The 53,244-nt window shown below is 59.6% G+C and carries 52 protein-coding genes and 1 pseudogene (1 of these 53 running past the window's edge); 22 read left to right on the top strand and 31 right to left on the bottom strand.

Annotated elements, in window-relative coordinates:
- From tolB to HX790_RS10115, 13 genes are all read right to left on the bottom strand, one after another.
- A protein-coding gene (gene tolB / locus HX790_RS10055) for a Tol-Pal system beta propeller repeat protein TolB (protein WP_032865998.1) crosses the window boundary here: on the bottom strand, positions 1 to 156 show its 5' portion. 1,125 nt of this gene lie to the left of the window's left edge; 156 of the gene's 1,281 nt are visible here — the first part of the coding sequence; the start codon lies at positions 154 to 156; the stop codon falls past the left edge of the window.
- A 17-nt stretch (positions 157 to 173) separates the two neighbouring features.
- Positions 174 to 1,247 (bottom strand): cell envelope integrity protein TolA, encoded by a 1,074-nt coding sequence (gene tolA, locus HX790_RS10060; RefSeq protein ID WP_017139816.1) that lies wholly within the window; start codon positions 1,245 to 1,247, stop codon positions 174 to 176.
- A complete protein-coding gene (tolR, locus tag HX790_RS10065) occupies positions 1,247 to 1,699 on the bottom strand; it encodes a protein TolR (RefSeq protein WP_161630238.1) in 453 nt (150 codons plus the stop codon). Before tolR ends, tolA begins: the two co-directional genes overlap by 1 nt.
- 23 nt (positions 1,700 to 1,722) lie before the next feature.
- Positions 1,723 to 2,418 carry a protein TolQ gene (tolQ, locus tag HX790_RS10070; RefSeq protein WP_003209819.1) on the bottom strand — a complete coding sequence of 232 codons (696 nt, stop codon included), beginning with the start codon at positions 2,416 to 2,418 and terminating at the stop codon, positions 1,723 to 1,725.
- A gap of 1 nt (position 2,419) precedes the next feature.
- Entirely contained in the window at positions 2,420 to 2,875 is a 456-nt protein-coding gene (gene ybgC / locus HX790_RS10075; RefSeq protein WP_015885610.1) for a tol-pal system-associated acyl-CoA thioesterase, read from the bottom strand.
- A gap of 139 nt (positions 2,876 to 3,014) precedes the next feature.
- On the bottom strand, positions 3,015 to 4,073 hold the full coding sequence (gene ruvB, locus HX790_RS10080; protein WP_017139814.1) for a Holliday junction branch migration DNA helicase RuvB: 1,059 nt from the start codon (positions 4,071 to 4,073) through the stop codon (positions 3,015 to 3,017).
- Positions 4,074 to 4,685, bottom strand: a complete 612-nt coding sequence (gene ruvA / locus HX790_RS10085; protein ID WP_056858571.1) for a Holliday junction branch migration protein RuvA — start codon at positions 4,683 to 4,685, stop codon at positions 4,074 to 4,076.
- A 67-nt stretch (positions 4,686 to 4,752) separates the two neighbouring features.
- On the bottom strand, positions 4,753 to 5,277 hold the full coding sequence (gene ruvC / locus HX790_RS10090; protein ID WP_024077147.1) for a crossover junction endodeoxyribonuclease RuvC: 525 nt from the start codon (positions 5,275 to 5,277) through the stop codon (positions 4,753 to 4,755).
- 155 nt (positions 5,278 to 5,432) lie between these two features.
- On the bottom strand, positions 5,433 to 6,179 hold the full coding sequence (locus HX790_RS10095) for a YebC/PmpR family DNA-binding transcriptional regulator (protein WP_017139810.1): 747 nt from the start codon (positions 6,177 to 6,179) through the stop codon (positions 5,433 to 5,435).
- Positions 6,180 to 6,315: 136 nt separating this feature from the next.
- Positions 6,316 to 8,091, bottom strand: coding sequence for an aspartate--tRNA ligase (gene aspS, locus HX790_RS10100; protein WP_017139809.1), 1,776 nt, complete (start codon positions 8,089 to 8,091; stop codon positions 6,316 to 6,318).
- A 107-nt stretch (positions 8,092 to 8,198) separates the two neighbouring features.
- Positions 8,199 to 8,420, bottom strand: a complete 222-nt coding sequence (locus HX790_RS10105) for an FmdB family zinc ribbon protein (protein ID WP_017139808.1) — start codon at positions 8,418 to 8,420, stop codon at positions 8,199 to 8,201.
- 168 nt (positions 8,421 to 8,588) lie between these two features.
- Entirely contained in the window at positions 8,589 to 8,930 is a 342-nt protein-coding gene (locus tag HX790_RS10110) for a ribbon-helix-helix domain-containing protein (RefSeq protein WP_176991497.1), read from the bottom strand.
- A 181-nt stretch (positions 8,931 to 9,111) separates the two neighbouring features.
- Positions 9,112 to 9,585: a Dps family protein gene (locus HX790_RS10115; RefSeq protein ID WP_003193874.1), complete on the bottom strand. Its 474-nt coding sequence runs from the start codon at positions 9,583 to 9,585 to the stop codon at positions 9,112 to 9,114.
- Between the two features lie 432 nt (positions 9,586 to 10,017).
- Between HX790_RS10115 and HX790_RS29740 the strand changes: the two genes are divergently transcribed.
- Complete coding sequence (locus HX790_RS29740) at positions 10,018 to 10,620, top strand: cold-shock protein (protein ID WP_003193875.1); 603 nt, start codon at positions 10,018 to 10,020, stop codon at positions 10,618 to 10,620.
- Positions 10,621 to 10,706: 86 nt separating this feature from the next.
- Here the strand turns inward: HX790_RS29740 and HX790_RS10125 are convergent, their stop codons facing one another.
- Positions 10,707 to 10,913: a SlyX family protein gene (locus HX790_RS10125; protein ID WP_017139805.1), complete on the bottom strand. Its 207-nt coding sequence runs from the start codon at positions 10,911 to 10,913 to the stop codon at positions 10,707 to 10,709.
- Between the two features lie 3 nt (positions 10,914 to 10,916).
- Positions 10,917 to 11,342, bottom strand: a complete 426-nt coding sequence (locus HX790_RS10130) for an HIT domain-containing protein (protein ID WP_017139804.1) — start codon at positions 11,340 to 11,342, stop codon at positions 10,917 to 10,919.
- Positions 11,343 to 12,083: 741 nt separating this feature from the next.
- Between HX790_RS10130 and HX790_RS10135 the strand changes: the two genes are divergently transcribed.
- Positions 12,084 to 13,355: an OprD family porin gene (locus HX790_RS10135; RefSeq protein ID WP_099549393.1), complete on the top strand. Its 1,272-nt coding sequence runs from the start codon at positions 12,084 to 12,086 to the stop codon at positions 13,353 to 13,355.
- 190 nt (positions 13,356 to 13,545) lie between these two features.
- On the opposite strand, the gene HX790_RS10140 is transcribed toward HX790_RS10135, so the two are convergent.
- Both HX790_RS10140 and HX790_RS10145 read right to left on the bottom strand, forming a co-directional pair.
- Positions 13,546 to 14,388, bottom strand: a complete 843-nt coding sequence (locus tag HX790_RS10140; protein WP_099549392.1) for a mechanosensitive ion channel family protein — start codon at positions 14,386 to 14,388, stop codon at positions 13,546 to 13,548.
- A 136-nt stretch (positions 14,389 to 14,524) separates the two neighbouring features.
- Positions 14,525 to 15,010: a YajQ family cyclic di-GMP-binding protein gene (locus HX790_RS10145; RefSeq protein ID WP_003209785.1), complete on the bottom strand. Its 486-nt coding sequence runs from the start codon at positions 15,008 to 15,010 to the stop codon at positions 14,525 to 14,527.
- 123 nt (positions 15,011 to 15,133) lie between these two features.
- Between HX790_RS10145 and HX790_RS10150 the strand changes: the two genes are divergently transcribed.
- Genes HX790_RS10150 through HX790_RS10160 form a run of 3 tightly spaced genes read left to right on the top strand, consistent with a single transcriptional unit; the run spans position 15,134 to position 18,715 of the window.
- Complete coding sequence (locus HX790_RS10150) at positions 15,134 to 16,051, top strand: putative 2-dehydropantoate 2-reductase (protein WP_170039899.1); 918 nt, start codon at positions 15,134 to 15,136, stop codon at positions 16,049 to 16,051.
- Between the two features lie 46 nt (positions 16,052 to 16,097).
- Positions 16,098 to 18,134, top strand: coding sequence for an ATP-binding protein (locus tag HX790_RS10155; RefSeq protein ID WP_017139800.1), 2,037 nt, complete (start codon positions 16,098 to 16,100; stop codon positions 18,132 to 18,134).
- Positions 18,135 to 18,136: 2 nt separating this feature from the next.
- A complete protein-coding gene (locus HX790_RS10160) occupies positions 18,137 to 18,715 on the top strand; it encodes a cob(I)yrinic acid a,c-diamide adenosyltransferase (protein ID WP_017139799.1) in 579 nt (192 codons plus the stop codon).
- Between the two features lie 108 nt (positions 18,716 to 18,823).
- Here HX790_RS10160 and HX790_RS10165 read toward each other — a convergent pair whose 3' ends face one another.
- The 3 genes from HX790_RS10165 to secA all read right to left on the bottom strand — a co-directional run bounded on the left by HX790_RS10165 (position 18,824) and on the right by secA (position 23,865).
- Positions 18,824 to 19,768, bottom strand: coding sequence for a Nudix family hydrolase (locus tag HX790_RS10165; RefSeq protein WP_169985148.1), 945 nt, complete (start codon positions 19,766 to 19,768; stop codon positions 18,824 to 18,826).
- 19 nt (positions 19,769 to 19,787) lie between these two features.
- Entirely contained in the window at positions 19,788 to 21,005 is a 1,218-nt protein-coding gene (gene argJ, locus HX790_RS10170) for a bifunctional glutamate N-acetyltransferase/amino-acid acetyltransferase ArgJ (RefSeq protein WP_176991498.1), read from the bottom strand.
- Between the two features lie 124 nt (positions 21,006 to 21,129).
- Positions 21,130 to 23,865: a preprotein translocase subunit SecA gene (gene secA, locus HX790_RS10175; RefSeq protein WP_017139796.1), complete on the bottom strand. Its 2,736-nt coding sequence runs from the start codon at positions 23,863 to 23,865 to the stop codon at positions 21,130 to 21,132.
- A 305-nt stretch (positions 23,866 to 24,170) separates the two neighbouring features.
- On the opposite strand from secA, the gene HX790_RS10180 reads away from it, so the two are divergent.
- Positions 24,171 to 24,626, top strand: a complete 456-nt coding sequence (locus tag HX790_RS10180; protein ID WP_017139795.1) for a DUF721 domain-containing protein — start codon at positions 24,171 to 24,173, stop codon at positions 24,624 to 24,626.
- A 4-nt stretch (positions 24,627 to 24,630) separates the two neighbouring features.
- Here the strand turns inward: HX790_RS10180 and HX790_RS10185 are convergent, their stop codons facing one another.
- Positions 24,631 to 26,109: a helicase HerA-like domain-containing protein gene (locus tag HX790_RS10185; protein ID WP_017139794.1), complete on the bottom strand. Its 1,479-nt coding sequence runs from the start codon at positions 26,107 to 26,109 to the stop codon at positions 24,631 to 24,633.
- 204 nt (positions 26,110 to 26,313) lie between these two features.
- Here HX790_RS10185 and HX790_RS29825 point away from each other — a divergent pair.
- Positions 26,314 to 27,345: pseudogene (locus tag HX790_RS29825) on the top strand (cache domain-containing protein); the annotation flags it as partial.
- Positions 27,346 to 27,438: 93 nt separating this feature from the next.
- Complete coding sequence (locus tag HX790_RS29830) at positions 27,439 to 28,203, top strand: methyl-accepting chemotaxis protein (RefSeq protein ID WP_370589484.1); 765 nt, start codon at positions 27,439 to 27,441, stop codon at positions 28,201 to 28,203.
- 35 nt (positions 28,204 to 28,238) lie between these two features.
- On the opposite strand, the gene HX790_RS10195 is transcribed toward HX790_RS29830, so the two are convergent.
- Together HX790_RS10195 and purU are read right to left on the bottom strand one after the other, a co-directional pair.
- Positions 28,239 to 28,409, bottom strand: a complete 171-nt coding sequence (locus HX790_RS10195) for a hypothetical protein (protein ID WP_176991499.1) — start codon at positions 28,407 to 28,409, stop codon at positions 28,239 to 28,241.
- An 84-nt stretch (positions 28,410 to 28,493) separates the two neighbouring features.
- A complete protein-coding gene (gene purU, locus HX790_RS10200; RefSeq protein WP_099549387.1) occupies positions 28,494 to 29,342 on the bottom strand; it encodes a formyltetrahydrofolate deformylase in 849 nt (282 codons plus the stop codon).
- Positions 29,343 to 29,688: 346 nt separating this feature from the next.
- Here purU and mvaT point away from each other — a divergent pair, with 346 nt between their 5' ends.
- The gene (mvaT, locus tag HX790_RS10205; RefSeq protein WP_005790963.1) at positions 29,689 to 30,063 is read left to right on the top strand and encodes a histone-like nucleoid-structuring protein MvaT; all 375 of its coding nucleotides are present in this window, start codon (positions 29,689 to 29,691) and stop codon (positions 30,061 to 30,063) included.
- 90 nt (positions 30,064 to 30,153) lie between these two features.
- Here mvaT and sbcB read toward each other — a convergent pair whose 3' ends face one another.
- Positions 30,154 to 31,581 carry an exodeoxyribonuclease I gene (gene sbcB, locus HX790_RS10210; protein ID WP_099549385.1) on the bottom strand — a complete coding sequence of 476 codons (1,428 nt, stop codon included), beginning with the start codon at positions 31,579 to 31,581 and terminating at the stop codon, positions 30,154 to 30,156.
- A gap of 165 nt (positions 31,582 to 31,746) precedes the next feature.
- Between sbcB and HX790_RS10215 the strand changes: the two genes are divergently transcribed.
- The 6 genes from HX790_RS10215 to HX790_RS10240 are packed head-to-tail and all read left to right on the top strand — an operon-like array spanning position 31,747 to position 38,414.
- Complete coding sequence (locus HX790_RS10215; RefSeq protein WP_017139789.1) at positions 31,747 to 32,439, top strand: RDD family protein; 693 nt, start codon at positions 31,747 to 31,749, stop codon at positions 32,437 to 32,439.
- A complete protein-coding gene (locus HX790_RS10220; RefSeq protein WP_017139788.1) occupies positions 32,436 to 33,416 on the top strand; it encodes a stage II sporulation protein M in 981 nt (326 codons plus the stop codon). The genes HX790_RS10215 and HX790_RS10220 overlap by 4 nt, the downstream gene beginning before the upstream one ends.
- Positions 33,403 to 34,929 (top strand): DUF4129 domain-containing protein, encoded by a 1,527-nt coding sequence (locus HX790_RS10225; protein WP_176991500.1) that lies wholly within the window; start codon positions 33,403 to 33,405, stop codon positions 34,927 to 34,929. The genes HX790_RS10220 and HX790_RS10225 overlap by 14 nt, the downstream gene beginning before the upstream one ends.
- Positions 34,926 to 36,083 (top strand): DUF4350 domain-containing protein, encoded by a 1,158-nt coding sequence (locus HX790_RS10230; RefSeq protein ID WP_099549382.1) that lies wholly within the window; start codon positions 34,926 to 34,928, stop codon positions 36,081 to 36,083. Before HX790_RS10225 ends, HX790_RS10230 begins: the two co-directional genes overlap by 4 nt.
- The gene (locus HX790_RS10235; protein ID WP_099549381.1) at positions 36,080 to 37,075 is read left to right on the top strand and encodes a MoxR family ATPase; all 996 of its coding nucleotides are present in this window, start codon (positions 36,080 to 36,082) and stop codon (positions 37,073 to 37,075) included. The genes HX790_RS10230 and HX790_RS10235 overlap by 4 nt, the downstream gene beginning before the upstream one ends.
- A 7-nt stretch (positions 37,076 to 37,082) precedes the next feature.
- Positions 37,083 to 38,414: a DUF58 domain-containing protein gene (locus HX790_RS10240; protein ID WP_138450155.1), complete on the top strand. Its 1,332-nt coding sequence runs from the start codon at positions 37,083 to 37,085 to the stop codon at positions 38,412 to 38,414.
- A 62-nt stretch (positions 38,415 to 38,476) separates the two neighbouring features.
- Here the strand turns inward: HX790_RS10240 and HX790_RS10245 are convergent, their stop codons facing one another.
- Positions 38,477 to 38,836: a PilZ domain-containing protein gene (locus tag HX790_RS10245; protein ID WP_026013902.1), complete on the bottom strand. Its 360-nt coding sequence runs from the start codon at positions 38,834 to 38,836 to the stop codon at positions 38,477 to 38,479.
- 226 nt (positions 38,837 to 39,062) lie between these two features.
- On the bottom strand, positions 39,063 to 39,437 hold the full coding sequence (locus HX790_RS10250; protein WP_017139782.1) for a tol-pal system YbgF family protein: 375 nt from the start codon (positions 39,435 to 39,437) through the stop codon (positions 39,063 to 39,065).
- A 175-nt stretch (positions 39,438 to 39,612) separates the two neighbouring features.
- Between HX790_RS10250 and pyk the strand changes: the two genes are divergently transcribed.
- Complete coding sequence (pyk, locus tag HX790_RS10255) at positions 39,613 to 41,064, top strand: pyruvate kinase (RefSeq protein WP_017139781.1); 1,452 nt, start codon at positions 39,613 to 39,615, stop codon at positions 41,062 to 41,064.
- A 161-nt stretch (positions 41,065 to 41,225) separates the two neighbouring features.
- Here pyk and HX790_RS10260 read toward each other — a convergent pair whose 3' ends face one another.
- Both HX790_RS10260 and HX790_RS10265 read right to left on the bottom strand, forming a co-directional pair.
- A complete protein-coding gene (locus tag HX790_RS10260; RefSeq protein ID WP_099549379.1) occupies positions 41,226 to 41,975 on the bottom strand; it encodes an enoyl-CoA hydratase-related protein in 750 nt (249 codons plus the stop codon).
- 30 nt (positions 41,976 to 42,005) lie between these two features.
- Positions 42,006 to 42,938 (bottom strand): iron-sulfur-binding ferredoxin reductase, encoded by a 933-nt coding sequence (locus tag HX790_RS10265; RefSeq protein ID WP_176991501.1) that lies wholly within the window; start codon positions 42,936 to 42,938, stop codon positions 42,006 to 42,008.
- 217 nt (positions 42,939 to 43,155) lie between these two features.
- Between HX790_RS10265 and HX790_RS10270 the strand changes: the two genes are divergently transcribed.
- The 4 genes from HX790_RS10270 to HX790_RS10285 all read left to right on the top strand — a co-directional run bounded on the left by HX790_RS10270 (position 43,156) and on the right by HX790_RS10285 (position 49,537).
- Positions 43,156 to 44,679 (top strand): fumarate hydratase, encoded by a 1,524-nt coding sequence (locus HX790_RS10270; RefSeq protein ID WP_010208051.1) that lies wholly within the window; start codon positions 43,156 to 43,158, stop codon positions 44,677 to 44,679.
- A gap of 175 nt (positions 44,680 to 44,854) precedes the next feature.
- On the top strand, positions 44,855 to 46,621 hold the full coding sequence (locus HX790_RS10275) for an ATP-binding protein (RefSeq protein WP_017139779.1): 1,767 nt from the start codon (positions 44,855 to 44,857) through the stop codon (positions 46,619 to 46,621).
- Positions 46,615 to 47,940 (top strand): sigma-54 dependent transcriptional regulator, encoded by a 1,326-nt coding sequence (locus HX790_RS10280; RefSeq protein ID WP_099549377.1) that lies wholly within the window; start codon positions 46,615 to 46,617, stop codon positions 47,938 to 47,940. Before HX790_RS10275 ends, HX790_RS10280 begins: the two co-directional genes overlap by 7 nt.
- 277 nt (positions 47,941 to 48,217) lie before the next feature.
- Complete coding sequence (locus tag HX790_RS10285; protein WP_017139777.1) at positions 48,218 to 49,537, top strand: MFS transporter; 1,320 nt, start codon at positions 48,218 to 48,220, stop codon at positions 49,535 to 49,537.
- 55 nt (positions 49,538 to 49,592) lie between these two features.
- Here the strand turns inward: HX790_RS10285 and HX790_RS10290 are convergent, their stop codons facing one another.
- The gene (locus HX790_RS10290; protein WP_169985169.1) at positions 49,593 to 50,348 is read right to left on the bottom strand and encodes a hypothetical protein; all 756 of its coding nucleotides are present in this window, start codon (positions 50,346 to 50,348) and stop codon (positions 49,593 to 49,595) included.
- A gap of 193 nt (positions 50,349 to 50,541) precedes the next feature.
- On the opposite strand from HX790_RS10290, the gene HX790_RS10295 reads away from it, so the two are divergent.
- Positions 50,542 to 51,162, top strand: coding sequence for a flavin reductase family protein (locus HX790_RS10295; RefSeq protein ID WP_176991502.1), 621 nt, complete (start codon positions 50,542 to 50,544; stop codon positions 51,160 to 51,162).
- Between the two features lie 156 nt (positions 51,163 to 51,318).
- Here HX790_RS10295 and HX790_RS10300 read toward each other — a convergent pair whose 3' ends face one another.
- Positions 51,319 to 51,600 (bottom strand): hypothetical protein, encoded by a 282-nt coding sequence (locus tag HX790_RS10300; RefSeq protein WP_169985173.1) that lies wholly within the window; start codon positions 51,598 to 51,600, stop codon positions 51,319 to 51,321.
- Positions 51,601 to 51,608: 8 nt separating this feature from the next.
- Positions 51,609 to 51,950, bottom strand: a complete 342-nt coding sequence (locus HX790_RS10305; RefSeq protein ID WP_065930419.1) for an antibiotic biosynthesis monooxygenase family protein — start codon at positions 51,948 to 51,950, stop codon at positions 51,609 to 51,611.
- Between the two features lie 328 nt (positions 51,951 to 52,278).
- Here HX790_RS10305 and HX790_RS10310 point away from each other — a divergent pair, with 328 nt between their 5' ends.
- Complete coding sequence (locus HX790_RS10310) at positions 52,279 to 53,208, top strand: AraC family transcriptional regulator (RefSeq protein ID WP_017139772.1); 930 nt, start codon at positions 52,279 to 52,281, stop codon at positions 53,206 to 53,208.
- Positions 53,209 to 53,244: the final 36 nt, after the last annotated feature.

The raw sequence follows: 53,244 nt of genomic DNA on the forward strand, positions 1-53,244 counted from the left end.
GACGATCTGGGCCATGTCGTCCGGCAGCACGCTGCCGCCCTGCCAACCGAACGGCACTACCGCGATCGGGGTGGCCCGATCGCTACCGCTGGTGACCAGAATGTTCTTTTCATCCGCCGCCGCTATCCCTGCCATACAGCAAATAACGACAAGCATTCCTCGAAGAAGGTTTCTCACAAGGCTAGATCCTCAGGTGTGAATGTCATCTTGAATGAACGATAGGGAGCGAAGTCGCTTGGTTTCATTCCCTGCATCTCGGTCAACCGGCCAATGTTCTTGACCGCGGCAACCGCCGAACTGTCGAACGAACCGTCACCACTGGACTTGGACACGCTGACCGAAGTCACCGTACCGTCCGGCAACATGCCGATCTGCAGCACTACTGTCATGCCTTTACGTGCCGAAGGTGGACGTGTCCAACCTTCCGCTGCCCGTGCCCGAATCAGGTCGTCGAAACTGCCCGCGACTTCATCGCCACGCTCATCGGCCAAGGCTTGCTGACGCTGCGGCGTGTCGGAGAGCAAATCTGCCAAGGCCTGGGCCTTTTTCTCTTCGGCGGATTTACGCGCTGCTTCCTGGGCCTTTTTCTTGCTGGCGTCGGCGGCAGCTTTCTTCTTCGCGTCGTCGGCGACTTTCTTCTTCGCCTCGTCTGCTTCAGCTTTTTTCTTGGCGTCTTCGGCGGCTTTCTTCTTCGCGTCTTCGACTATCTTCTTCTTGGCGTCTTCAGCGGCCTTTTTCTTGGCCTCTTCTTCGGCAGCTTTTTTGGCTTCTTCTTCAGACTTCTTCTTGGCTATATCAGCCAATTGTTTCTCTTCAGCCTTTTTAGCTTCGGCAGCTTTATCGGCTTTTTTGGCTTCATCAGCCTTTTTGGCCTCGTCAGCTTTCTTGGCTTCGTCAGCCTTTTTCGATTCCTCGGCCTTTTGAGCCGCCTCTTCTTTCTTTTGTTCCGCAGCAGCCTTCACCGCTTCCTGCTCGACCTTCTTCTGTTCCATCTGCTCGACTTCGGTCTGGCGCGCAGCCGACTTCTGGGCCTCACCCGCAATCTTTTGATTGGTCTGGGTGGTGGCCTGACTTTTCGATTTCAGCTGATACAGGGTCGCCTGCACGATCGGCTTGGCTGGCGGCAGGTCCGGGGTCATGGCAAAGCTGACGAACAGCATGCCAAACACCAGGACGTGCAGGGCAATTGCCCAGACGCTAGGCCAGAAGTAGCTTTCCGAGGCGGACGGCTCTCGCTGTTGCTGCATCAGGGCGCCTCGGTAATCAAGCCAACGTTACCCACGCCGGCCTTCTGCAGCCCGCCCATGGCGCCCATGACGGAACCATAGTCGACCACTTTGTCGCCGCGAATGAACACTTGCGTGTGCTTGCCGCCTTCGTTGCCGGACCGGATGATCTTGGTCACGGCGTCCGTCATCTGCGGCAAGGTCATGGCCTTGTCCTGCTGTTTCTGGGTGTCGACTTCGCTGCCAAGGTTCCAGTAATAGGTCTTGTCAGCCTTGATCGAAATGGTCAGGACCTGGGTGTTGTTGTCTTGCGGCAAGGCTTCGCTGGAAACCTTGGGCAGATCAACCTTCACGCCCTGATTGAGCATCGGCGCGGTCACCATGAAGATAACCAGCAGCACCAGCATCACGTCGATGTAAGGCACTACGTTCATCTCGGCGACCGGCTTGCGCTTTTTGCGAGCTCGAGCGATTAAAGCCATTGGAAATTACCTGCTTATTCTTCGCTGGTGTGCACTTTACGGTGCAGGATCGCCTGGAATTCATCGGCGAAGGTGTAGTAACGGCTGATCAAGGTTTCGCCACGAGCGGCAAAACGGTTGTAGGCAATTACTGCGGGAATAGCGGCGAACAGGCCGATCGCGGTGGCGATCAAGGCCTCGGCGATACCCGGGGCCACGGTGGCCAGGGTCGCTTGTTGCGCCTGGGCCAGGCCACGGAAGGAGTTCATGATGCCCCACACGGTACCGAACAGGCCGATGTACGGGCTCACGGAACCGACGGTGGCGAGGAACGGCAAGCTTTGTTCAAGCTTTTCTTCTTCGCGGGAGATGGCAACGCGCATGGCACGGGCCACGCCTTCCATAACCGCTTCCGGGTCAACACCCGGTTGCTGGCGCAGGCGCGAGAATTCCTTGAAACCGGCGCGGAAGATCTGCTCTACGCCCGAATCCGGGTCCGGGTTGCTACCGGCCTGACGGTACAGCTTGGACAGGTCGATACCCGACCAGAAGCGCTCCTCGAAGCTCTCCAGGGCACGTCGACCGGCACGCAGCAGGTTGCTGCGCTGAAAAATCATGACCCAAGAGGTAACCGATGCGGCTACCAGGACCAGCATCACCAGTTGAACCACAACACTGGCATTGCTGACCAGGCTCCACATGGAGGAATGGTCGACGACGGTAGGTTCCACGCTAAATCTCCTGCTTTGATTGTTTACCCGCGCCGCTTACGTCGGCAAAGGCCGCACGTAGAGCTTCGGGAATGGCCCGGGGTTTCAAACTATTGGTGCGCACACAAGCCACCAGGAACTGCCCCTCACAGAGCAGCGTTGCATCCGTTGCCCGCCTGACCTGCTGTTTAAAGCGCAGGCTGACACGGTTCAATTCGATAACTTCAGCGCTGACCAGCAATTCGTCGTCCAGTCGCGCCGGTGCGTGGTAGCGCGCCTCGCTGGAATGCACGACGAATAACAGGTCCTCCCCTGCCAGCTGGGATTGGGCAAAGCCCAGCTCCCGTAGCCGCTCGGTTCGAGCCCGCTCCATGAACTTGAGGTAGTTAACGTAATAAACGATGCCGCCGGCATCGGTGTCCTCGTAATAAACGCGACAGCGATGTGCGAACGACTGATCCCCGTTTTGCGCGCGCATACTCTAGTGCTTACTCCTCAGGTTGCCAATCCGGCTGGGCAACTGTTTTTGCATTCTATTCAGCATTTCTAACGACTGAATGACGACACCAGCCACTAGGACAGCACAAACTTCAGATAAATCGTCTGGCGTGGTGTTTTTAATCGTCCACTGCATCGAGGAATTCGTCTACTACAGGCATCTCGCCCAATCGTGACGGAATGTTTAACCCGAAGTGCAAATAGGCGTGGCGCGTGACCACGCGCCCCCTTGGCGTACGCATGATGTAACCCTGTTGGATCAGGTACGGCTCCAGCACATCCTCAATGGTATGGCGCTCCTCACTGATCGCCGCTGCCAGGCTGTCCACACCGACCGGGCCGCCGTCGAACTTCTCGATCATGGTCAAGAGTAGACGTCGATCCTGATGGTCGAAGCCGTGCTCGTCCACATCCAGCAGGTTCAACGCCAAATCCGCCACGGCCTTGGTGATATGCCCCTTGGCCCGCACTTCGGCAAAATCGCGCACACGACGCAGCAAGCGATTGGCGATACGCGGCGTACCACGGGCGCGGCGGGCGATTTCGAACGCGCCTTCCGGGTCCAGTGGCAACCCCAGGATGCCCGCCGAACGGCTGACAATCGTCGCAAGATCGGCAGTGCTATAGAACTCTAGACGTTGAACAATGCCGAAACGGTCTCGCAGCGGATTGGTCAGCATCCCGGCGCGCGTGGTGGCGCCGACCAACGTGAACGGCGGCAGGTCGAGCTTGATCGAGCGGGCTGCCGGGCCTTCACCGATCATGATGTCGAGCTGGAAGTCTTCCATGGCCGGGTACAGCACTTCCTCGACGATCGGCGACAGCCGGTGAATCTCGTCGATAAACAGCACGTCGTGCGGTTCAAGGTTGGTCAACAGCGCGGCCAGGTCACCCGGACGCTCCAGCACCGGGCCGGAGGTGGACTTGATCGACACGCCCATCTCCTGGGCGATGATCATGGCCAGGGTGGTCTTGCCCAGGCCTGGCGGGCCGAAGATCAACGTGTGATCGAGGGACTCATTGCGCCCACGCGCAGCCTGGATAAACAGCTCCATCTGCTCGCGCACGGTCGGCTGGCCGATATAGTCGGCAAGGCTGACGGGGCGGATGGCGCGGTCCTGGACTTCTTCACGGTCACGCGGGCCGGTGGCCGCGATCAGACGATCAGCTTCAATCACTTAAATCATTCCCTTCAGGGCTCGGCGGATCATGTCTTCGCTGCTCAGGTTCTTGTCCTTGATGGCCGACACGGCTTTGCTCGCCTCCTGGGGCTTGTAGCCCAGGGAGATCAGCGCGCTCACGGCATCGCTTTCGGCACTGGCGACCTGGCCGGCCGGCATGTCCGGCTGATTCGGTACCAGCGCGAACATGTTCGGCACCACTTCCCAGGCCTTGAAACGGTCCTTGAGTTCGACCAGCAGGCGCTCGGCGGTTTTCTTGCCGACACCAGGCACCTTGGTTAACGCTGACGTGTCCTGGGCCGAAACTGCGCGTACCAACTCGTCCACTTCCAGGCTCGACATCAACGCCAGCGCCAGCTTTGGCCCCACGCCATTGAGGCGAATCAGCTCACGGAAGAAGTCGCGGTCGCGCTTGCCAATGAAACCATAGAGCAATTGCGCGTCTTCGCGCACCACCAAATGCGTGTGCAATGTTATCGGCTCACCGATCGACGGCAAACGGTACAAGGTGGTCATGGGCACTTCCAGCTCATACCCCAACCCATTTACATCCAGAATCAGGTGCGGCGGCTGTTTCTCAGCCAGGGTGCCGCGCAAGCGTCCAATCACGGTTCAGATCCTTAAAGCTTGGGGTCAGAGCACGGCCTGACCGGAAATAACGATTGCGCTGATGCTATCAGAGACGCAGCCGCCCGCCACGACTGCGTGCGGTGCCCAGGCCATGCGGCAAGAGGCTGGAACGCGTGTGTGCATGGCAAATGGCAATGGCCAGGGCGTCGGAGGCGTCGATTTGCGGCTTTGAGGTGAGCTTGAGCATGTGCATGACCATCATCTGCACCTGCTCTTTATTCGCCGCGCCGGTGCCGACCACGGCCTGTTTGACCTGGGTCGCGGTGTATTCGGCGATTTCCATGCCCTCCTCCGCACCGGCCACAATAGCAGCGCCACGGGCCTGGCCGAGCTTTAAGGCAGAATCGGCGTTTTTGGCCATGAAGACCTTTTCGATGCCCATGGTGACCGGCCCGTAGGTCTGGATCACTTCACGCACGCCGCGGTACACAATCTGCAGGCGCTCAGCCAACTCGCCCGCGCCGGTACGGATGCAGCCCGAAGCGACATAGACGCAGCCACGCGGGGTGTGTTGCACCACGCCAAAACCGGTGATGCGCGAACCGGGGTCGATACCAAGGATTAAAGTCATAACGCCTGCGGGTTGGGAAAAACATGATTCTTGCGGCCAACAACAATCAAATGTGGGAGCTGGCTTGCCTGCGATGCAGACACTTCGGTATTTCCGTCAAACCGAGGTGATGCTATCGCAGGCAAGCCAGCTCCCACAGGCGATTTTCATGGTGCTCAGGTGAGTTGTTCGGCTACGGATTCCGGGATGTCGGCATTCGAGTAGACGTTCTGCACATCATCCAGGTCTTCGAGCATATCCAGCATCTTCAGCACTTTCTGCGCGCCGTCCAGGTCCAGCTCGGCGCTGGTGGTCGGCAACATCACGATTTCTGCGTCGGTGCCTTTGAAACCCGCCGCTTCCAGCGCGTTACGCACGGCGTAGAAGCCGGCAAACGAGGTGAATACGTCGATGGAGCCGTCTTCGTTGGTCACCACATCGTCGGCGTCTGCCTCCATGGCCGCTTCCATCAGGGCGTCTTCATCGGTGCCGGGGGCGAACGTGATCTGCCCCTTGCGCTCGAACAGGTAAGCCACCGAGCCATCAGTACCCAGGTTGCCGCCGCACTTGCTGAAGGCATGGCGCACAGCAGCCGCGGTGCGGTTGCGGTTGTCGGTCATGCACTCAACCATCACCGCCACGCCGCCTGGGCCGTAGCCTTCGTAGCTCAGCTCGACCATGTCGTCGGTATCGGCAGCGCCGGCACCACGGGCCACCGCGCGATCAATGATGTCGCGGCTCATGTTCGCGCCCAAGGCCTTGTCCAGCGCCAGGCGCAGACGCGGGTTGGAACCTGGGTCACCACCGCCTTGGCGGGCGGCGACGGTCAGTTCGCGAATCCACTTGGTGAAGATCTTGCCTTTCTTGGCATCCTGACGCTCTTTGCGGTGCTTGATGTTCGCCCACTTGGAATGGCCAGCCATAACACAACTCCGAAATTCTCTAGAAACCTTATCAATCCCGCCCCAGGCAGGAATTCCCTCTTTTAAACGCAAAGGCGCATCCGAAGATGCGCCTTTTTGACTGCGTAAAACCTTATTGCGCTTTCACGCCGCAGCCTTACTCAGCCTTCGGCGCCTCGCGCAGACGGATGTGCAGTTCGCGCAGCGCCTTGGCATCCACCACGCCCGGAGCCTGGGTCATGACGTCCGCAGCACTCTGGGTTTTCGGGAAGGCGATCACTTCGCGGATCGACTGGGCGCCGGTCATCAGCATCACCAGACGGTCCAGGCCAAACGCCAAGCCACCGTGCGGCGGTGCGCCGTACTTCAGGGCGTCGAGCAGGAAGCCGAACTTCTCTTCCTGTTCCGCTTCGTTGATGCCCAACAGGCGGAACACCGCTTGTTGCATCTCTTTGCGGTGGATACGGATCGAACCGCCACCCAGCTCGGTGCCGTTGAGCACCATGTCGTAGGCGCGCGACAGAGCGCCCGCCGGGTTGGCTTCCAGCTCTTCAGGCGAGCACTTCGGCGCGGTGAACGGGTGGTGCAACGCGCTGAAGCTGCCGTCTTCGTTTTCTTCGAACATCGGGAAGTCGACGACCCACATCGGCGCCCACTTGCAGGTCAGCAGGTCCAGGTCGTGACCGAGCTTGATGCGCAGCGCGCCCAAGGCTTCGCTGACGATCTTGGCCTTGTCGGCACCGAAGAACACGATGTCGCCATCGACTGCACCGACGCGGTCGAGGATCGCGTTCAGGTTGTCCAGCGGGATGTTTTTCACGATCGGCGATTGCAGGCCGTCAACGCCATTGGCGCGCTCGTTAACCTTGATGTACGCCAGGCCTTTGGCACCGTAGATGCCGACGAACTTGGTGTAGTCGTCGATCTGCTTGCGCGGCATGCTCGCGCCGCCAGGCACGCGCAGGGCGGCGATACGGCATTTCGGGTCGTTGGCCGGGCCGCTGAACACCTTGAAGTCGACTTCCTTGAGCTGGTCGGCCACGTCCACCAGTTCCAGCGGGTTACGCAGGTCTGGCTTGTCGGAACCGTAGCGGCGCATGGCTTCTTCGAAGGTCATGTGCGGGAATTCGCCGAATTCCAGGTCCAGCACTTCCTTGAACAGGTTGCGGATCATTTGCTCGGTCAGGCCCATGATCTCTTTTTCATCGAGGAAGCTGGTCTCGATGTCGATCTGGGTGAATTCCGGCTGACGGTCAGCGCGCAGGTCTTCGTCGCGGAAGCACTTGGCAATCTGGTAGTAGCGGTCAAAGCCGGCGACCATCAGCAGTTGCTTGAACAGCTGCGGCGATTGCGGCAATGCGAAGAAGGAACCGGCGTGGGTACGGCTCGGCACCAGGTAGTCACGCGCACCTTCCGGGGTGGCCCGGGTCAGGATCGGCGTTTCGACGTCGAGGAAGCCGTTTTCGTCGAGGAAGCGGCGGATGCTGGTGGTCATGCGCGAACGCAGGCGCAGCTTCTCGGCCATTTCCGGACGACGCAGGTCCAGGAAACGGTAGCGCAGGCGGGTTTCTTCGCCCACGTCGGAGTATTCGTTGAGTGGGAACGGCGGGGTTTCCGACTCGTTCAGCACTTCCAGCTCATAGCCCAGCACTTCGATGGCGCCAGAGGCCATGTTGGCGTTTACAGCACCGGCCGGGCGTAGACGCACCTTGCCGGTGATTTTAACGACGTATTCGCTGCGCACGCGGTCGGCGGCGGCGAAGCTCTCGGCGCGGTCCGGGTCGAACACCACTTGGGCCAGACCATCACGATCACGGATATCGAGGAAGATCACCCCGCCGTGGTCGCGGCGACGGTGAACCCATCCGCAAAGGGTGATTTCCTGACCATCCAGGGTCTCGTTCAGTTGGCCGCAATAGTGGCTGCGCATCATGGTAGTGGTTTCACTTCTCGTAATTCGAAATTCGGTGGAGGCTCGCCTTGTCACCGTACAGTTAAGCAGGGGACGGATAATGCAGGAGCCTGCGCGTAGAGTTCAACTCAGTCTGCTTTGTCGCCGCCCGCCAGATTCTTCTTGGCGCCGGTCTTGAAGTCGGTCTCATACCAGCCGCCGCCGCTCAGGCGGAAGCCCGGCATGGACAACATCTTCTTCAGCTCAGGTGCCTGGCAGGCAGGGCAATCGACCAGCGGCGCGGCGCTGATCTTCTGAATGGCTTCCAACTGATGACCACAGGAAGCACATTGATAATCGTACATGGGCATGGAGATGTCTCGGCGATCAGATCGTAACTGCGCCACGCCCACCCTGTGGATAAGCCAGGGGCGCGCAGCAAAGCGCGGGATTATATCTGGTAAATCGACACAGCGCAGCCGGCTTTCTGCCCGAAGCCTGGCCCGCCTTGACGGTGGGCCTGCTTCGCAACCGGCGGTTTAATCCAGGCCCGTGGCGCTGGCACGATCTTTTAATACGTGGACCACGCACACCACCCGCACCAACCCGCTGAAGTTCTTCACTCCCCCGTAACGCAAATGCACTTCCCGATCGACATACGACAGCAACGCGCTGACTGAACAGGCATTGATCCTGGCTATCTCCGTGAGGATATTCCAGTAGATCTGCTCAAGACGCAGGCAGGTGGAAAACCCATTGAGCCTGACCGACCGGGACAATGGCTTGGCCAGTCCCATGTCGAACCCTTTGGCAAAGGGGTCGACCTTTATCTTGTGAAAACCGGCGTTTTCCATCACTCCATTACCCACTCCGCGTGACATACACCTGACACTCCATTGCCAAACAGCAGCCCATGGGTTTCTCCCATTGGGCAGTGGGCCTATAAAACAGCAGGGCGAGAGGGGCAGCCAGAAGACGCGGATTGGAAAGTTGTAGGACAACGCCAGGAAATGCGGAGAAACAAGCGAGCGGCGCCGGGAAGGCGCCGCTCAGGGGGTGTCTTTACTGGTTTTCAAGCAACGAACGCAGCATCCACGCGGTTTTCTCGTGAACCTGCATGCGCTGGGTCAACAGGTCGGCGGTCGGCTCGTCGCTGACCTTGTCGAGCAGTGGGAAAATACCGCGCGCGGTGCGGGTGACGGCTTCCTGGCCGGCCACCAGTTGCTTGATCATCTCTTCGGCGCTGGGCACGCCCTCTTCTTCCTTGATCGAAGACAGCCGGGCATAGATCGAATAAGCACCCGGCGCCGGGAAGCCCAGGGCGCGGATACGCTCGGCAATGGAGTCCACCGCCAGCGCGAGTTCGTTGTACTGCTCCTCGAACATCAAGTGCAGCGTACGAAACATGGGCCCCGTGACGTTCCAGTGGAAGTTGTGGGTTTTCAAATACAGTACATAGGTATCGGACAGCAGTCGTGAAAGCCCATCGACGATGGATTTACGATCTTCTTCACTGATACCAATATCGATTGCCATGTTTTTCCCCTTCAATTGACGAACATTCATTGATCAGGTGCAGGACCACTCTAGCAAGAGTGCCGGCGGTGTGCAGCCCGACACAGGTAGACAGCGTGCGACATATCGCCCCTCTCCACGGCTGTGCCTATGAGCGACAAGCCAACCTTTGTGACGAGTCGGAAAACTTTAAAATTACCGCTCGCAAACCCTGCCACTGTCTAGGACAAGGGTTTGACGCAGAAATGCCTTTGCCCTTGCAACGCCCCGAAATGCTTGATTTGAGTAGGCACAGCCTTTGCTGTTAAATAGGCGGCGTGTGGTTACCGTTCATTTCTGCGGTACGCCACATAGGCTGATACCCGCGCACGTGCTCAACGCCTCCCATTGTTCAGAAGCGAACCGTGCCAGTCAGCTCTTCCTTGTGATCCGTCTTAACGTGAGTTAATCAAAATGTTGAAAATCGTCCACCTCCTGACGGGCGTTGCAGCGTTGCTGCTGTCCTTTATTCCGAGTCTGCAGCCTGAAAGCCTGCCGTACCTGGAACAACACGACGCCCTGTACCTGGCCTTGTTCGGCCTTCTTAACCTGACGCTCGCACCGGTAATCCCTTACTGGAACAAAGGCACGCGTCATCAACTGCAAAACCTGGTCAGCGCGCTGTTGGTACTGACCGTTGTCGTGCAAACCCTCACCCTCCTGGCACCTATGCCTGAAGTGGGCGGCCACCCGGCCATCCTGCTCAGCCTGGTGATTGCTGTGGTCGCCATCGTTCTTCACCTGGCCATCAGCTTCTACCGTTCGTCGCCTGCCGCGGCGTCGCAAAACTACGACATGACCAACCGGGATACCGGGACCGTCAAGTGGTTCAACACCTCCAAAGGCTTCGGCTTTATTTCCCGCGATTCGGGCGACGATATCTTCGTCCACTTCCGGGCCATCCGTGGCGAAGGCCATCGCGTCCTGGTCGAAGGCCAGCGCGTGGAGTTCTCCGTCATGAACCGCGACAAAGGCCTGCAAGCCGAAGACGTGATTGCGGCCTTGCCGCGTCGCTGATTCCTACCCGCAGCGCATAAAAAAACCGCGATCCGGCTGAGCTGGATCGCGGTTTTTTTATGCGCGGCTGTTTAACGAAGGGCCGATTAATAATGTGGCGGCGGTGCTTCTTCTTCGGAGGTCTCGAACTGCCCGCCCATTTCCTCCTGGCGCTTGAGCAGCGCCGTCATCTGCATTTGCAGGCGTTCAACCGCACGCTGCTGAGTGACCAGGATGTCATTGAGGGTCTCGATGGTGTCGTCCTGGAAGGCCAGGCGGCTTTCCAGATCGGTAACGCGGTCTTGCAGGTCCATGATTCAGTCCTGGCTAAAGATGAAGTCGGCAGGCAATAGCCCGCGCAATTGGCTGCGAATCGCCGCCACTTGCTCTTCGGTATAAGGCCGAGCCGGGTGTTTGCCCCAGACCGGTGCCGGCCAGGCCGCATCGTCACGTTTGCGCACGATCACATGCACATGCAACTGACTGACGACATTCCCCAGCGCGCCGATGTTCATTTTGTCGGCGGCAAAGCCCGTGTTGAGCTGTTGCGCCAAGACTGTCGTTTCTTGCCACAGTATCTGTTGATCTGCGACATCCAGTTGAAACACTTCGCTGATACCGTTGATGCGCGGCACCAGGATGAACCAGGGGTAATTGGCGTCGTTGGACAGCAGCAGGCGGCAGAGCGGGAAGTCCCCAATGGCCAGTGTGTCTTGTTGCAGGCGTTGGTCTAAGGCGAACACGCGGCACTCCGTTCGGCAGGTCAATTTCAGGTGCCCAGCATACCTTCGAATGCCCGAGGCTTCACGGCGAATGCGGGAGCGTTCAGGCAACCGGGCAAAAAAGCACGCACCCTTTCGAGGCAGGCAAATATTTGAGCTACGCTAAATCGGGCCTCAGCGGGATGCACCAAAATGACCCACCCGTGCCTCAAAGGGATCCGCCAATTACCCACTCAAGGGGTGAACCGGTAACGCTTTACCCTGGCACAGGATTTTTGTACCTCCCAACAGGTGTTTCAGCGGGGCGTCAAGCCCAAACCAAACGACGTAAAAAGCCCGTGCTTATGCGGTTTTTACACGGCCGTAACGTTTTTCACGAAAAAATGACATTCGGTTACCGCTTTGTGCACGCTTGTTGCATTCACACCCGTATCGTCGGCAACGGCACCCGTATGGATACAGGTGTTACGCGATAAGAAACAGTAGCGTTCAGGTGCCTTTCAAGGATGAGTTCAAACTTCGCAAGGGGTATGAATACTGCACTTTAGTTGTCAGCCTGGTCACACTCGGGCTGTGAATTTGCGACAGGGAAATAGCAATTTACGACAGCCTCGTAAAGAAGCTGAAAGGATAGATGAGTAAGTATCGTCAATAGGGTCTGCGTGATATAACTTTGCGCCGACACAAAAAAGAAAGAGCCGCCCAGATAAAAATACAGGTGGGACGGCAGTACTCTTCCTAAAACCAAAGGAGCAAATCACGATGCGCGTGATGAAGTGGAGCATGATCGCCCTGGCTGTATCAGCAGGCACCTCGCAGTTCGCAATGGCGTCCGCCCAGGACGATTCCAAGGGCTTTGTTGAAGACAGCACTTTCAGCATCAATACCCGTTTGCTGAACTTCCGTCGGGACTTCCGTAATAACGATTCCGGCAAGAGCTACACCAATGAAACCGGCCTGGGCTTCAACGGTCTGTTCCAGTCTGGCTACACCCAAGGCACCATCGGTGTCGGTGTTGACGTGATCGGCCTGCTGGGCGTGAAACTGGACAGCGGCAAGGGTCGCTCGGGCACTGGCCTGTTCCCTACCGGTGCCGACGGTCGCTCGCAAGACGACTACTCCAAAGGCGGCGGCGCCGTTAAGTTCCGCATCTCCGACACCGTGCTTAAAGTCGGCGACCAGTACACCACCGCGCCTGTGTTCGCGTCCGACGACAGCCGCTTGCTGCCAGAGCTGCCGCAAGGTATCTCGATCACCAGCAACGAGATCAAGGGCCTGAAACTCGAAGGCGGTCACTTCACCTCGAGCGTGGCACAAGCACAGACATACCGTGACAGCCTGGGTCTGACCAAAACCGACTTTATCGGTGGTGTCTATGCCCTGACGCCGGAAGTCAGCGCCAGCCTCTACTACGCGAAGACCGAAGACTACTGGAAGAAGACCTACGCCAACCTGAACTGGACTCACGCGCTGAGCAACGATCAGTCCCTGGCCGTTGACTTCAACATCTACAGCACCAAAAGCGATGGCGCCGGCCTGCAGCGCGCAGAAAAAGACAACACCACCAAACTGGATAACCGTGCGTACAGCTTGCAAGGCGCGTACACCATCCAGGCTCACACGTTCACCCTGGCCTACCAGAAAGTCAGCGGTGACGGTGACTACGGCTACGGCGTAGACGGCGGCGGCACGATTTTCCTGGCCAACTCCATCGCCCGTTCCGACTTCAACGCTGAAGACGAAAAATCCTGGCAAGCTCGCTACGACCTGAACATGGCCACTTTCGGCGTGCCAGGCCTGAGCTTCATGACTCGTTATGTCAGCGGTAGCGGCGCCAACACTGGCACCACTTCGAACGGCAAAGAGTGGGAACGCGACATCGAAGCCAAGTACGTGGTTCAGAGCGGCCCGGCAAAAGACCTGAGCCTGCGCGTTCGTCAAGCGACCTATCGTTCGTCTGATGGCGTGTACTACGGTTCGGCGTCGATCGACGAACTGCGTCTGATCGCGCAATACCCGCTGAACATCTTGTAATTAGCTGTTTAATTACAATGATGACTTAAGGCGTAAGCCTTAACTAAAAAGCCGCTCCCCTGCTTTGCAAGGGAGCGGCTTTTTTATTTCAGTTTTATTACACAAGAAAAATAACTAGCAAGCTAAGTAACTACATTGGCCTTACGCATCAAACTTGACCTATCGGCCAAGTTCGACAACCCGCGCTTAGTTATTTGGCAAGCGGTTCTTGCATCACGCGAATAACTCGCTGTGGAAACGGAATATCAATACCCGCCCCTTTCAAACGATCACGCGCCAGTTCATTGAGCATAAACACCACATCCCAATAATCCGGGGTATTGGTCCAGCAACGCAGGGAGACAGTGATCGAACTGTCTCCCAAGGTCGACACCACTGCCACAGGCGCAGGGTCAGCCAGCACGCGTGGGTCTTTGGCCAGCTCCAACAGCACTTCACGGGCTTTCTGCAAATCGGCTTCGTAGTCGACCCCCACATCAAACACCACCTTGCGGGTCGGCTGACGGTTGGTGTTGGTGATGAGGCCGTTGGACAGGCTACCGTTAGGGATGATCACGGTTTTGTTGTCGCCGGTGCGCAACACGGTGTGGAAGATCTGGATGCTGTCGACGGTACCGGAAGTGCCTTGTGCTTCGATCCAGTCACCAATGCGAAACGGACGGAACAACAGGATCAGTACGCCACCGGCGAAGTTCGCCAGGCTGCCTTGCAATGCCAGGCCGATGGCCAGAGTAGCGGCACCAATCGCGGCCACGAACGAGGTCGTGGCCACGCCGATCATCGAGGCCACGTTGACCACCAGCATGACTTTGAGCGCGATGTTGGCAAGGTTAGTGATGAAATGTTGCAGCGCCAGGTCGGCATTACGCAGCGCCAGCAAACGCCCCACGCGGTGGGTCAACACGTTAATCAGCCACCAACCGATGGCCAGGGTGACCACGGCCAGCAAAAACCGGCTGCCGTATTCCATAATCATCGGGAGCCAAGACTCAGAGGTCTTGATCAGGTGATCCATTTCAACGTTTAAATCCATCTATCTTCTCCTGTTGCGCGGATGTGCGGCTTAATTGACTGCCTTAAAACGCAAATGAGCCCCGAAGGGCTCAAGTGTAGGCACTGTTTCTGGGGCGTGGGACGTCAAAAACGCTCACAGGTTCCCCAATGTGCCATCAGTCGCGGAAGTTATTGAACTGCAGCGGCATGTCGAAGGTCTTGGCGCGCAGGGCAGCAATGGCTTCCTGCAGGTCGTCACGCTTCTTGCCGGTGATACGTACCTGCTCGCCCTGGATGGCGGCCTGGACCTTTAGCTTGGCATCTTTGACGTGAGCGACGATCTTCTTCGCCAGCTCCTTGTCGATGCCTTCCTTGAGCACGGCTTCCTGCTTCATCAGCTTGCCGGAGGCGTAGGCGTCCTTGATTTCAAGGCACTGTGCGTCGATCTTGCGCTTGACCAACGACAGCTTGAGGATCTCGATCATCGCTTCCAGCTGGAAATCGGCTTCAGCGGTCAGGTTGACGGTCAATTCCTTTTCCTTGAACTCGAAGCTGCCCTTGCCCTTCAAGTCGTAGCGACGGTCCAGCTCCTTGACGGCGTTTTCGACGGCGTTGGTGACTTCGTGTTTGTCCAGTTCGGATACCACGTCGAACGAAGGCATGTCATTTCTCCAATATAAGGGGCGGGCTCAGTAGAGATGGAGCGCGCCCAAGCTAAAATGCCGAGGCATTATAGCGGTTCTTTCGCACCATTCATCGCAGGCGACCCTACGGAGCACAAACTGATGTCGACCACCTGGCATATTCTCGGCGCCGGCAGCCTGGGCACCCTCTGGGCCACACGATTGTCGCGCGCGGGCCTGCCCGTGCGGCTGATAGTGCGCGATGCAGCACGCCTGACCAGCTATGAGAAGGCGAGCGGCCTGACCCTGGTGGAACACGGCATAGAAAATACTTACCCGGTGATCGGCGAAACACCCGACAGCCCCGAGCCGATTCATCGCCTGCTGGTGGCGTGCAAAGCCTACGACGCCCAAAGCGCCATCGCACAGCTGCAACACCGATTGGCACCCGACGCTGAGCTGATCCTGCTGCAAAACGGCCTTGGCAGCCAGGACGCGGTGGCCGCGCAATTACCCCAGGCCCGCTGTATCTTTGCCTCCAGCACCGAAGGCGCGTTTCGCGACGGCGATTGGCGCGTGGTCTTCGCCGGCCACGGCTACACCTGGCTGGGAGACGCGCGGCACCCCACTCCCGCGCTGTGGCTGGACGACCTGCACGCCGCCAGCATTCCCCATGAGTGGAGCACCGACATCCTGACGCGTTTATGGCGCAAGCTGGCGCTCAATTGCGCCATTAACCCATTGACCGTGCTTTACCAGTGCCGCAACGGCGGCCTGCAAGCCCACCAATGCGAAGTCGCGACCTTGTGCGCCGAACTCAGCGAGTTGCTCGAATGCTGCGGCCAACCCGCCGCCGCCCAGGACCTGCACAGCGAAGTGCAACGGGTGATCCAGGCCACCGCGGCCAATTATTCGTCCATGTATCAGGACGTGGCCTCCAGCCGTCGCACCGAAATCAGCTACCTGCTCGGTTATGCGTGCCAGGCGGCAGAGCGCCATCAATTGGTGCTGCCGCATCTGCAACAGTTGCGGGCGCGCCTGGTCGACTACTTGCACACACGCGGATTGGCCAGCGACTGAGGCACGCGCTACCCTGCCTACCTGTCTATCACCTGGAAAAAACCTGATGCCACTGCGCCAGCGTCTAGAAAATCTACCGGTAGGGCAGAAACTGCTGGCCGCCCTGCTGGTGCTGTTGACCACGGTATTACTGGTGGCCAACCTGACGTTTATCAGTGCCGCCTATTGGATCTCCCAGGAAAGCATGGCGCCCCAGGCGTTGCAGGCCATCGGTCGATTGGTGTCCAACCCGTCGCTGGCCGCCGAAGCCCTTGAATCCCCGGCCAAGGCCGACGCCCTGCTCAATGAGCTGACCAGCTATTCGCCATTACGCGCCGCCGCGCTGTACGACGGCGACGGCACCTTGCTGGCGCAGATGCAGCACGGCAACCGCCTGCACCTGCCGGAAAACTACCGGCATATCGAAGCCTGGCGCCTCACTGAGTTTCGCAGCAACCAGGTCATCACCCTGCCCCGCGCCGGCCAGCCGTCCGGGCATTTGCTGTTGGTGGCCAGCAGTGAGCTGCCTATGGCGTTCTATACCGGCACATTGACCGCCAGCCTCGGCATCCTGATTTTCAGCGTATTGCTGTGGCTGATCATCGCCCGCCAGATCAAACGCCTGATCACCCGCCCGATCCATGAGCTGGAAGAGCTTTCACGCCAGGTGACGCGCGAAGAGAACTACGCCCTGCGCGCCGGGCGCGGCAACCATGATGAAATCGGCAGCCTGGCCGAAGCCTTCAACACCATGTTGTCGCGCATCGAAGCCCGCGAGCAGCAGCTCAAACGTGCGCGAGACGACTCTCAGGCCGCCTACGACCAAGCCCAGGGCCTGGCCGAAGAAACACGCCACACCAACCGCAAGCTCGAACTGGAAGTGCAGGTGCGCAGCAAGATCGAGAAAAAGCTCACCGGCTTCCAGAACTACCTCAACAGCATCATCGACTCGATGCCGTCGGCGCTGATCGCCCTGGATGAGCAGCTTTACGTCACCCAATGGAACCAGGAAGCCACGGCGCTTTCCGGCACGCGCCTGGATGAAGCGCTGAACCAGCCGATCTTCCTCGCCTTCCAGCCGCTCAAACCGTACCTGCCGCAGATAAAAGCCACGGTGGAGCAGCACACGGTGGAGCGCATTGAGCGTGTCACCTGGATCAAGGATGACGAACCCAAGCATTACGCCCTGACCTTCTACCCGTTGATGGGCGGTGCCGGGCGCGGCGTAGTGATCCGTATCGACGACATCACCCAGCGTTTGTCCCTGGAAGAAATGATGGTGCAGTCGGAAAAAATGCTCTCCGTGGGCGGCCTGGCTGCGGGCATGGCCCATGAAATCAACAACCCGCTGGGGGCGATCCTGCATAACGTGCAGAACATCCGCCGGCGCCTGTCCCCCGACCTGCCGAAGAACCTGGAACACGCCGAACAGGCGGGTATCGAGCTGGAGACGGTCAACCACTACCTGCAAAGCCGCGAAGTCCCGCAATTGCTCGATGGCATCCAGCAAGCCGGCGCGCGGGCGGCGAAAATCGTCACCCATATGCTCAGCTTCAGCCGCCGCAGTAACCGCCAGATGGCGCCGTGCGACTTACCGGCACTGATCGACCAGGCCGTGGAAATTGCCGGTAACGACTTCGACCTGACCATCGGCTTCGACTTCAAGGGCCAGGCGATCATCCGCCAGTTCGACCCGCAACTGGGCCCGGTGCCCGGTACCGCCAACGAGCTGGAACAGGTGCTGCTCAATCTGCTGAAAAACGCTGCGCAAGCCATTCACCTGCGTGAAGACGACAGCGAGCCGGGGCGCATCATCTTGCGCACCCGCCTCAACCCGCCGTGGGCGGAGATCCAGGTGGAAGACAATGGCATCGGCATGAGCGAAAACGTGCGCAAACGCACGTTCGAGCCGTTCTTTACCACCAAGGAAATCGGCCAAGGCACCGGGCTTGGGCTGTCGGTGTCGTACTTCATCATCACCAACAACCATAAAGGCCAGATGGAAGTGCATTCCACCCTCGGCCAAGGCACCTGTTTTACCCTGCGCCTGCCGTTGGCCGGCAGCCAGATGCCACCCTATGAACTGACTCAACTGGAGCAATGACCATGGGCTTTCGCCTGTCGAAGATCTACACCCGCACCGGCGACAAGGGCGAGACGGGCCTGGGTGATGGCCGTCGCGTGCCCAAGGACCACCCTCGCGTGGAAGCCATTGGCGAGGTGGATACGCTGAACAGCCAGTTGGGTTTGCTGCTGGCCAACCTTGAAGAACAGAGCGGCCAGCACCCGCAGCTCAAGGAGGTGATCGAGGTGCTTACGCCGTGCCAGCACCGCTTGTTCGACTTGGGCGGTGAGTTGGCGATGCCTGTGTACAAAGCGTTGAATGCCGCAGAAGTCGACCGGCTGGAAGCGGCGATTGACCGTTGGAATGAGGAAGTCGGGCCGCTGGAAAACTTCATCTTGCCCGGCGGTTCAGCGCTGATTGCCCAGGCCCATGTGTGCCGCAGCCTGGCGCGCAGTGCGGAGCGGCGGTGTCAGCAGTTGAATGCGATTGAGCCGTTGGAAGGCGTGGGGCTTGCGTATATCAATCGGTTGTCGGATGTGCTGTTTGTGGCGGCGCGGGTGATTGCCAAGCGTCAGGGTGTAGTGGAAGTGTTGTGGCAGGCGGCGGCCAAGCCTCACTAAGTTCGTTCCCACGCTCTGCGTGGGAATGCAGCCCTGGACGCTCCGCGTCCCAAAGCGTGACGCGGAGCGTCACAAGAGGCATTCCCACGCAGAGCGTGGGAACGATCATCATGCCTCAGGCCAGAACGCGCGAATGCCTGCCACACCCTGAGCCCCGGCTTCCCAAGCCTGTTCCCGCTCAGCCGGCCCAAGCCCGCCCAGCAGAAACACCGGTTTACTGAACCCACGGATCAACTCTACCGCCTGCTCCCAACCCAACGGCTGGGCATCGGGATGAGTCTGGGTCGGCTGCACCGGCGACAGCGTGACGAAATCCACGTCCATCATCTCTGCCAGTGCCAGCTCTTCGGCGTTGTGGCAAGAAGCCGCCAACCAGCGATCCTTCGGCAGCGGGCGGCCTTTGCTCGCGTATTTACGCAACTGCGCCGAGGTCATGTGCCAGCCGGCGGCAGGGAAATCCCCCAGCCATTCGAACGGCCCTTTAAGCATCAGTTGCGCCTTGCCGGCACACAGGCCCACCGCGTCCACCGCCAGGTCACGGTATTTAGGGTCGTAACCGTTGGGCGCGCGCAGTTGAACCAGCTTGATGCCACCGGCAATGGCTTTCTGGACACCTCGCAACAAGGTGGGGGCTTCCAGTTCGCCTGGTGTGATCAAGTATTCAGCGGGCAAACGGGCAGCCGCAACAATCGGTGCATTCGCCGCCGGGAACTCATAGTTGAGCAAGTCCCGCGGCGTCACCCATTCCAACGGCTGCCCTTCGGCACCATGGGGCTCGCCGGTAAAGGCCGAGACTTCCCAGACATCCAGCAACACCTGCTTGTCCGGGTAGTCATGCTGCACCTTGATCAGCGGGCGCGCCGTGGTGACCTGGATGCCCAGTTCTTCCTGCAACTCGCGGGACAAAGCGCTTGCGACCGACTCATCAGCCTCCACCTTGCCGCCGGGAAACTCCCAGAGGCCGCCTTGGTGCTGGGTATCGGCACGGCGTGCCAGCAGGATCCTGCCGTCGACGCCACGGATCACCGCTGCTGCTACATGCACTCGTTTCACCAGGTTTTCCTCTTGGCTGTCAGGTGCGGTATTCCGCGTTGATCTTTACGTACTCGTGGGACAGGTCGGTGGTCCAGATGGTTTCGCTGCAGTCGCCGCGCCCCAACTCGATGCGGATGGTGATTTCTTCTTGCTGCATCACCGCCGAGCCCTGGGCTTCGGTGTAGGTTTCAGCGCGAGCGCCACGGCTGGCAATGCACACGTCGCCAAGGAACACGTCGATCTTGCTGACGTCCAGGTCCGGCACACCGGCACGGCCGACGGCAGCGAGGATGCGGCCCCAGTTCGGGTCGGAAGCAAACAGTGCAGTCTTGATCAGGGGCGAGTGGGCCACGGTGTAACCGACATCCAGGCATTCCTGGTGGTTAGCGCCGCCGTTCACTTCAACAGTGACGAACTTGGTTGCGCCCTCACCGTCACGCACGATGGCCTGGGCCACGTCCATGCACACCTCGAACACCGCCTGCTTCAATGCGGCGAACAGCGCGCCCTCGGTGGAGGTGATTTCCGGCAGGTTGGCCTGGCCGGTGGCGATCAGCATGCAGCAGTCGTTGGTCGAGGTGTCGCCATCGATGGTGATGCGGTTGAACGACTTGTTGGCGCCGTCGAGCATCAGGCGCTGCAGCACGTCGCGGGAGACTTTGGCGTCGGTGGCAATGTAGCCGAGCATGGTGGCCATGTTCGGGCGGATCATGCCCGCGCCCTTGCTGATGCCGGTCACGGTAACGGTCACGCCATCGTGTACAAACTGGCGGCTAGCGCCTTTGGGCAGGGTGTCGGTGGTCATGATGCCGGTGGCCGCAGCCGCCCAGTTATCCACAGACAGGTCATCCAGTGCGGCTTGCAGCGCGCCTTCGATTTTTTCCACCGGCAGCGGCTCACCGATCACGCCGGTGGAGTACGGCAGCACTTGGCTGGCATCCACGCCGGTCAACTGGGCCAGCTTGGCGCAGGTGCGCGCAGCGGCAACCAGGCCTGGCTCGCCGGTACCGGCGTTGGCATTGCCGGTGTTGGTCAGCAGGTAACGGATCGAACCTGCCACGCGTTGCTTGGCCAGGATGACCGGTGCGGCGCAAAACGCGTTGAGCGTGAACACGCCCGCAACCGTCGAGCCTTCGGCACAGCGCATCACCACTACATCTTTGCGCCCCGGGCGCTTGATGCCGGCCGAAGCGATACCGAGTTCAAAACCGGCGACCGGGTGCAAAGTGGGCAAAGGACCAAGACCAACAGCCATGAATGCGCTCCTTAAAGAATAGGTGATGTCTGTACCGTCGCGATCAACGGTGAAATTAATGGCAAAACGCCGCGACGGCAAAGGCCGGTCGCGGCGCAGGGTGTTGCAGCGTCAGGCAAAAATCTTAGTTGATTTCGCCGTGGCAGTGTTTGAACTTCTTGCCCGAACCGCACCAGCACAGCTCGTTGCGGCCCAGCTTCTGGTCATTGCGGACCGGGGCTTGAGCCAAGGCCACATCGACCTCTTCACCCAAGGCTTCCGGCGCTTCCAGCCCCGGTGCTTCGTCATGCTGGAACTGCATGCGCGCAGCGAGTGCCTCGGCTTCCTGACGCAGGCGGGCTTCTTCCTCGATCGGGTCTTCGCGACGCACCTGAACGTGGGAGAGCACACGGATCGAATCGCGCTTGATCGAATCCAGCAGCTCGGAGAACAACGTGAACGACTCGCGCTTGTACTCCTGCTTCGGGTTCTTCTGGGCGTAGCCACGCAGGTGGATACCGTGACGCAGGTGGTCCATGGTCGACAGGTGGTCTTTCCACAGGTCGTCCAGCACGCGCAGTACGATTTGTTTCTCGAAGGTGCGCAGTGCTTCGGCACTCGCCTGCTCTTCTTTCTCGTTGTACGCGGCCAAAAGCTCGGTCATCAGCTTCTCGCGCAGGGTTTCTTCGTACAGGTGGTCGTCTTCGTCCAGCCACTGCTGAACCGGCAAGTCCACACCGAAGTCGCTCTTCAACGCGGCTTCCAGGCCGGCAACATCCCACTGCTCAGGCAGGGACTGTGGCGGGATGTGTGCGCTGACGGTAGCGTTGAGCACGTCCTGACGGAAATCGGCAATCGTCTCGCCAATGTTGTCGGCGGCCAGCAACGTGTTACGCATGTGATAAATCACTTTACGCTGTTCGTTGTTAACGTCATCGAACTCGAGCAGTTGCTTACGAATGTCGAAGTTACGGCCTTCTACCTTGCGTTGGGCCTTCTCGATGGCGTTGGTCACCATGCGGTGCTCGATCGCTTCACCGGACTGCATGCCCAGGGCTTTCATGAAGTTCTTCACCCGATCCGAGGCGAAGATACGCATCAGGCTGTCTTCCAGCGACAGGTAGAAGCGGCTGGAACCGGCGTCACCCTGACGGCCGGCACGACCACGCAGCTGATTGTCGATACGGCGCGATTCATGACGCTCGGAGGCGATTACCTGCAAACCACCGGATTCCAGCACAGCCTGGTGGCGTTTCTGCCAGTCGGCCTTGATCTGGGCGATTTGCTCAGGGCTTGGGTTTTCCAGTGCCGCAACTTCCACTTCCCAGTTGCCGCCCAACAGGATGTCGGTACCACGACCGGCCATGTTGGTAGCGATGGTCAGCGCGCCTGGGCGACCGGCCTGGGCAATGATCTCGGCTTCTTTTTCGTGGAACTTGGCGTTGAGAACCTTGTGCTCGATGCCTTCCTTGTTGAGCAGGTTGGACACGTGCTCGGAAGTCTCGATGGTGGCAGTACCCACCAGGATCGGACGCCCCTGCGCCATGCCGTCCTTGATGTCGTTGATGATTGCCGCGTATTTCTCTTCGGCCGTCAGGAACACCAGGTCGTTGAAGTCTTTACGCGCCAGCGGCTTGTTCGGTGGAATCACCATCACAGCCAGGTTGTAGATCTGATGGAATTCGAACGCTTCGGTGTCAGCTGTACCGGTCATGCCGGACAGTTTGTTGTACAGACGGAAGTAGTTCTGGAAGGTAGTCGACGCCAACGTCTGGCTTTCGGCCTGGATGTTGAGCATTTCCTTGGCTTCGATGGCCTGGTGCAGGCCTTCGGACAGACGGCGACCCGGCATGGTACGGCCGGTGTGTTCGTCAACCAGTACGACCTGGCCGTCCTGGACAATGTATTCGACGTTGCGATGGAACAGCTTGTGGGCGCGCAGGCCGGCGTACACGTGGGTCAACAGGCCCAGGTTGTGCGCCGAGTAGAGGCTTTCGCCCTCGGCCAGCTCGCCGATTTGGGTCAGCATCTCTTCGACAAACTGGTGACCGGCTTCGTTGAGTTCAACCTGGCGGGTCTTCTCGTCGATGGTGAAGTGACCTTCTTTGGTCACCACGCCTTCCACTTCCTCAACGTGCTGCACCAGGCGCGGGATCAACTTGTTGATCTCGGTGTACAGGCGCGAGCTGTCTTCGGCCTGGCCGGAGATGATCAGCGGGGTACGCGCTTCGTCGATGAGGATGGAGTCGACTTCGTCGATCACGGCAAAGTTGAGTTCGCGCTGGAATTTTTCTTCCATGCTGAACGCCATGTTGTCGCGCAGGTAATCGAAACCGAATTCGTTGTTGGTGCCGTAGGTAATGTCACACGCGTAGGCGGCGCGCTTTTCTTCCGGCGGCTGGAATGGCGTGACTACGCCGACGGTCAGGCCGAGGTATTCATACAGCGGGCGCATCCAGTTGGCGTCCCGGCGGGCCAGGTAGTCGTTCACCGTCACAACGTGCACGCCCTTGCCGGACAGTGCGTTGAGGTAAACGCCCAGGGTTGCCACCAGGGTCTTGCCTTCACCGGTACGCATCTCGGCAATCATGCCTTCATGCAAGGTCATGCCGCCGATCAACTGCACGTCGAAGTGGCGCATGCCCATGACACGCTTACCGGCTTCACGGGCGACCGCAAAGGCTTCAGGCAACAGCTTGTCGAGGGTTTCACCTTTGGCTATGCGGGCCTTGAACTCTTGGGTCTTGGCGCGCAATTGCTCGTCCGACAGGGCAACCATCTGCTCTTCGAAGGCATTGACCAGCTGCACCGTCTTGAGCATGCGTTTGACTTCGCGCTCATTCTTGCTTCCAAAAAGTTTCTTTAACAAAGGCGCAAACATATCGGCAGGTTCTTCCACACATAGGGATGGAGGGCGCACCGTGAGTGGCCCGAGCAGCCCTCACGGCCGCATGCGAACGCGCATTCTACCCGGAATCGTGGGTGAGGAAAGTGGCGTTATTCCCCGATGCTGGCATGGCGCTGTGAGAGGGCCTGTTTAAAATAAGGGCTTTTGCTGGAACTTCAACCCATCAAGCGCAGAAGTTACCTATTGATTTCACTCGCATTGCCCTGCTATCGCTTTGCCTGGGGCCGCACAGGCGCTTTCTGCTAAGATGGCGGCTCTGTTACTTAAGGTGTCTAAACATGGCGTTTCGCCCACTTACAGCCCGCGCGCCCAGCGTGTTGCTCCGCGAAGCCAAACCGTTGAAAGCCATCTTCGGCCACGCGCAACGCTTGGGCCATTTGCAACGCCTTGTAGAAAGTCAACTGCAACCTGCCGCCCGCGAACATTGTCATGTGGCGTCGTGGCGCGAAGGCAATTTACTGTTAATTGTCACCGACGGGCATTGGGCCACCCGCCTGCGCTACCAGCAAAAACGCTTGCAGCGGCAATTAATGGCATTTGAAGAGTTTGCCAGCCTGACCCGCATCCAGTTCAAGGTGCAGCCGCCCACCGTGCAGCAAGGTGCAGTGGGCCACACCATGGACCTGTCGCAGAACGCGGCCGAAACCATTCAAGCCACGGCCGACGGCATCAGCGATCCGGGCCTGCGCGCAGCGTTGGAGCGGTTGGCCGCCCACGCCAGGCCCAAGCCCTGAACCGCTACTTGCGTTTACTGCCGCCCAGCAACGAGCCCAACAACCCGCGCACCAACTGCCGTCCCATTTGATTGGCCGCCTGTTGCATGGCGGATTTGAGCGCCTTACCTGCTGTAGTCCCCAGGAACGCTCCGGCCTTGTCGGTAAAGCTCGGCTCTTCGGCGGCCGGTTTGGCCTCCTCGGTCGGGCCAAGCTCCTTGCGCGCCATCAGCACCTCGTAGGCCGACTCACGGTCAATTGGCTTGTCGTAGCGCCCCAATAAAGGCGAACTGGCGATGATCGCAGCACGCTCGGCTTCGCTGAGCGGCCCGATCCGCGATTGCGGCGGCGCCACCAGCACGCGCTGGACCACTTCCGGCGTGCCCTTTTCCTGCAACGCCCCCACCAATGCCTCACCGGTGCCCAACTCAGTCAGTACCGACAAGGTATCGAACGCCGGGTTGGGGCGAAAACCGTCCGCCACCGCACGCAGGGATTTCTGCTCTTTGGTGGTGAACGCCCGCAAGCCATGCTGGATACGCAAGCCCAGTTGCGCCAATACCGTGTCAGGCAAATCCCCTGGGGATTGAGTGACAAAGTACACACCCACGCCCTTGGAACGGATCAAACGCACCACTTGTTCCAGGCGATCCTGCAATGCCTTGGGCGTATCGGCGAACAATAAATGCGCCTCGTCGAAAAACAGCGCCAGCAACGGTTTATCGGCATCGCCACGCTCCGGCAGTTGTTCGAACAACTCGGCCAACAGCCACAGCAGGAAGGTCGCATAGACCTTGGGCGCCTCGTGCACCAAGCGGCTCGCGTCCAGCAGGTGAATGCGCCCACGACCATCGCCGGCAGGCTGCAAGATATCTTCAAGCTGCAGGGCAGGCTCGCCAAACAAGGCTTCGGCGCCCTGCTGCTCCAGCACCGCCAAACGCCGCAACAGCGCCTGGCTGGAACCGGTGGTCATCAGCGCCGCGTCGTCGCCCAGCAGTTCCGGGTGATAACGCAAGTGGTTGAGCAAGGCCTTGAGGTCTTTGAGGTCCAGCAGCAACAGGCCTTCGCGGTCGGCCACCTTGAAAGTCGCATAGAGCGCCGATTGCTGGCTGTCAGTGAGTTCCAGCAGGCTGCCAAGCAGCAACGGCCCCATTTCGCTGATGGTGGTGCGAAGCGGATGACCGGACTGCCCGTGGATATCCCACAGTGTTACCGGATACGCCTTCGCGCTGTAATTGAGGAAGGGCATGCCCGCAATGCGCTCGGCCACCTTGCCTTGAGGGTTGGCCGCAGCGCCAAGGCCGCACAAGTCACCCTTGATATCAGCGGCAAACACGGCCACACCCGCATCGCTGAAGGCTTCCGCCAAGCGCTGCAACGTGACGGTTTTACCTGTGCCGGTCGCGCCGGCAATCAACCCGTGACGGTTGGCCAAGCGCATGGCCTGGGCGATGGGCTGGCCGTCCAGGCCGGCGCCGATAAGGAGTTGCGAGGAATCAGGCATTTCGTCACCTTTGGTTAATCTTTAGTGCCGTCAGGTCGATACAGACAGAGGTAAGACCCACAAAGTCTAAAAATAGGTCAGATAGTTCTCACAGGGACCACCGGAATTATCACAAGCAGTATCACACCTTTTTTGACGCTGTCATTTTGCGCATCCTACAAGGACGCGCTTCGGATATTAAGACCTTAGCGGACCCTACAAGCCATGAATAAAAACCTGCGCTTCAGCCACAAAATCCTGCTTGCAGCCTCCCTTATCGTCATCGCCGCTTTTGCACTGTTTACCCTCTACAACGACTACCTGCAACGCAACGCGATTCGCGACGACCTCAATAATTACCTGCATGAAATGGGCGATGTCACCGCCAGCAACATTCAAACCTGGCTCACCGGGCGTATTGCCCTGGTCGAAAACGCTGCACAGAACATCGCGATCAACCCTGAACCCGCCGTAGTTGCTGGCCTGCTCGAGCAGAAAACCCTGACATCCTCGTTCATGGCCACCTACGTGGGCGACAGCAAAGGCGCCTTCACCATCCGCCCCGACACCAAGATGCCGGACGGTTTCGACCCACGGGTGCGCCCTTGGTACAAAGGCGCCCAAAGCAGTAACGGCTCAACCCTGACCGAACCTTACATCGACGCAGCGACCGGCCAGTTGATCATTTCCGTCGCTACCCCCAGCGCCAAGGCGGGGCAAAGCATCGGCGTGGTCGGCGGCGACCTGAGCCTGCAAACGCTGGTGGATAACATCGGCGCGCTGAACTTCGGCGGCATGGGCTACGCGTTCCTGGTCAGCGCTGACGGCAAAGTGCTGGTGCACCCGGACAAGAACCTGGTGATGAAGACGCTGGCCGACATGTACCCGAAAAACACCCCGAAGATCAGTGGTGATTTCAGCGAAGTCGAAGCCAATGGCAAAGACAACATCGTGACCTTCACCCCCATCAAAGGCCTGCCGTCGGTGAACTGGTACCTGGGTATTTCGGTGGATAAAGATAAATCCTTCGCCATGCTCAGCAAATTTCGCACCTCGGCCGTTATCGCCACGATCATTGCGGTTGTGATCATCATCGCGCTGCTCGGCATGCTGATCCGAGTACTGCTGCAACCCCTGCACGTGATGACCCGCGCCATGCAGGACATCGCCGATGGCGAAGGTGACCTGACCCGCCGCCTGAACATCCAGAATCACGACGAGTTCGGCACGCTGGGTAATGCTTTCAATCGCTTCGTGGAGCGCATTCACACCTCGATTCGCGAAGTGTCCTCGGCCACCGAGCAGGTCAATGAAGTGGCCCTGCGAGTGGTCAGCGCTTCCAACTCGTCGATGGTCAACTCTGACGAGCAGGCCAACCGCACCAACAGCGTGGCCGCCGCCATCAACGAACTGGGCGCTGCTGCGCAAGAAATTGCACGTAACGCCGCGCAGGCTTCCCATCAGGCCAGCGATGCCCGGCACTTGGCCGAGGACGGCCAGCAAGTGGTCGAGCGTAATATCAAGGCAATGAACCAACTGTCCGAGATGATCAGCGCCTCCAGCAGCAATATCGAAGCGCTCAACAGCAAGACCGTGAACATCGGGCAGATTCTGGAAGTGATCACCAGCATCTCCCAGCAAACCAACCTGCTGGCGCTGAACGCCGCCATCGAAGCGGCACGTGCAGGTGAAGCTGGTCGCGGGTTTGCGGTGGTGGCCGATGAGGTGCGCAACCTGGCACATCGCACTCAGGAATCGGCGCAACAAGTGCAAAAGATGATTGAAGAGTTGCAGGTCGGCGCCCGGGATTCGGTCAGCACCATGAGTGAAAGCCAACGCCATAGCCTGGAGAGCGTCGAGATCGCCAACCTGGCCGGCGAGCGTCTCAACAGCGTGACCCAACGCATTGGCGAGATCGACGGGATGAACCAGTCCGTGGCCACCGCCACCGAGGAACAGACTTCGGTGGTGGAGTCGATCAACATGGACATCACCGAGATCAACACCCTCAACCAGGAAGGTGTGGAAAACCTGCAATCAACCCTGCGCGCCTGTACCGACCTGGAACAACAGGCCGCACGCTTGAAACAGCTGGTGGGCAGCTTCCGGATCTGATCCCTGCGCCCGCCGAGCGTTAAGGCGGCGGACCGCTAGGCTTGCTCGGGATCGTTTTTAGTGTGCTCCTGCCGCCACAGCTCGGCGGCACCGGGAAACTCGGTGCCATCCTCCGCGTCCAGGTCATCCGGGTCAAAACGGCTCAAACACCCTTCGCCCAGCGTCGCTGGGGCCTTGGAGGTGGCTTTATCGAGTGGATCGCTCATCGCTTAATCCTTCATGGCGGACAAAAAAAGGGCCTGGGACGATTTAACGCCCAGGCCCTTTTTTCTTCAACTTAAACGCGGCTGTCAGAACACCACCGTCTTGTTGCCGTGTACCAGCACGCGATCTTCCAAGTGGTAACGCAGGCCACGGGCCAGCACCATCTTCTCGACGTCACGGCCGAAACGCACCATGTCTTCAATGCTGTCGCGGTGGCTGACGCGCACTACGTCCTGCTCGATGATCGGGCCGGCGTCGAGTTCCTCGGTGACATAGTGGCACGTTGCGCCAATCAACTTCACACCGCGCAGGGAGGCCTGGTGATACGGCTTGGCACCCACAAACGATGGCAGGAAGCTGTGGTGAATGTTGATCACTCGACCGGCATATTCGCTGCACAGTTCCGGCGGCAGGATTTGCATGTAACGCGCCAGCACGACTACATCGGCTTCGTGCTGCTTGACCAGGCGGGAGACTTCGGCGAATGCCGGTTCCTTGTCCTGTGGGTTGACCGGCACGTGGTAGTACGGGATGCCATGCCATTCGACCATGCTGCGCAGGTCATCATGGTTGGAAATCACACAGGCGATCTCACAGTCCAGCTCATCGCTGTGCCAACGGTGCAGCAAGTCGGCCAGGCAGTGGGATTCACGGCTGGCCATCAGCACGACACGTTTTTTCTGCTCGGTGTCGGTGATATGCCAGGTCATCGAAAACTCTTCAGCGATCGGCGCAAACGCCTCGCGAAACGCTTCGAGGCCGAAGGGCAGCGTGTCGGCACGTATCTCATGACGCATGAAAAACCAACCACTGAGATCGTCCGAGTGATGGCTCGCCTCGGTGATCCAGCCGTTGTGGGAGGCCAGAAAGTTACTGACTTTGGCAACGATACCAACCCGGTCCGGGCAAGCAATCACCAGCCGAAAAGTGCGCATTAGGGGGAAACTCCAGAACTTCGCAAAGGCCGCCATTCTAGCGATTACGCAGAAAAACTGCAGTACTCCTTGCACCTTATTCTGTCGCCCGGTCCTGGCGACACCCCTTAATAGCGTAAGGTTTTACCGCCGCTATATGAACGCCCTTCCGAGGCTCAGACAGTTATGCAAAATAAACAGAATTATTTTTACACCTACCACCTATTAATTAACTCGATTGCATAGCATTGCCACAAACATTCAACGTAATTCACATAAATGCCTTCTTAAATGTTTACTTGGGGAAATTGCCTGACTATTATTAGGCCACTCACTGTCAATCAGCGCTCTACATAAGGTAGTCCACATGTCCCTGATCAACGAATACCGCGCCACCGAAGAAGCTATCAAAGAACTGCAAGCCCGTTTGAAGAACCTGTCACAAGACGACAAGCTGCAAACCGAGCTGGAATTCGAAGGCAAACTGCGCACCCTGATGGGTGAGTACTCCAAATCCCTGCGTGACATCATCGCGCTGCTGGATCCGGAATCCAAAGTTAAAGCACCACGTGGCGCTGTGAAAACTACCGGCACCAAGCGTGCTCGCAAGGTCAAGCAGTACAAAAACCCGCACAACGGCGAAGTGATTGAAACCAAAGGTGGCAACCACAAGACTCTGAAAGAGTGGAAAGCCAAGTGGGGCGGCGACGTGGTAGAAGGTTGGGCTACCCTGCTGGGCTAAGCCTGATCGGGCTTCTGCATGATATGCAACACAATAAAAACGCCAGCTTGCTGGCGTTTTTTATTGTCCGAATATTTTGCAAGTGCCTGACTACAAGCCCAGGCGAGCGGCTAAAGAGTCGGCATACTCTTGCCATTCATCGAGCACCTGGCGCTGAAACGCTGTAGCACTAACAGCCAACTCCTCACGTGCCTGCTTAAATGCCAACAGGGTATTGGGTGCGCCCCACTCCGGGCTCGACAAACGTTGCTGACAGAAAAGTTTCCAGCGTTGTTGCTCATCGTTGTCCAAGGTGTCAGGAAAGTTACGCGCACGGTAACGGAATAATAATTCCGGCAATCGATGATCATCGAAAGGCCACTGCTGACGTGCCAACTGTGACGGTTCAGCCACACGGACTTGTTCGCATAACCGTCGGTCGCGGTCACCGATAAAACCGTCATAGAGCTGCTGCTCCGGGTCTGTGCTCGGTGCAAAGTCTTCCTCGGCATAAATGGCTGCCAACTTGTCGCGCCAAACTTCCTGTGCGTCAGTTAGTCGCAGCGCCCGCGCCTGGCACACGTCCATATCGAAGTTCAGGCGTTCGCGATCCTGTGCGCGCAGCACATTCAATGGCGCGACCACCGGGCAGCGGTTGATATGCAACAACTTGAGCGGCACTGGCAACTCACCTTGCGCCAACTCATCACGGCGCGTGTAAAGCCGCTGGCGTAAGGTTTCGGCGTCCAGGTCGAGCAAACCCTGCGGGTCGAGACCAAGGTCACAGACAATCAACGCATTGCGATTGCGCGGGTGCCAGGCCAGGGGCAGTACCACACCCAGGTAATGACGCTCGGCGGAGAAACGCCCGGAAATATGCACCATGGGCTGCAACAGGCGGATCTGATCCATCACCCGCTGCTTGCTGCGCAGTTGAAACAGCCAGTCATACAACTTTGGCTGCTTGTCGCGGATCAGCCGCGCCAGGGCTATGGTGGCTCGCACGTCCGACAGGGCATCGTGAGCATGGCCATGGTCGATGCCATTGGCTTGGGTCAAACGCTCCAGCTTGAGGGTGACACGCCCGTCCTGCTGCGGCCACTCAATGCCTTCGGGGCGCAGTGCGTAAGCCGTACGAACCACATCGATCAAGTCCCAACGACTATTGCCCCCCTGCCACTCACGGGCATACGGATCAAAAAAGTTGCGGTACAGGCTGTAGCGCGTCATTTCATCGTCAAAGCGCAACGTGTTGTAACCGGCACCACAGGTTCCAGGCGCAGCCAGCTCGGCGTGCACGCGGGTCATGAAGTCGGCTTCGGCCAGGCCTTTTTCCGCCAGAATGCCAGGGGTGATACCGGTTATGGCGCAGGCAGCCGGGTGCGGCAGGATATCGTCGCTTGGCTGGCAATAAAGGTTGACCGGCGGGCCGACCTCGTTGAGCTCGAGGTCGGTACGAATACCGGCAACCTGCAACGGGCGATCGCTGCGGGGGTTGATGCCGGTAGTTTCATAGTCGTACCAGAAAATGGTAGTCACGGGCTGTTCCTGTGCTGAAGATCGACAAAGTCTAGGCGCTGCAAGGCACTCGGGGCCAGCGATAGATTACTGTACAAACATCCAGCAAAACCTTGAAAGGTTGCTTCCACCGTCGACACTGCTAGCATCCGTGTCTTCAAGCCGCCCGCACTGCCAAGGATCGCGATGCCATCAGTTCCATTGGATACCCACTACCCGATCGAGACCCCCGAGGGCATAGACTTGCCCTTGCGCCCGGCCGGCCTGATGCCACGCGCACTGGCTTTTGCTTTCGACCTGGGACTGCGCGGCCTGATCATGGGTATCCTGCTCGTGCCGCTGGCGTTGCTTGGCAATATCGGTATTGGCTTGGGCTCGCTGCTGCTGTTCCTGATCAGTTGGTGGTACATGGTGCTGTTCGAAGTCCTTAACCAGGGCTGCTCTCCGGGCAAGCAGGTCATGGGCTTGCGCGTCATTCAGGACGACGGCACACCCATTGGCTGGCCAGCTTCACTCATCCGCAACCTGCTGCGCTTTGTCGACATGCTGCCTTTGGGCTACTTCCTCGGCGCCATCAGTTGCCTGCAACACCCTCACTTCAAACGGCTCGGCGACCTCGCTGCGGGCACCCTGGTGGTCTACCGCGAACAGCCACTGGCGCGCCCCAAGGTGCCTCAAGCCGCCGCCCTGCGCCTGCCCTTCACGCTGGAGCTGAGCGAACAACGCGCCATACTGGGTTTCGCTGAACGCCAAAGTGAGTTGTCCGCCGATCGGGTGCACGAACTGGCGTCCATCCTGGCAACGCCGTTACACGTATCGCCGGCTCGCGCGGTAGAACAACTCAATGGCGTGGCGCGCGGCTTAGTGGGGCCAGCATGAAGCAGAGCCTGTTCGAGAGCCGCCATCAGCCGCAGTGGCAAGCCTTCACCGCACAACTCATACAGTTGGAGCAAGGCAAGGCAAAGGCCAGCGATATGTCTGACTTCCCCCACCATTATCGACGCCTGTGCCAGCACCTCGCCCTGGCCCAGGAGCGTGGCTACAGCAGCTATCTGATAGATCCCCTGCAACAACTGGCGCTGCGGGGCCACCAGCAGTTGTATCGCCACCGCAGCCAATTGGGCGCGAATGTACTGGGTTTCATCCTGGCGGGCTTCCCGCGCCTGGTGCGCGAACAATGGCGTTTCGTGTTAATCGCCGGCGTGCTGTTCTTCGGCAGCCTGGTGGGCGTTGCGTTGCTGGTCTACCTGTTTCCAGACCTTATCTACAGCATCGTGAGCCCCGCGCAGGTCGCCGAAATGCACAGCATGTATGACCCGGATGCTGGCCACCTGGGGCGTGCCGCCGACCGCGCTTCCAGTGAAGACTGGATGATGTTCGGCTACTACGTGATGCACAACATCGGGATTGCCTTCCAGACCTTTGCCGCCGGTTTGCTATTTGGTTTGGGCAGCGTGTTCTTTCTGATTTTCAACGGCCTGATCATCGGCGCCATCTCCGGCCACCTCACCGAGATCGGCTATGGCCAGACCTTCTGGTCGTTTGTCATCGGCCACGGTGCTTTCGAACTCACGGCCATCGCCCTGGCCGGGGCGGCAGGCTTGCAATTGGGCTGGGCGGTGATTGCTCCCGGGCACCTGACTCGCGGCGAATCCCTGCGGCTGGCGGCACGCACAAGCGTGCGGATGCTTTGCGGCGTCATGCTATTGCTGCTGATCGCGGCGTTTATTGAAGCCTATTGGTCTTCCTCCACCACGATCACGCCCTGGATCAAATACTCAACGGGCGCCGGGCTGTGGCTGCTGGTTGCCGCCTACCTCACGCTTGCCGGACGCACTCACCATGCGCCTGAGTGAGGCCAGCGTGGTAATTCGGCCCCGCACCTCCTGGGAAGCCATGGACCTGGGCGTACTGATGGCCCAGGAACATCGACTGCTGTTAATGAGCAGTTGGGCAATGGTGACGTTGCCGATATTCATTTTGCTGACCGTGCTGCTGTGGCGATACCCGTCCATGGCCATGTTTGTGTTCTGGTGGTTAAAACCGGCCTTTGACCGCTTGCCACTGTACATCCTCTCCAAGGCCTTGTTTGGCGAGACACCCAGCCTCAAGCAGGCTGTGCGCCAGTGGCCGCGCCTGCTCAAAGGCCAACTGCTGGCCAGCCTGACCTGGAGGCGACTGAGCCTGAGCCGCAGCTTTGTGATGCCGGTGAGCCAGCTTGAAGGCCAGGATGGCAATGCCCGTCAAATACGCCTGGGGGTGCTGCTGCAACGCAACGCCGGCGCCGCACGCTGGCTGACCACCATTGGCGTGCATATGGAAATCGGCCTGTGGTTCGGTTGCATGGCACTGTTTTACCTGTTCATCCCGCAGCAACTGGAACTCGATTGGGACTGGCAACGGCTGGCACTGGCAAGCGGCTCGGAAGGGTTGTGGCTGGAGCATTTGAGTAACGCCTTCTACGCACTGATTCTGGTGTTCTGGGAGCCCATTTATGTCGCTTGCGGCTTCAGCCTGTACCTCAACCGCCGCACCGTGCTGGAAGCCTGGGACCTTGAACTGGTGTTCCGCCGATTACGCCAACGCCTGAGCAGCGTCGCAACGTTGCTGCTGGTGGCTGGGCTGATGCTCGTGCCATTCAGCCGCCCCGTCATGGCGGACGAGCCCGGACCGGCCAAACAAGTCACCACCCAGGCCGCCAGCCAATCGATCAAGGCGCTGCTGGACAGCCCCCCGTTCAAGCACCCGGAAACCGTCACTCGCTACCGTTTTGGCGACGAAAAAAACGCCGCGCAACACAAGGTAAAGGGTGACGGTAAACTTCCGGCCTGGCTTCAGGCGCTACTGGACGGATTCAACAGCAATACCTTCAAAAACGCCGCCCTCGGCCTGGAGGTACTGCTCTGGGGCCTGCTGGCGACTGGCCTCGCGCTAGTTGTCTGGCGCTATCGGGAGTGGCTGCACACCTTCGTCAGTCGACGCGGGCCAGCCAAAGCCAAAACCGCCAAAGCGGCCCCTGCACAATTGTTCGGCCTGGCGTTGGGCAGCGAGACCTTGCCTGACGACATTGCCAGCACCGCCGAACAGCTGTGGTCCACCCACCCCAGGGAAGCTCTCGGCCTGCTGTATCGCGGCCTGCTCAACCGACTGCTGCACGACTTCAACCTGCCCCTGAAAAGCGCCGATACCGAAGGCCAGGTCCTGGAGCGCATCCACCAACTGCAACAGCCACAACTGCTGGCCTTCAGTGATGCACTGACACACCACTGGCAAAACCTCGCCTATGGCCACCGCCTGCCGCCGGCTTTGGTACAACAGCAACTGTGCCGCGATTGGCGCGCCCTGTTCAGTACGGGAGCCGCCCAATGAACCGCCCCATGCTGTGGGTCGGCCTGCTGCTGGCCTGTGTGCTTGGAGCAGGTGGGCTTTATGTTTGGCACAAGGCGATCCCCTACGACGAAATAGTCGATCGCGGCCCATCGCCACAAGCCATCGCCAACCCCTACCTGGCGGCTGAATACTTCCTGCGCCAGCAGGGCCTGGCCGTGGAACACGCCAACAGCCTTGAGCACCTGGCCGACCAGCCAGCCAAGGGGCATAGCCTGGTATTGCTGGGCGAGCGCAGCAACATGACCCCGCGCCAGGCTGAGCAACTGCTGGACTGGGCAAAATCCGGTGGCCATTTGCTGCTGGTTGCCGAAGCGCTTTGGGATGAGGAAACCGGTAAAAGCGGCGACCTGCTGCTGGATCAGCTGGGCTTCCACCAGACACTCAGCGAGGGCCTTGACGAGCCTGCTTCCCCACGCAAAAAGAAAGTACCGGACCTGACCAAGCTCTACGTCGACAATGAGACCGCCCCGGCCTATTTCAGCTTCGATACCGACTTCAACCTCACCGACCCCAGACACCTGGCGCAGTTCTCCGCCAACAGCGGCAAGTCCAGCCATTTGATGCAACGCAACTTCGGCCAAGGCACCGTAACGGTTGTAACCGACAGCGACTTGTGGAAAACCCCAGGCATCGGCAAACACGATAACGCCTGGCTGTTGTGGTATCTCAACCGGGGGACGGATGTAACACTGCTGTTCAACAGCGACGTAGACGATCTGCTCACCCTGCTAATGCGCAACTTCCCCCAGGCGTTAGTGGCGCTCTGCGCACTGATTGCCCTGGCACTCTGGCACGCCGGCATGCGCCAGGGGCCGACCCAGGCGCCCGCGCCAAAGGCACGTCGCCAGTTACAGGAACATTTGAAGGCCAGTGCCGACTTCCTGCTGCGCCGCAGTGGCCAAGGCACGCTGCTGCACGCCTTGCAGCGTGATATCCAGCGGGCTGCACGACGACGCCACCCAGGCTTTGAACACCTCGACAGCGACGAACAATGGCAGGTCCTCGAACGCCTGACGCGCCAACCCTCCCACGTCATCCGCCAGGCCCTCGACCCACTCCCGGCAAAACGGCTCACCAGCGCCGATTTCAGCCGTCAGGTGGCGAGCCTGCAAACCCTCAGGAATGCCCTATGAGCGAATTTCCATCAGCCACCGCCCCGACTGCCGAAAGCCTTCAAAAGGCCAGCCAGCAGGCACAGGCTCTGCGTGTTGAACTGCGTAAGGCGGTGATTGGCCAGGACCAGGTGATCGACGATGTGCTGACCGCATTGATTGCAGGTGGCCACATACTGCTCGAAGGTGTACCGGGCCTAGGCAAAACCCTGTTGGTTCGCGCGTTGGCACGCTGTTTTGGTGGCGACTTTGCACGTATTCAGTTCACCCCGGACCTGATGCCCAGCGATGTCACCGGCCACGCGGTGTACGACCTGCACAGTGAGCAGTTCAAGCTGCGCAAGGGGCCGCTGTTCACCCACCTGTTGCTGGCCGATGAAATCAATCGCGCCCCCGCCAAGACCCAGGCCGCCCTGCTTGAGGCCATGCAGGAACGCCAAGTCACCCTCGAGGGCGAAGCGCTGCCCATTGGCCAACCGTTCATGGTGCTCGCGACCCAGAACCCCATCGAACAGGAAGGCACGTACCCCCTGCCCGAGGCCGAGCTGGACCGGTTCATGCTCAAAGTACGCATGGACTACCCCGATGCGCAGCAGGAGCTGGAGATGGTCCGCGAAGTCACCCGCTCCTCCAGGGCCGACATGTTGGATGTGCAGCCACTGCGCACGGTGCTGCAGGCAGAGGACGTGTTGCAGTTGCAGCAAATTGCCAGCGAACTGCCGCTGGATGAGCAAGTACTCGACTACGCCGTGCGCCTGGCCCGCGCCACTCGCAGTTGGCCGGGGCTGACCATCGGTGCAGGCCCGCGTGCCTCCATCGCCCTGGTTCGCGGCGCCCGCGCCCGGGCCTTGCTACGCGGCGGCGAGTTTGTTACCCCGGACGATATCAAGGGCTGCGCCTTGGCGGTGCTGCGCCATCGCGTGCGTATTGCCCCCGAATTGGACATTGACGGGCTGGAAGTGGATCAGGTGCTCAAGCAACTGCTGGACCAGATTTCGGCACCTCGGCAATGACCCGACCATGAAGCCAACTCGTCTGCTGCTGATCTGGCTCGGCGTCCTCTCGGGTTTGAACATCCTCTTGGGCGCGGCTACAGCGCTCCAGCTCAAAGTGCCCGACACGCTGCATTCAGTGGCGTGGGGCCTGCTGCTGGCGCTGTTTCTATTGGCACTGCTGGACGCCCTGCGCCTGCGGCGCCTTCCCTGCCCACGGGTGCAACGGCAGATGCCCGGCAGCCTGGCCCTGGGCCGCTGGGGTGAGGTACGCCTGACCCTTGAACATGACTACCCGCAGCCGCTGACCGTGCAGGTATTTGACCACGCACCTGACGGCCTGAGCGTGGAGAATATGCCGCAGTCCATCGAGCTTCTCCCGGGCCAGCGAAGCGAACTGGGCTATCGAGTGCGGCCCTTGCGGCGCGGCCACTTCAGTTTCAGTCGCAGTGAGATTCACCTGCCCAGCCCTTTCGGGTTGTGGTCTGCGAGGCGTTTTGTTGCAGCCCGGGATACAACGCGGGTCTACCCTGACTTTGCCCGTTTGTACGGCGCACAACTGCTGGGCGTGGACAGTTGGTTGAGCCAATTAGGGGTTCGCCAGCACCCACGACGCGGGTTGGGGCTGGAGTTTCATCAGTTGCGCGAGTTTCGCGAAGGCGACAGCCTGCGACAGATCGACTGGAAGGCCACCGCGCGCCAGCGCACGCCCATCGCCCGGGAATATCAGGACGAACGCGACCAGCAGATAGTGCTCATGCTCGATTGCGGCCGGCGCATGCGCAGCCAGGACGCGGAGCTCGCTCACTTCGACCACGCCCTCAATGCCTGCCTGTTACTCAGTTACGTCGCCTTGCGCCAAGGCGATGCGGTGGGTCTGTGCACCTTTGCCTGTGACCAGCCACGCTACCTGGCACCCGTCAAAGGCAGCGGCCAACTGAACGTATTACTCAATGCCGTTTACGACCTCGACACCACCCGACGCACTGCCGATTATGCAGCCGCCGCCAGCCAATTACTGGCCCGACAGAAACGTCGGGCATTAGTGATCGTGGTGACCAATCTTCGCGATGAAGATGATGAGGAGTTACTCGCAGCCGTTAAGCGCATCAGCCGGCAACATCGGGTGCTGGTCGCCAGCCTGCGCGAAGACATACTCGACCAACTGCGCCAGGCCCCGGTTCAAACCTTGCCTGAAGCGCTGGCCTACAGCGGGACTGTCGACTATCTCAACAAGAGAAACGATCTGCATGAGCGCTTGAGTGCCCACGGTTTGTCGGTGCTGGATACGCCACCTTCGGGGCTGGGGGCTGCACTGGTGACGCGCTATCTGGGCTGGAAAAAGGCCGGTGTTTTATGACTCAAGCACACGACCACAAGCTCGGCTAACCACGTCCGAGCCGGGTCGACAGCGCGCAACGTCTAGGCGGAAGCCTGCAGAGGATCAAAGGTGAAGTAATGATACAAGGCACTTATCAAGTGCCCGTATGCCTCAGGCGCTTCGACCACGCGAAACCCTGAGTCATAGTGCTGCGGGTTAACATCTTCGTGGCTCCACAAGCACATCGCTGTGAGGTCAATTGCCTGGAAATCACCGTCTGCCAGAGGGATTTTCAAACGCAGTTCAAACGCCACGTCAACCATCATGGGTAATTGGCTGATTAACATCAGCCCATCTTCGGACACGTTCCCCAAGTAGCCAATAGGCTTATCCGTCAGCCGGTTGAACACTTTCAAGAAACCAGACAGCTGATGCCGCTCAATCCTTCGGTCGGTAAACATGATGAAATCGCCATCCATTGGCCAGATCAGTGGCCGCGCCAGTTATTCGGAACGAACACTGAATGTTCGCTCTCCCTGGAAATTGGTGCGAATCCAGCGTGCGCTTGATCGCCTTACAACTGCCAATCCCAAGCAATCCATCCGATTGAACATAAACTTGTACAAACAGACATTCAAAGAATAGCTTAAGACTGGCGACGGGCCAGCTATGGAATGACAAATATCATCAAAGTGATGCGGGCCGTGGCTGCGCGACACTCGCGCCGGAGTAATGGCCCAGTTGCTGCAGGGTGTCGAGCCGAGCACGGGCACGATAGGCGTACTCGCTGGACGGGTACTGATTGATGATGAACTGGTAGGTTTGCACCGCATCGACGAACAGCTTCTGGCGCTCCAGGCATTGCCCGCGCAGCATCGAAACTTCCGGTTGCACATACCGACGGGTACGGCTCTCGCGGTCTACCTGGGACAACTCCAGGGTGACACGCTCGCAGTCACCCACCCCATAGGCGCGGTAAGCGTTGTTCAAATGATGGTCCATCGACCAGCGGGTACAGCCGACAACACTGACGGCCAGGGCAGCAATGAGCAAAATTCGCATGGGGGTTCTCCTGTCTTGAGCAGTGTATCGACCCCGCGTCGAAAATCTTCAAGGATGTTCATCTATTCAATTGGAGCGAAAACAAGCGAATCTTCGATAAGTAGTGCAAACGAACAATGACTACAACCAAAGAGCATAGTAGCCTTCCCCAGCGCTTGAACTCAGGAGTCTGTGCATGTCCGTCCGTCGTACCAAAATCGTCGCCACCCTTGGCCCGGCCAGTAACTCGCCGGAAGTCCTCGAACAGCTGATTCTGGCTGGTTTGGACGTTGCCCGTCTGAACTTCTCCCACGGCACCCCGGACGAGCACAAGGCTCGCGCCAAGCTGGTGCGTGACCTGGCCGCCAAGCACGGCCGCTTTGTGGCACTGCTGGGTGACCTGCAAGGCCCGAAAATTCGTATCGCCAAATTCGCCAACAAGCGCATTGAGCTGAAGATCGGTGACAAGTTCACCTTCTCCACCAGCCATTCGCTGACCGAAGGCAACCAGGAAGTCGTCGGTATCGACTACCCGGACCTGGTCAAGGACTGCGGCGTCGGCGACGAACTGCTGCTGGACGACGGCCGCGTGGTGATGCGCGTCGACACGGCCACCTCGACGGAGCTGAACTGCACCGTGATCATCGGTGGCCCGTTGTCCGATCACAAAGGCATCAACCGTCGCGGCGGTGGCCTGACGGCGCCGGCCCTGACTGAGAAAGACAAGGCCGACATCAAGCTCGCCGCCGAAATGGAAGTGGACTACCTCGCCGTGTCCTTCCCACGCGACGCTGCCGACATGGAATATGCCCGTAAGCTGCGCGACGAAGCCGGCGGTACTGCCTGGCTGGTGGCGAAGATCGAACGTGCCGAAGCCGTGGCCGATGACGAAACCCTCGATGCCCTGATCAATGCATCCGACGCTGTGATGGTTGCCCGTGGCGACCTGGGCGTGGAAATCGGTGACGCCGAGCTGATCGGTATCCAGAAGAAGATCATCCTGCACGCACGCCGTCACAACAAGGCCGTGATCGTAGCGACCCAGATGATGGAGTCGATGATCCAGAACCCGATGCCAACCCGTGCCGAAGTGTCCGACGTGGCCAACGCCGTGCTCGACTACACCGACGCCGTGATGCTCTCGGCTGAAAGTGCTGCCGGCCCTTACCCGCTGGAAGCCGTACAGGCCATGGCGCGTATCTGCGTCGGTGCCGAAAAGCACCCGACCAGCAAGACCTCCAGCCACCGCATCGGCAAAGTGTTCGAAAGCTGCGACCAGAGCATCGCCCTGGCGGCCATGTACACCGCCAACCACTTCCCGGGCGTCAAGGCGATCATTGCCCTGACCGAAAGTGGCTACACCCCGCTGATCATGTCGCGCATCCGTTCGTCGGTACCGATCTACGCGTTCACCCCGCACCGCGAAGCCCAGGCCCGCGCAGCGTTGTTCCGTGGCGTGTACACCATTCCGTTCGATCCAGCTTCGTTGGCCCCTAACGAAGTGAGCCAGAAGGCAATCGACGAACTGGTCAAGCGTGGCGTCGTAGAGAAAGGCGACTGGGTCATCCTGACCAAGGGCGACAGCTACCACACCACCGGTGGCACCAATGGCATGAAGATCCTGCACGTGGGCGACCCGCAGTTCTGAGTGACACGCTGAAAAACAAAAGCCCTGCCATGTGAATGGCGGGGCTTTTTGTATTTAAAGGCCTGGAGATCTGTTGAATTAAAGGGCCTCATCGCAGGCAAGCCAGCTCCCACAGTTGACCGCATTCCAATGTGGGAGCTGGCTTGCCTGCGATGGCGTCATCAACGCCGGGCAATAAACCCCGACAACGCCGCAATCGCCTCCGGTGACTTCAAACGCTGCACAAACAACGCCCCCTCGACCTCAATCACCTGCCGCAACTGTTCACGGTCGACACTTTTCATCAACTGTTTGCTGACCTGCACCGCTCCCGGCGCCAGGGTTTCAAAGCGCTGCGCAACTTCCCGCGCCTTGACCAGCGCCGCTTCACCGCTACCCATCGCCTCAGTAGCAATGCCCCACGCCGCCGCCTGCTCGCCGGTAAAGCCTTCGCCCAACAGCAACAGTTCAGCCGCTTTCGCATGCCCCAGCAGCCGAGGCAGGATCAGGCTGGAGCCAAACTCCGGGCACAGCCCCAGGTTGACGAAAGGCATGCGCAAGCGCGCATCGCGACTGATATAGACGAGATCGCAATGCAGCAACAGGGTCGTACCGATGCCGACCGCCGCACCCGCCACCGCCGCGATCACCGGCTTGCGGCAGTTGAGCAGGCTTTTCATGAAGTGAAACGGCGGGCTGTCCAGATCACTGGGCGGCTGTTCGAGGAAGTCGGCTATGTCGTTGCCGGCGGTAAAACACTCATTGCTGCCCTGGATCAGCACCGCACGGATACCTGAGTCCGCATCAGCCTGCTCCAACGCCTCGGCCAGTTGGGTGTACATGGCGCGGGTCAGGGCGTTTTTCTTGTCGGGGCGATTGAGCTGCAGGGTCAGCAGCCCGCCTTCGCGTTGCAGCAGGATGGCGTCGGTCATGGCGAATCTCGCGGCTGGAAAAGTCAGCGCTCAACCACGCGGCAGGAACATATCAGCCAGCAGTTGATTGCGCGGCAACCCCGCCAGGAACAGGCGTTTGGAAAACGCTTCGACATTGGCGGGGTGCCCGCAGAGTAAGGCCAGAGTTTGCCGCGAAACAAGCCGCAGTTGCGCCAATGCCTGGGCCGACTCAGCCGCCGTCCACAGCTCCACAGTCAGGTTCGCGTACAGCGCGGCCAATTGCGCCAAGGGTTCGGCCAGATAATGCCCATCGGCATCATGGGCCAGGTGAATCAGGCGGATGGCGCCTTGGTGATCCTGGCGCAGTGCCTCGCGCAGCACGCCCCATAACGGCCCAAGCCCCGTGCCGGATGCCAGCAGCCACAGCGGCCGCGATTGCCAGTCAGGATCGTATTGCAGTGCCCCGCCACGTAATTCGCCGAGGCGCAGGCTGTCGCCCACCTGTAATTGCCGAGCAATAGCGCTGAATTCGCCGGGCAGGCGGCAATCGAGGTGAAACTCCAAAAACGGGTCTTCCTGCGGCAAGCTGGCCAACGAATACGGGCGCGCTACCTGACCTGCCCACAGCACCAGATGTTGCCCGGCCCGATAACGCAAGCCACGTTCGGGTTGCAGGCGCAGGCGCAGTACCTCGGGGCTCAACCAGTCGACGCCCACCACTTGCGCGGGCAAACCATCGTGCAGTGGGTCAAATGCTTCAACCTGTAAATCTGCGACAACTTCACACTGGCAAGCCAAACGCCAACCGTCCTGGCGCTGCGCCGGGCTCAGGGCATCGGGTTGCTTATCATCGACCTCACCCCGGCAACGCACCAGGCACGCATGGCAACTGCCCGCCCGGCAACTGTAGGGCACAGCCACACCCGCCAGATTCAAGGCATCCAGCAGGTTGCTGCCGGTGGCTACCGACCAGTGGCGTTCGCCGACGTGCAGTTCAGGCATATAAAGGCTCAATCAGAAGGGACCGGCACAGGGAATCATGCCTGCGACAGTTTGACCATAGTCGGGTGTATCGGCCACCGCGTCGGGTTATACTGCCGCGCCTTTTTAGCGTCGCGCCTTGCACCACTGTGGCGTGCCTTGGAAAGGTGGTTTCAGCCGACCGATGCAACACTGAAGCCACCTTTATTGAATGTTCCCTTATAGAGGAGCGCGACTCATGACCGTGATCAAGCAAGACGACCTGATTCAGAGCGTTGCCGACGCCCTGCAATTCATTTCCTACTACCACCCCGTTGACTTCATCCAGGCCATGCACGAAGCCTACCTGCGTGAAGAATCGCCGGCAGCCCGTGACTCCATCGCCCAGATCCTGATCAACTCGCGCATGTGCGCCACCGGCCATCGCCCGATCTGCCAGGACACCGGTATTGTTACCGTGTTCGTGCGCGTGGGCATGGACGTGCGTTGGGACGGCGCCACCATGGGCCTGGACGACATGATCAACGAAGGCGTGCGTCGCGCCTACAACCTGCCGGAGAACGTCCTGCGTGCTTCCATCCTGGCCGACCCGGCCGGTGCGCGTAAAAACACCAAGGACAACACTCCGGCCGTAATCCACTACTCCATCGTCCCGGGTAACACCGTGGAAGTGGACGTGGCAGCCAAGGGCGGCGGTTCCGAGAACAAGTCGAAAATGGCCATGCTCAACCCGTCCGACTCGATCGTCGACTGGGTGCTCAAGACCGTTCCGACCATGGGCGCCGGCTGGTGCCCACCGGGCATGCTCGGCATCGGCATCGGCGGCACCGCCGAGAAAGCTGCGGTAATGGCCAAGGAAGTGTTGATGGAGTCCATCGACATTCACGAGCTGAAAAAGCGCGGCCCGCAGAACCGTATCGAAGAGATGCGCCTGGAGTTGTTCGAGAAGGTCAACCAACTGGGCATCGGCGCCCAGGGCCTGGGTGGCCTGACCACCGTGCTCGACGTGAAAATCATGGACTACCCGACCCACGCAGCCTCGCTGCCGGTGTGCATGATCCCCAACTGCGCCGCCACCCGTCATGCACACTTTGTGCTCGATGGTTCAGGCCCGGCATCGCTGGAAGCACCACCGCTGGACGCCTACCCGGAAATCGTCTGGGAAGCCGGCCCGTCGGCCCGCCGCGTCAACCTCGACACCCTGACCCCGGAAGAAGTACAAAGCTGGAAGCCGGGCGAAACCGTGTTGCTCAACGGCAAGATGCTCACCGGCCGCGACGCTGCTCACAAGCGTATGGTCGAGATGCTCAACAAGGGCGAAACCCTGCCGGTGGACCTCAAGGGTCGCTTCATCTACTACGTCGGCCCAGTTGATCCGGTGCGCGAAGAAGTGGTTGGCCCGGCTGGCCCGACCACGGCCACGCGGATGGACAAGTTCACCCGTCAGATCCTCGAGCAAACCGGCCTGTTGGGCATGATCGGCAAATCCGAGCGCGGCCCGACTGCGATCGAAGCGATCAAGGACCACAAGGCCGTGTACCTGATGGCCGTGGGCGGCGCAGCTTACCTGGTGGCGCAAGCCATCAAGAAGTCGCGCGTTGTCGCATTTGCCGAACTGGGCATGGAAGCGATCTACGAGTTCGACGTCAAAGACATGCCGGTCACCGTTGCGGTGGACAGCAAGGGCGAATCCGTACACATCACCGGTCCTGCCATCTGGCAGAAGAAGATCAGTGAAAGCCTGGCGGTCGAAGTGCAGTAAGCACTTCCCCGCAAGGAAAAAGGCGACTGCGGCCCCACGGCCCAGTCGCCTTTTTTATGGCGAACTCGGTCATGTGGGAGCTGGCTTGCCTGCTCCCACAGAAATTCCACGTGCCACAAGTTTGCGGCGGCTCATGCTATGGTGCTTGCCCCTTACCGCGCCTGTTCATCACCGTATGATCGTGATCCCTCGCCCCCTGCGACTGACTTTCTACTCGCTGTTGATCATCGCCGGCGCCGTGCTGGCCGCCGCCTTGGCCACCCGCCATGCCGAACGCCAGGCCTTGGTGGATGACGCCGCTCGCGCCAATCAACAACTGGCGCTCTATGCCAACTCACTGCATACCCTGATTGAACGTTACCGTGCCCTGCCCGCCGTACTGGCGCTGGATTCGGAAATGATCAGCGCCCTTAAAGCCCCGCTGGACACCGCCACCCAGGACTTGCTCAACCGCAAGCTGGAACGCATCAACGGTGCCGCGCAGTCTTCCACTCTGGAATTGATGGACCGTAACGGTCTGGCCGTGGCCGCCAGCAACTGGAACCTGCCCAGCAGTTATGTCGGGCACAACTACGCGTTTCGCCCGTATTTCAGCCAGACCTTGAGCCAGGGAACCGGGCGTTTTTATGCGGTGGGGGTGACCACCGGCATTCCGGGTTATTTCCTCTCCAGCGCCGTGGTCGATGAGCACGAACAGTTCCTCGGCGCCATGGTGGTGAAGCTGGAGTTCCCCGAACTTGAGCGCGAATGGGCCCAAGGTAATGACCTGCTGCTGGTCAGCGATGCGCGTGGCATCGTGTTTATCGCCAATCAGCCGGGCTGGCGTTTCCGCAACTTGCGTCCGTTGTCGGCGAGCGACCTTGCCGAACTCAAGGCAACTCGCCAATACGACAAAAAACAGCTGCAGCCGCTGGACACCCAGACATTGCAGCGTTTTGACGAAAACAGCCATCTGATGCGTGTCAACGGCCCCGACGGCAACGCCAATTACATCTGGGAATCCCTGCCGCTGAAAGCCGAAGGCTGGACCTTGCACTTGCTGCGCAAACCGCAATTCGCCTTTGAAGACCAACGCAACGCTGGCCTTGCCGCCGCCGGTTCATGGCTGGCGCTGGTGTTCCTGCTGCTGTTCCTGAACCAACGCTGGCGCCTGGCCCGTTTGCGCCAACGCAGCCGCGAGGAGCTTGAACAGCTTGTCGAAGAACGCACCCAGGCGTTGCGCACCGCGCAGGATGGCCTGGTGCAGTCGGCCAAGCTGGCGGCCTTGGGGCAAATGTCCGCTGCCCTCGCCCATGAGATCAATCAGCCGCTGACCACCCAGCGCATGCAATTGGCGACCTTGCGCCTGCTGCTCGATCACGGCCGCGTGGACGATGCCTATAAGGCGCTCACCCCGCTGGACGACATGCTCACGCGCATGGCGGCGCTCACCAGCCACCTTAAGACCTTCGCCCGCAAGAGCCCCAGCGGCCTGCGCGAACGGCTGGATTTGGCCACGGTGGTCGACCAATCCTTGCACCTGCTCGACGCCCGCCTGCGCGATGAAAGCATTGGTGTGGTGCTGGACCTGAGCCGCCCCGCCTGGGTGCGCGGTGACGCGATCCGCCTGGAGCAAGTGCTGATCAACCTGCTACGCAATGCGCTGGACGCCATGGCCGACAAACCGCGCAAACGCCTGGAAATCCGCCTGCACGCCGACCAACAGCTGTGGCAACTGAGCGTCAGCGACAGCGGCGGCGGGATTGCCGAAGCCCATTTGAACAGCGTGTTCGATCCATTTTTCACCACCAAACCCGTGGGCGACGGCCTTGGCTTGGGGTTGGCCGTGTCCTATGCCATCGTGCATGAACTGGGTGGGCGCCTGCTCGCCGGTAACCGTGGCGACGGCGCGGTATTTACCCTGACCTTGCCCATCGCGCTGGAGACACCCGACCTATGTTGAACGCAGTGATTGTGGTGGATGACGAGGCGAGTATTCGCACCGCCGTCGAGCAGTGGTTGAGCCTGTCGGGATTCGAAGTGCAGTTGTTCAGTCGCGCCGAAGAATGCCTGGCACAGCTGCCCAAAGACTTTCCTGGCGTCATTTTGAGCGACGTGCGCATGCCCGGCCTCAGCGGCCTGGAGCTGCTGGCCGAAGTGCAGCGGCGTGACGCCGACTTACCGGTGATCTTGCTCACCGGCCATGGCGATGTACCGATGGCCGTGGAAGCCATGCGCGACGGTGCCTACGACTTTCTGGAAAAACCCTTCAGCCCGGACGCACTGCTCAACAGCCTGCGCCGCGCCTTGGATAAACGCGGGTTGATCCTGGAGAACCGTCGCCTGCATCAACAGGCCGACCATCGGGCGCAGCTGGAATCGAGCCTGCTCGGCGTGTCCCGTGGTTTGCAGACCCTGCGCCGGCAAGTGCTGGACCTGGCCAGCTTGCCGGTCAATGTGCTGATCCGTGGCGAAACCGGCAGCGGCAAGGAACTGGTCGCCCGTTGCCTGCATGATTTTGGCCCACGGGCAAAAAAGCCGTTTGTCGCGCTCAACTGCGCGGCCATCCCCGAGCAGCTGTTTGAAGCCGAGCTGTTCGGCCACGAAAGCGGCGCGTTCACCGGCGCCCAGGGCAAGCGCATCGGCAAGCTGGAATATGCCCACGGCGGCACGCTGTTCCTGGATGAAATCGAAAGCATGCCGCTGGCCCAGCAGGTCAAATTGTTGCGGGTGCTGCAAGAGCAAAAACTGGAGCGGCTGGGCTCCAACCAAAGTATCCATGTGGACTTGCGCATCATTGCCGCCACCAAGCCCGACTTGCTCGAAGAGGCCCGCGCCGGGCGGTTTCGCGAAGACCTGGCGTACCGTTTGAACGTCGCACAACTGCGCCTGCCGCCGTTGCGCGAGCGCCGCGAAGATATCCCGCTGTTGTTCGACCACTTCGCCCAAAGCGCCGCCGAGCGCCTGGGCCGCAACGTCGAGCCGTTGAGCGGCGCGCAACTGGGGCGCCTGCTCAGCCACGACTGGCCGGGCAATGTGCGCGAGCTGGCCAACGTCGCCGAACGCCAAGTGCTGGGCCTGGGTGAACCTGAGCCGGAAGGCGTCGAGGCCGGGCAATCCCTGGCGGCGCAACAGGAAGCGTTCGAAGCGCATTGCCTCAAGGCTGCGTTGACGCGGCACAAAGGCGATATCAAGGCGGTGTTGGCCGAGCTGCAACTGCCGCGCCGTACCTTGAATGAAAAGATGCAGCGGCATGGGTTGGTGCGGGAGATGTTTCTTTAGCTATTTTCGATGGCGTTTTCGAAGACGCTATCGCAGGCAAGCCAGCTCCCACAGTTGGAATGCGCATTCCTGTGGGAGCTGGCTTGCCTGCGATGAGGCCAGCAGCCATAAGCGGATTTCCGCTCACCACCCAATAATCATCAGCGACTTTCCGCTCAAAAAAATCTTGTAACCCTTCTATTCCGGGCCTTCATCTGTTTGGCACAGCTCCTGCTATAGCCCAAACCAGGCTGCGTTCGTGCGGCTCCATAAAAACAACTAGATGAAGGATCCTTCAATGGATAACTCCAACGCCCTGCCTCTGGGGTCGGCGGCTGCGCCGGCTAAAGAGCGCACCACTACCAGCCGTATCAAATCGATCTTCAGTGGCTCCGTCGGCAATATGGTCGAATGGTACGACTGGTACGTCTACGCCGCTTTCTCGCTGTACTTCGCCAAGACCTTCTTCCCCGCCGGTGACTCCACCGCTCAGTTGATGAACACCGCTGCCATCTTTGCCGTGGGCTTTATCATGCGCCCGATCGGTGGCTGGCTGATGGGCCTGTATGCCGACTACAAAGGGCGCAAGGCTGCGCTGATGTTCTCGGTATTGCTGATGTGCTTCGGCTCGCTGCTGATCGCGCTGACGCCGGGCTACGACACCATCGGTATCGGCGCGCCGATCCTGCTGGTATTTGCACGTTTGCTTCAGGGCCTGTCGGTCGGTGGCGAGTACGGCACCTCGGCCACTTACCTGAGTGAGATGGCGACCAAGGAGCGTCGCGGTTTCTTCTCCAGCTTCCAGTACGTGACCCTGATCTCCGGCCAGCTCATCGCCCTTGCCGTGTTGATCGTGTTGCAACAAACCCTGACCACCGAGCAGCTGTATGCCTGGGGCTGGCGCATCCCGTTCGCCATCGGCGCGCTGTGCGCAGTGGTCGCGTTGTTCCTGCGTCGCGGCATGGAAGAAACCGAGTCGTTCACCAAAAAGGAAAAAGCCAAGGAAAGCGCAATGCGCACCTTGATGCGTCACCCCAAGGAAGTGATGACCGTGGTCGGCCTGACCATGGGCGGCACCCTGGCCTTCTACACCTACACCACCTACATGCAGAAATACCTGGTGAACACGGTCGGCATGAGCATCTCCGACTCCACCACCATTTCGGCCGCCACACTGTTCCTGTTCATGTGCCTGCAACCGCTGGTTGGCGGGCTGTCGGACAAGGTTGGCCGCCGGCCGATCCTGATCGCCTTCGGCATCCTCGGCACGCTGTTCACCGTGCCAATCCTTACCACCCTGCACACCATCCAAAGCTGGTGGGGTGCGTTCTTCCTGATCATGGCGGCGCTGATCATCGTCAGCGGCTATACCTCGATCAACGCGGTGGTGAAAGCTGAACTGTTCCCAACCGAGATCCGTGCGCTGGGCGTGGGCCTGCCGTATGCGCTGACCGTTTCGATCTTCGGCGGTACGGCTGAAGTGATTGCGCTGTGGTTCAAGAACATCGGCATGGAGACGGGTTACTACTGGTATGTGACCGCGTGTATCGCGGTGTCGCTGGTGGTTTACGTGACCATGAAAGACACCCGTAAACACTCGCGCATCACCACCGACTAAGGGTTTAGCGCGGTAAAAAATGTGGGAGCTGGCTTGCCCGCTCCCACATTTGGTTTCAGGAAACGTCCGCTAATGCGCTACGCCCATACCGACGCTGCGCATATGCCGCCCCGGCAATCATCACCACCAGCACTGCCGCCAGCACCGCCGATGAGCCAACGGTGCCGAAATCCAGCCCGCCCTTTTCAGAGGGTTTGGTCAGAAAATCGCCCAGGGTCGCACCAAACGGGCGGGTCAGTACAAATGCCACCCAGAACAGCAGCACTGACGATATCTGTGTGAAGTATTTGAGTGCGACCACCACCGCAATCGCCGAGCCGATCAGCAAGGCGCCACCGGCAAAGCCCAACCCCGAATCGTCCGCCAGGAAGTCGCCCAACGCGGTGCCCAAGGTGTTGGAAAACAGAATCGCCATCCAGTAAAACAGCTCGCCGCGAAAGGTCTGGACCTTGTTCACGTTCAGCGAGTCGCCGCTCAAGCGCCACAGTGCAAAGATGATCATCAGGATCACGATCAGGATCATCGACCCTGCCGCATAGCCCAGGCCCAACGTGCGGTCCATAAAGTCCGACATGGTGGTGCCGGCCGTGCTGGTGGACAGGATCACGATCCAGTACAGCACCGGGTTGTAGGTTTTCGACCAGAGCTGTGTCAGCAGCGTGACGAGAAACACGCTGATCAGGATCATCGAGCTGATGGCGTAGCCGACGTTAAGGGTCATCGAGAGCAAATCCCCGGCGGTTTCGCCCAGGGTCGTTGCGCAGATTTTCATGACCCAGAACGCCAGGGTGATCTGAGGAAGTTTGTTCATGTGCGAGAAGGGCTCCGAAGCTCAGTCTTTCAATCAGCCGACTTAAAGGGGTGCCGACCTGGCGCGCAGACTGAACGCGGGGCTGTGAAAAATAGGTGGGCAATCAATGAAAATTCCATACGCACGATGGAAATTCATCGCTCTGGATTGCACTATGACGGCCTCCTCCAACGCGCAGCAGGAACCCTGGCCCATGTCCGACGATATCCATTTCTACGAACCCGCCAACGGCCACGGCCTGCCCCATGATCCGTTCAACGCGATTGTCGGCCCACGGCCGATCGGCTGGATCTCGTCACACGACGCCGCTGGCCGCCTGAACCTGGCGCCCTACAGTTTTTTCAATGCGTTCAACTACATCCCGCCGATCATTGGGTTTTCCAGTGTCGGGCGCAAAGACAGCCTGAACAACATCGAACAGACCGGCGAATTTGTGTGGAACCTGGCCACCCGCCCGCTGGCCGAGCAGATGAACCAGAGCTGCGCGGCCGTATCGCCGGACGTGAATGAATTCGAGTTATCCGGCCTGACGCCGGTGGCCTCGAAAATCGTCGCGGTGCCAAGGGTGGGCGAAAGCCCGGTGTCGTTTGAATGCAAGGTGACGCAGATCATTCAACTGCAGCGTGCCGACAAGGGGTTGGTGCCTAGCTGGCTGGTGCTCGGTGAGGTGGTTGCCGTGCACATTGCCAAGTGGCTGCTCAAGGATGGGGTTTACGACACGGCGGCCGCTGAGCCGATTTTGCGCGGCGGTGGCCCGGCGGATTATTTCCAGTTGGGACCGGAGGCGTTGTTCAAGATGCATCGCCCGCGCTGATTCACTGCCCAACACACACAACAAAACCCTGTGGGAGCCGGGCTTGCCCGCGATGAGGGCGTGACAGCCAACTGATCGGGTGGCTGACACTGCGCTATCGCGGGCAAGCCCGGCTCCCACATTTGATTTCTGTTGAGCGATATAAAGTGTTCGGCTTCAGCTTGCGGCCGTTGCCCAAGTCAACTGACCGTCTTCGTCCACATCAACCAGACATTCAAGTTGCAGCGTCGCTGCATCGTCGGCGTCGGAGGCGGTCTTGAAGGTCTGGCCATCCAGGATCTTGTGAAACTGCGGGGCGCCCATGCCATCGAGCGCCTTGACGGCGACGGCGGCGCTGTAGCCACCCTCTTCTTCACGCACTAATGCAGAAACGGCTTCGTGATGGGCAAATTGTTTACGTGCCATGTTGCAGGTCCTGGCCAATGAAAAGTCGGCCATTCTAACCGCTAACCGGCCAGTTGCAGGTACTCACCGTAAGCATGGGCGGCGGATGCGTCGGTGAAGGTCTGGAAGTCCATGCTGCGCACCACCATGTCGTTCAACAGCTCAGTAAAGATCATCAAGGCAGGGGAACTGAAGTAGGCACTCATCGCCTGCTCGCTGCTCCAGAAGCCCGAGACCAGCCATACATCGGGATCGACCTGGGAATGCTGCAACGAGAATTGCAGGCAACCCTGAGCCTGACGGCCCGGTTCGATCAAACTGCTCAAGCGTGCACCGAGTTCGGTGCTGCACCCGGTACGGGCACGGATAAAGGCCATATGGCTCGCGGGAATGGGGGTGGACATGTTCGACTCTCCCGTTGAGAAGTGATGCTCGGCAAGCACTGTGAGGGCGTGTTGCCACAGGATCAAAGATAGCGGCGCGAAGATGGGCGCAGTTAGTCGATTCCTGCAGGCTTATTGCACAATCCTGCGAGAAGCGTAGATAAGACGTCTGGCCCCAGGGATTTATTCCAACCGCACACTCAGTGTTTCAGGCACATGACAGGCCCTGCACTTGCCTGATTCACGCCTTATCGCAGGATCAGGCAAGGATTGTGCAGAATCGAAGTAACACCTTTTGAAAAGCCGCCGCTAAGCTGGGCCCATCAAAGCAGTCAGTAGAGGACGCCCCATGTCGTCGCCCGAAACCAAGCCAATGCCCCTCGATGCCGAGATGGAAAAACAACGCGCCGAGCTGGCCAGCATTGTTCACCGTCATACCTGGGAAGATGGCTCCTACGGCACGGCAATTACCTCGCTGTATCTGAACCGCCACAACACCCCGCGCGATTTCATGCCGGTGCTGGTCGAACCCGCCCTGTGCATTCTGGCCAGCGGCAGCAAGGAAGTGCGCCTGGCCGACGAGATCTTTGCCTACGACCCGCTCAATTATCTGGTGTTTTCGGTGGCGATGCCCGTCGCCGGGCGGATCATCGACGCCACACCGCAAGACCCCAACCTGTCGGTGCGCATCAATATCGACCCGGCCCAGCTCACCGCATTGATCGCCGAGGCAGGCCCGATGGGCGTGCCCTCCAGGCCGACATCGCGTGGCATGTACGTTGACCGCATCGACAACCAACTGCTCGACGCCGTGTTGCGCCTGGCGCGCCTGCTGGACACACCGAAAGACATCGCCATGCTCGCGCCACTCATCAACCGCGAGATTCTCTATCGGTTGTTACGTGGCCCGCAGGGTTATCGACTGTATGAAATCGCCGTGGCCAACAGTCAGAGCCATCGCGTGAGTCAGGCCATCAAATGGTTGAACGGTAACTTCGAACAACCGCTGCGCATTGATGACCTGGCCAGGGAAGTGAACCTCAGTGTTTCGACCTTGCACCATCGCTTCAAGGCGATTACGGCGATGAGTCCGCTGCAATACCAGAAGCAGTTACGGTTGCAGGAGGCGCGGCGATTGATGATTGCCGAAGGGCTGGAGGCGTCGGCAGCGGGGTATCGGGTAGGGTATGAGAGCCCGTCGCAGTTCAGCCGGGAATACAGCCGGTTGTTCGGGGCACCGCCGCTGCGGGATTTGGCCCGGCTGCGCCAAAGTATCTGACTCAACCGGGATCAAAATGTGGGAGCAACTGTCTTA

The sequence above is a fragment of the Pseudomonas sp. IPO3747 genome (assembly GCF_013385245.1).
Taxonomy (GTDB): Bacteria; Pseudomonadota; Gammaproteobacteria; order Pseudomonadales; family Pseudomonadaceae; genus Aquipseudomonas; species Aquipseudomonas edaphica.

Bases quoted from the DNA above. Each gene is read 5' to 3' on its own strand.
- HX790_RS10220 (WP_017139788.1), top strand. From the start codon at position 32,436: ATGAAGCAGAGCCTGTTCGAGAGCCGCCATCAGCCGCAGTGGCAAGCC.
- HX790_RS10215 (WP_017139789.1), top strand. From the start codon at position 31,747: ATGCCATCAGTTCCATTGGATACCCACTACCCGATCGAGACCCCCGAG.
- HX790_RS10135 (WP_099549393.1), top strand. From the start codon at position 12,084: ATGCGCGTGATGAAGTGGAGCATGATCGCCCTGGCTGTATCAGCAGGC.
- tolA (WP_017139816.1), bottom strand. From the start codon at position 1,247: ATGCAGCAACAGCGAGAGCCGTCCGCCTCGGAAAGCTACTTCTGGCCT.
- ruvC (WP_024077147.1), bottom strand. From the start codon at position 5,277: ATGACTTTAATCCTTGGTATCGACCCCGGTTCGCGCATCACCGGTTTT.
- argJ (WP_176991498.1), bottom strand. From the start codon at position 21,005: ATGGCTGTTGGTCTTGGTCCTTTGCCCACTTTGCACCCGGTCGCCGGT.
- aspS (WP_017139809.1), bottom strand. From the start codon at position 8,091: ATGATGCGCAGCCACTATTGCGGCCAACTGAACGAGACCCTGGATGGT.
- ybgC (WP_015885610.1), bottom strand. From the start codon at position 2,875: ATGCGCGCGCAAAACGGGGATCAGTCGTTCGCACATCGCTGTCGCGTT.
- HX790_RS10300 (WP_169985173.1), bottom strand. From the start codon at position 51,600: ATGGCCGACTTTTCATTGGCCAGGACCTGCAACATGGCACGTAAACAA.
- HX790_RS10295 (WP_176991502.1), top strand. From the start codon at position 50,542: ATGTCCGACGATATCCATTTCTACGAACCCGCCAACGGCCACGGCCTG.
- HX790_RS10275 (WP_017139779.1), top strand. From the start codon at position 44,855: ATGATCGTGATCCCTCGCCCCCTGCGACTGACTTTCTACTCGCTGTTG.
- HX790_RS10155 (WP_017139800.1), top strand. From the start codon at position 16,098: ATGCCACTGCGCCAGCGTCTAGAAAATCTACCGGTAGGGCAGAAACTG.
- HX790_RS10115 (WP_003193874.1), bottom strand. From the start codon at position 9,585: ATGGCAATCGATATTGGTATCAGTGAAGAAGATCGTAAATCCATCGTC.
- HX790_RS10240 (WP_138450155.1), top strand. From the start codon at position 37,083: ATGAAGCCAACTCGTCTGCTGCTGATCTGGCTCGGCGTCCTCTCGGGT.
- HX790_RS10105 (WP_017139808.1), bottom strand. From the start codon at position 8,420: ATGCCCATGTACGATTATCAATGTGCTTCCTGTGGTCATCAGTTGGAA.
- HX790_RS10145 (WP_003209785.1), bottom strand. From the start codon at position 15,010: ATGCCTTCGTTCGACGTGGTATCCGAACTGGACAAACACGAAGTCACC.
- secA (WP_017139796.1), bottom strand. From the start codon at position 23,865: ATGTTTGCGCCTTTGTTAAAGAAACTTTTTGGAAGCAAGAATGAGCGC.
- HX790_RS10245 (WP_026013902.1), bottom strand. From the start codon at position 38,836: ATGTTTACCGACCGAAGGATTGAGCGGCATCAGCTGTCTGGTTTCTTG.
- HX790_RS10185 (WP_017139794.1), bottom strand. From the start codon at position 26,109: ATGCCTGATTCCTCGCAACTCCTTATCGGCGCCGGCCTGGACGGCCAG.
- purU (WP_099549387.1), bottom strand. From the start codon at position 29,342: ATGCGCACTTTTCGGCTGGTGATTGCTTGCCCGGACCGGGTTGGTATC.
- HX790_RS10230 (WP_099549382.1), top strand. From the start codon at position 34,926: ATGAACCGCCCCATGCTGTGGGTCGGCCTGCTGCTGGCCTGTGTGCTT.
- HX790_RS10285 (WP_017139777.1), top strand. From the start codon at position 48,218: ATGGATAACTCCAACGCCCTGCCTCTGGGGTCGGCGGCTGCGCCGGCT.
- HX790_RS10305 (WP_065930419.1), bottom strand. From the start codon at position 51,950: ATGTCCACCCCCATTCCCGCGAGCCATATGGCCTTTATCCGTGCCCGT.
- HX790_RS10140 (WP_099549392.1), bottom strand. From the start codon at position 14,388: ATGGATTTAAACGTTGAAATGGATCACCTGATCAAGACCTCTGAGTCT.
- HX790_RS10280 (WP_099549377.1), top strand. From the start codon at position 46,615: ATGTTGAACGCAGTGATTGTGGTGGATGACGAGGCGAGTATTCGCACC.
- HX790_RS29830 (WP_370589484.1), top strand. From the start codon at position 27,439: ATGGTCAACTCTGACGAGCAGGCCAACCGCACCAACAGCGTGGCCGCC.
- HX790_RS10270 (WP_010208051.1), top strand. From the start codon at position 43,156: ATGACCGTGATCAAGCAAGACGACCTGATTCAGAGCGTTGCCGACGCC.
- mvaT (WP_005790963.1), top strand. From the start codon at position 29,689: ATGTCCCTGATCAACGAATACCGCGCCACCGAAGAAGCTATCAAAGAA.
- HX790_RS10195 (WP_176991499.1), bottom strand. From the start codon at position 28,409: ATGAGCGATCCACTCGATAAAGCCACCTCCAAGGCCCCAGCGACGCTG.
- HX790_RS10125 (WP_017139805.1), bottom strand. From the start codon at position 10,913: ATGGACCTGCAAGACCGCGTTACCGATCTGGAAAGCCGCCTGGCCTTC.
- HX790_RS10110 (WP_176991497.1), bottom strand. From the start codon at position 8,930: ATGTCACGCGGAGTGGGTAATGGAGTGATGGAAAACGCCGGTTTTCAC.
- HX790_RS10250 (WP_017139782.1), bottom strand. From the start codon at position 39,437: ATGCGAATTTTGCTCATTGCTGCCCTGGCCGTCAGTGTTGTCGGCTGT.
- HX790_RS10265 (WP_176991501.1), bottom strand. From the start codon at position 42,938: ATGCCTGAACTGCACGTCGGCGAACGCCACTGGTCGGTAGCCACCGGC.
- HX790_RS29740 (WP_003193875.1), top strand. From the start codon at position 10,018: ATGTTGAAAATCGTCCACCTCCTGACGGGCGTTGCAGCGTTGCTGCTG.
- HX790_RS10160 (WP_017139799.1), top strand. From the start codon at position 18,137: ATGGGCTTTCGCCTGTCGAAGATCTACACCCGCACCGGCGACAAGGGC.
- HX790_RS10180 (WP_017139795.1), top strand. From the start codon at position 24,171: ATGGCGTTTCGCCCACTTACAGCCCGCGCGCCCAGCGTGTTGCTCCGC.
- HX790_RS10235 (WP_099549381.1), top strand. From the start codon at position 36,080: ATGAGCGAATTTCCATCAGCCACCGCCCCGACTGCCGAAAGCCTTCAA.
- HX790_RS10225 (WP_176991500.1), top strand. From the start codon at position 33,403: ATGCGCCTGAGTGAGGCCAGCGTGGTAATTCGGCCCCGCACCTCCTGG.
- HX790_RS10260 (WP_099549379.1), bottom strand. From the start codon at position 41,975: ATGACCGACGCCATCCTGCTGCAACGCGAAGGCGGGCTGCTGACCCTG.
- HX790_RS10310 (WP_017139772.1), top strand. From the start codon at position 52,279: ATGTCGTCGCCCGAAACCAAGCCAATGCCCCTCGATGCCGAGATGGAA.
- HX790_RS10150 (WP_170039899.1), top strand. From the start codon at position 15,134: ATGTCGACCACCTGGCATATTCTCGGCGCCGGCAGCCTGGGCACCCTC.
- HX790_RS10290 (WP_169985169.1), bottom strand. From the start codon at position 50,348: ATGAACAAACTTCCTCAGATCACCCTGGCGTTCTGGGTCATGAAAATC.
- pyk (WP_017139781.1), top strand. From the start codon at position 39,613: ATGTCCGTCCGTCGTACCAAAATCGTCGCCACCCTTGGCCCGGCCAGT.
- HX790_RS10095 (WP_017139810.1), bottom strand. From the start codon at position 6,179: ATGGCTGGCCATTCCAAGTGGGCGAACATCAAGCACCGCAAAGAGCGT.